The organism is Leadbetterella sp. DM7, from assembly GCF_040829825.2.
Classification (GTDB): Bacteria; Bacteroidota; Bacteroidia; order Cytophagales; family Spirosomataceae; genus Leadbetterella.
The window spans coordinates 1-57671 of record NZ_JBFOLH020000016.1 but is presented as its reverse complement, the minus strand read 5'-3'; the positions used below and the strand labels follow the sequence as shown (position 1 = coordinate 57671).

At 41.3% G+C, this 57671-nt stretch carries 60 protein-coding genes; 22 read left to right on the top strand and 38 right to left on the bottom strand.

From position 1 onward, the window contains the following. Positions 1-29: 29 nt before the first annotated feature. Positions 30-389, bottom strand: coding sequence for a hypothetical protein (locus AB2U10_RS15935; protein ID WP_367915841.1), 360 nt, complete (start codon positions 387-389; stop codon positions 30-32). A gap of 121 nt (positions 390-510) precedes the next feature. After that, complete coding sequence (locus AB2U10_RS15930) at positions 511-1518, bottom strand: YncE family protein (RefSeq protein WP_367915840.1); 1008 nt, start codon at positions 1516-1518, stop codon at positions 511-513. Positions 1519-1817: 299 nt separating this feature from the next. Between AB2U10_RS15930 and AB2U10_RS15925 the strand changes: the two genes are divergently transcribed. The 3 genes from AB2U10_RS15925 to AB2U10_RS15915 all read left to right on the top strand — a co-directional run bounded on the left by AB2U10_RS15925 (position 1818) and on the right by AB2U10_RS15915 (position 4167). Beyond that, positions 1818-2138 carry a c-type cytochrome gene (locus tag AB2U10_RS15925; RefSeq protein WP_367915839.1) on the top strand — a complete coding sequence of 107 codons (321 nt, stop codon included), beginning with the start codon at positions 1818-1820 and terminating at the stop codon, positions 2136-2138. 21 nt (positions 2139-2159) lie between these two features. After that, positions 2160-3044 (top strand): MbnP family protein, encoded by an 885-nt coding sequence (locus tag AB2U10_RS15920; protein ID WP_367915838.1) that lies wholly within the window; start codon positions 2160-2162, stop codon positions 3042-3044. 73 nt (positions 3045-3117) lie between these two features. Then, complete coding sequence (locus AB2U10_RS15915) at positions 3118-4167, top strand: cytochrome-c peroxidase (RefSeq protein ID WP_367915837.1); 1050 nt, start codon at positions 3118-3120, stop codon at positions 4165-4167. A 29-nt stretch (positions 4168-4196) separates the two neighbouring features. Here AB2U10_RS15915 and AB2U10_RS15910 read toward each other — a convergent pair whose 3' ends face one another. From AB2U10_RS15910 to AB2U10_RS15900, 3 genes are read right to left on the bottom strand one after another with little or no spacing between them, the layout of a single operon-like run. Continuing rightward, the gene (locus AB2U10_RS15910) at positions 4197-4337 is read right to left on the bottom strand and encodes a hypothetical protein (protein ID WP_367915836.1); all 141 of its coding nucleotides are present in this window, start codon (positions 4335-4337) and stop codon (positions 4197-4199) included. Positions 4338-4339: 2 nt separating this feature from the next. Continuing rightward, positions 4340-5665 carry a c-type cytochrome gene (locus tag AB2U10_RS15905; protein WP_367915835.1) on the bottom strand — a complete coding sequence of 442 codons (1326 nt, stop codon included), beginning with the start codon at positions 5663-5665 and terminating at the stop codon, positions 4340-4342. After that, positions 5662-7167, bottom strand: a complete 1506-nt coding sequence (locus AB2U10_RS15900; protein ID WP_367915834.1) for a c-type cytochrome — start codon at positions 7165-7167, stop codon at positions 5662-5664. Before AB2U10_RS15900 ends, AB2U10_RS15905 begins: the two co-directional genes overlap by 4 nt. A gap of 283 nt (positions 7168-7450) precedes the next feature. Here AB2U10_RS15900 and AB2U10_RS15895 point away from each other — a divergent pair, with 283 nt between their 5' ends. The 6 genes from AB2U10_RS15895 (at position 7451) to AB2U10_RS15870 (ending at position 11669) form a co-directional block, all read left to right on the top strand. Beyond that, positions 7451-7825, top strand: a complete 375-nt coding sequence (locus tag AB2U10_RS15895) for a hypothetical protein (RefSeq protein WP_367915833.1) — start codon at positions 7451-7453, stop codon at positions 7823-7825. 80 nt (positions 7826-7905) lie between these two features. Continuing rightward, on the top strand, positions 7906-8277 hold the full coding sequence (locus tag AB2U10_RS15890) for a hypothetical protein (RefSeq protein WP_367915832.1): 372 nt from the start codon (positions 7906-7908) through the stop codon (positions 8275-8277). 56 nt (positions 8278-8333) lie between these two features. After that, positions 8334-9182, top strand: coding sequence for an AraC family transcriptional regulator (locus AB2U10_RS15885; protein ID WP_367915831.1), 849 nt, complete (start codon positions 8334-8336; stop codon positions 9180-9182). Between the two features lies 1 nt (position 9183). Next, entirely contained in the window at positions 9184-9936 is a 753-nt protein-coding gene (locus AB2U10_RS15880; RefSeq protein ID WP_367915830.1) for an MbnP family protein, read from the top strand. Next, positions 9933-10955 (top strand): cytochrome-c peroxidase, encoded by a 1023-nt coding sequence (locus AB2U10_RS15875; protein WP_367915829.1) that lies wholly within the window; start codon positions 9933-9935, stop codon positions 10953-10955. Before AB2U10_RS15880 ends, AB2U10_RS15875 begins: the two co-directional genes overlap by 4 nt. Before the next feature lie 63 nt (positions 10956-11018). Then, positions 11019-11669, top strand: coding sequence for a DUF2911 domain-containing protein (locus tag AB2U10_RS15870; RefSeq protein WP_367915828.1), 651 nt, complete (start codon positions 11019-11021; stop codon positions 11667-11669). Positions 11670-11993: 324 nt separating this feature from the next. On the opposite strand, the gene AB2U10_RS15865 is transcribed toward AB2U10_RS15870, so the two are convergent. The 20 genes from AB2U10_RS15865 to AB2U10_RS15770 all read right to left on the bottom strand — a co-directional run bounded on the left by AB2U10_RS15865 (position 11994) and on the right by AB2U10_RS15770 (position 29151). Beyond that, positions 11994-12437 (bottom strand): acyltransferase, encoded by a 444-nt coding sequence (locus AB2U10_RS15865; protein ID WP_367915827.1) that lies wholly within the window; start codon positions 12435-12437, stop codon positions 11994-11996. 234 nt (positions 12438-12671) lie between these two features. Beyond that, positions 12672-13703 carry an ACR3 family arsenite efflux transporter gene (arsB, locus tag AB2U10_RS15860; RefSeq protein ID WP_367915826.1) on the bottom strand — a complete coding sequence of 344 codons (1032 nt, stop codon included), beginning with the start codon at positions 13701-13703 and terminating at the stop codon, positions 12672-12674. A gap of 3 nt (positions 13704-13706) precedes the next feature. Beyond that, entirely contained in the window at positions 13707-14321 is a 615-nt protein-coding gene (locus AB2U10_RS15855) for an arsenate-mycothiol transferase ArsC (RefSeq protein ID WP_367915825.1), read from the bottom strand. Positions 14322-14341: 20 nt separating this feature from the next. Continuing rightward, on the bottom strand, positions 14342-14815 hold the full coding sequence (locus tag AB2U10_RS15850; RefSeq protein ID WP_367915824.1) for a DUF6428 family protein: 474 nt from the start codon (positions 14813-14815) through the stop codon (positions 14342-14344). Between the two features lie 88 nt (positions 14816-14903). Continuing rightward, positions 14904-15233, bottom strand: a complete 330-nt coding sequence (locus AB2U10_RS15845; RefSeq protein ID WP_367915823.1) for an ArsR/SmtB family transcription factor — start codon at positions 15231-15233, stop codon at positions 14904-14906. A gap of 323 nt (positions 15234-15556) precedes the next feature. After that, positions 15557-15856, bottom strand: a complete 300-nt coding sequence (locus tag AB2U10_RS15840; RefSeq protein ID WP_367915822.1) for a DUF1905 domain-containing protein — start codon at positions 15854-15856, stop codon at positions 15557-15559. A gap of 25 nt (positions 15857-15881) precedes the next feature. After that, the gene (locus AB2U10_RS15835; protein WP_367915821.1) at positions 15882-17189 is read right to left on the bottom strand and encodes a DUF389 domain-containing protein; all 1308 of its coding nucleotides are present in this window, start codon (positions 17187-17189) and stop codon (positions 15882-15884) included. Positions 17190-17207: 18 nt separating this feature from the next. Further along, positions 17208-18053: an ion transporter gene (locus tag AB2U10_RS15830; RefSeq protein WP_367915885.1), complete on the bottom strand. Its 846-nt coding sequence runs from the start codon at positions 18051-18053 to the stop codon at positions 17208-17210. A gap of 43 nt (positions 18054-18096) precedes the next feature. Further along, positions 18097-19437 (bottom strand): Na+/H+ antiporter NhaA, encoded by a 1341-nt coding sequence (gene nhaA / locus AB2U10_RS15825; protein WP_367915820.1) that lies wholly within the window; start codon positions 19435-19437, stop codon positions 18097-18099. 72 nt (positions 19438-19509) lie between these two features. Then, positions 19510-21387, bottom strand: coding sequence for a tetratricopeptide repeat-containing sensor histidine kinase (locus AB2U10_RS15820; protein ID WP_367915819.1), 1878 nt, complete (start codon positions 21385-21387; stop codon positions 19510-19512). A 9-nt stretch (positions 21388-21396) separates the two neighbouring features. Beyond that, on the bottom strand, positions 21397-22017 hold the full coding sequence (locus tag AB2U10_RS15815; protein ID WP_367915818.1) for a LuxR C-terminal-related transcriptional regulator: 621 nt from the start codon (positions 22015-22017) through the stop codon (positions 21397-21399). Between the two features lie 63 nt (positions 22018-22080). After that, positions 22081-22599, bottom strand: a complete 519-nt coding sequence (locus AB2U10_RS15810; RefSeq protein WP_367915817.1) for a hypothetical protein — start codon at positions 22597-22599, stop codon at positions 22081-22083. A 163-nt stretch (positions 22600-22762) separates the two neighbouring features. Then, complete coding sequence (locus AB2U10_RS15805; RefSeq protein WP_367915816.1) at positions 22763-23383, bottom strand: hypothetical protein; 621 nt, start codon at positions 23381-23383, stop codon at positions 22763-22765. A 24-nt stretch (positions 23384-23407) separates the two neighbouring features. Continuing rightward, positions 23408-23899, bottom strand: coding sequence for a hypothetical protein (locus AB2U10_RS15800; protein ID WP_367915815.1), 492 nt, complete (start codon positions 23897-23899; stop codon positions 23408-23410). Between the two features lie 31 nt (positions 23900-23930). Further along, positions 23931-24878, bottom strand: a complete 948-nt coding sequence (locus AB2U10_RS15795; RefSeq protein ID WP_367915814.1) for a hypothetical protein — start codon at positions 24876-24878, stop codon at positions 23931-23933. Between the two features lie 52 nt (positions 24879-24930). Further along, entirely contained in the window at positions 24931-25719 is a 789-nt protein-coding gene (locus AB2U10_RS15790; RefSeq protein ID WP_367915813.1) for a hypothetical protein, read from the bottom strand. Between the two features lie 33 nt (positions 25720-25752). Continuing rightward, the gene (locus AB2U10_RS15785; RefSeq protein ID WP_367915812.1) at positions 25753-26079 is read right to left on the bottom strand and encodes a DUF4870 domain-containing protein; all 327 of its coding nucleotides are present in this window, start codon (positions 26077-26079) and stop codon (positions 25753-25755) included. An 11-nt stretch (positions 26080-26090) separates the two neighbouring features. After that, positions 26091-27062: a hypothetical protein gene (locus AB2U10_RS15780; RefSeq protein WP_367915811.1), complete on the bottom strand. Its 972-nt coding sequence runs from the start codon at positions 27060-27062 to the stop codon at positions 26091-26093. 12 nt (positions 27063-27074) lie between these two features. Next, positions 27075-27731, bottom strand: a complete 657-nt coding sequence (locus tag AB2U10_RS15775) for a hypothetical protein (RefSeq protein WP_367915810.1) — start codon at positions 27729-27731, stop codon at positions 27075-27077. A 79-nt stretch (positions 27732-27810) separates the two neighbouring features. Continuing rightward, positions 27811-29151 (bottom strand): OmpA family protein, encoded by a 1341-nt coding sequence (locus AB2U10_RS15770; protein WP_367915809.1) that lies wholly within the window; start codon positions 29149-29151, stop codon positions 27811-27813. Between the two features lie 299 nt (positions 29152-29450). On the opposite strand from AB2U10_RS15770, the gene AB2U10_RS15765 reads away from it, so the two are divergent. Together AB2U10_RS15765 and AB2U10_RS15760 are read left to right on the top strand one after the other, a co-directional pair. Next, positions 29451-30512 carry a glycosyltransferase gene (locus AB2U10_RS15765; RefSeq protein WP_367915808.1) on the top strand — a complete coding sequence of 354 codons (1062 nt, stop codon included), beginning with the start codon at positions 29451-29453 and terminating at the stop codon, positions 30510-30512. A 32-nt stretch (positions 30513-30544) separates the two neighbouring features. Beyond that, on the top strand, positions 30545-30706 hold the full coding sequence (locus AB2U10_RS15760) for a hypothetical protein (protein ID WP_367915807.1): 162 nt from the start codon (positions 30545-30547) through the stop codon (positions 30704-30706). Between the two features lie 260 nt (positions 30707-30966). Here the strand turns inward: AB2U10_RS15760 and AB2U10_RS15755 are convergent, their stop codons facing one another. The 6 genes from AB2U10_RS15755 to AB2U10_RS15730 form a co-directional block, all read right to left on the bottom strand. Then, entirely contained in the window at positions 30967-31503 is a 537-nt protein-coding gene (locus AB2U10_RS15755; RefSeq protein ID WP_367915806.1) for an antirestriction protein ArdA, read from the bottom strand. Positions 31504-31999: 496 nt separating this feature from the next. Further along, a complete protein-coding gene (locus AB2U10_RS15750) occupies positions 32000-33289 on the bottom strand; it encodes a type IV secretory system conjugative DNA transfer family protein (RefSeq protein ID WP_493820694.1) in 1290 nt (429 codons plus the stop codon). 68 nt (positions 33290-33357) lie between these two features. Then, positions 33358-33999, bottom strand: coding sequence for a YWFCY domain-containing protein (locus AB2U10_RS15745; protein ID WP_367915804.1), 642 nt, complete (start codon positions 33997-33999; stop codon positions 33358-33360). A 20-nt stretch (positions 34000-34019) separates the two neighbouring features. After that, positions 34020-35327: a relaxase/mobilization nuclease domain-containing protein gene (locus tag AB2U10_RS15740; RefSeq protein ID WP_367915803.1), complete on the bottom strand. Its 1308-nt coding sequence runs from the start codon at positions 35325-35327 to the stop codon at positions 34020-34022. Beyond that, positions 35315-35707 carry a plasmid mobilization protein gene (locus AB2U10_RS15735; RefSeq protein WP_367915802.1) on the bottom strand — a complete coding sequence of 131 codons (393 nt, stop codon included), beginning with the start codon at positions 35705-35707 and terminating at the stop codon, positions 35315-35317. The genes AB2U10_RS15740 and AB2U10_RS15735 overlap by 13 nt, the downstream gene beginning before the upstream one ends. A gap of 191 nt (positions 35708-35898) precedes the next feature. Continuing rightward, positions 35899-36831 carry a DUF8464 domain-containing protein gene (locus AB2U10_RS15730; RefSeq protein WP_367915801.1) on the bottom strand — a complete coding sequence of 311 codons (933 nt, stop codon included), beginning with the start codon at positions 36829-36831 and terminating at the stop codon, positions 35899-35901. Between the two features lie 185 nt (positions 36832-37016). Between AB2U10_RS15730 and AB2U10_RS15725 the strand changes: the two genes are divergently transcribed. Next, positions 37017-37307: a hypothetical protein gene (locus AB2U10_RS15725; protein ID WP_367915800.1), complete on the top strand. Its 291-nt coding sequence runs from the start codon at positions 37017-37019 to the stop codon at positions 37305-37307. A 100-nt stretch (positions 37308-37407) separates the two neighbouring features. On the opposite strand, the gene AB2U10_RS15720 is transcribed toward AB2U10_RS15725, so the two are convergent. From AB2U10_RS15720 to AB2U10_RS15705, 4 genes are all read right to left on the bottom strand, one after another. Further along, positions 37408-37866, bottom strand: coding sequence for a JAB domain-containing protein (locus AB2U10_RS15720; RefSeq protein WP_367915799.1), 459 nt, complete (start codon positions 37864-37866; stop codon positions 37408-37410). A gap of 225 nt (positions 37867-38091) precedes the next feature. Beyond that, a complete protein-coding gene (locus AB2U10_RS15715) occupies positions 38092-39297 on the bottom strand; it encodes a hypothetical protein (RefSeq protein ID WP_367915798.1) in 1206 nt (401 codons plus the stop codon). A 72-nt stretch (positions 39298-39369) separates the two neighbouring features. Further along, a complete protein-coding gene (locus AB2U10_RS15710; protein ID WP_367915797.1) occupies positions 39370-40029 on the bottom strand; it encodes a TetR/AcrR family transcriptional regulator in 660 nt (219 codons plus the stop codon). Next, positions 40013-41299, bottom strand: coding sequence for an aminotransferase class I/II-fold pyridoxal phosphate-dependent enzyme (locus tag AB2U10_RS15705; protein WP_367915796.1), 1287 nt, complete (start codon positions 41297-41299; stop codon positions 40013-40015). The genes AB2U10_RS15710 and AB2U10_RS15705 overlap by 17 nt, the downstream gene beginning before the upstream one ends. Before the next feature lie 137 nt (positions 41300-41436). Between AB2U10_RS15705 and AB2U10_RS15700 the strand changes: the two genes are divergently transcribed. The 3 genes from AB2U10_RS15700 (at position 41437) to AB2U10_RS15690 (ending at position 43491) form a co-directional block, all read left to right on the top strand. Continuing rightward, the gene (locus AB2U10_RS15700) at positions 41437-42405 is read left to right on the top strand and encodes a helix-turn-helix domain-containing protein (RefSeq protein ID WP_367915795.1); all 969 of its coding nucleotides are present in this window, start codon (positions 41437-41439) and stop codon (positions 42403-42405) included. Between the two features lie 271 nt (positions 42406-42676). Then, entirely contained in the window at positions 42677-43105 is a 429-nt protein-coding gene (locus AB2U10_RS15695; protein WP_367915794.1) for a MauE/DoxX family redox-associated membrane protein, read from the top strand. A gap of 125 nt (positions 43106-43230) precedes the next feature. Further along, complete coding sequence (locus AB2U10_RS15690) at positions 43231-43491, top strand: hypothetical protein (protein ID WP_367915793.1); 261 nt, start codon at positions 43231-43233, stop codon at positions 43489-43491. Between the two features lie 74 nt (positions 43492-43565). Here the strand turns inward: AB2U10_RS15690 and AB2U10_RS15685 are convergent, their stop codons facing one another. From AB2U10_RS15685 to AB2U10_RS15675, 3 genes are read right to left on the bottom strand one after another with little or no spacing between them, the layout of a single operon-like run. Beyond that, complete coding sequence (locus tag AB2U10_RS15685) at positions 43566-44909, bottom strand: RagB/SusD family nutrient uptake outer membrane protein (protein ID WP_367915792.1); 1344 nt, start codon at positions 44907-44909, stop codon at positions 43566-43568. A 14-nt stretch (positions 44910-44923) separates the two neighbouring features. Then, a complete protein-coding gene (locus AB2U10_RS15680) occupies positions 44924-48130 on the bottom strand; it encodes a SusC/RagA family TonB-linked outer membrane protein (RefSeq protein ID WP_367915791.1) in 3207 nt (1068 codons plus the stop codon). Between the two features lie 11 nt (positions 48131-48141). Continuing rightward, on the bottom strand, positions 48142-49458 hold the full coding sequence (locus AB2U10_RS15675; RefSeq protein ID WP_367915790.1) for a TlpA family protein disulfide reductase: 1317 nt from the start codon (positions 49456-49458) through the stop codon (positions 48142-48144). Between the two features lie 477 nt (positions 49459-49935). Between AB2U10_RS15675 and AB2U10_RS15670 the strand changes: the two genes are divergently transcribed. The 7 genes from AB2U10_RS15670 (at position 49936) to AB2U10_RS15640 (ending at position 57570) form a co-directional block, all read left to right on the top strand. Next, on the top strand, positions 49936-50499 hold the full coding sequence (locus AB2U10_RS15670; RefSeq protein ID WP_367915789.1) for a hypothetical protein: 564 nt from the start codon (positions 49936-49938) through the stop codon (positions 50497-50499). A 1182-nt stretch (positions 50500-51681) separates the two neighbouring features. Beyond that, positions 51682-52911, top strand: a complete 1230-nt coding sequence (locus tag AB2U10_RS15665) for an AAA family ATPase (protein ID WP_367915788.1) — start codon at positions 51682-51684, stop codon at positions 52909-52911. Then, entirely contained in the window at positions 52908-53399 is a 492-nt protein-coding gene (locus AB2U10_RS15660; protein ID WP_367915787.1) for a hypothetical protein, read from the top strand. The genes AB2U10_RS15665 and AB2U10_RS15660 overlap by 4 nt, the downstream gene beginning before the upstream one ends. A gap of 26 nt (positions 53400-53425) precedes the next feature. Then, positions 53426-53764 carry a 4-fold beta flower protein gene (locus AB2U10_RS15655; RefSeq protein WP_493820690.1) on the top strand — a complete coding sequence of 113 codons (339 nt, stop codon included), beginning with the start codon at positions 53426-53428 and terminating at the stop codon, positions 53762-53764. Continuing rightward, complete coding sequence (locus tag AB2U10_RS15650) at positions 53764-54432, top strand: HEPN domain-containing protein (RefSeq protein WP_367915785.1); 669 nt, start codon at positions 53764-53766, stop codon at positions 54430-54432. Before AB2U10_RS15655 ends, AB2U10_RS15650 begins: the two co-directional genes overlap by 1 nt. Before the next feature lie 106 nt (positions 54433-54538). Next, on the top strand, positions 54539-56149 hold the full coding sequence (locus AB2U10_RS15645) for a DUF4209 domain-containing protein (RefSeq protein ID WP_367915784.1): 1611 nt from the start codon (positions 54539-54541) through the stop codon (positions 56147-56149). A 119-nt stretch (positions 56150-56268) separates the two neighbouring features. Continuing rightward, positions 56269-57570, top strand: coding sequence for a hypothetical protein (locus AB2U10_RS15640; protein WP_367915783.1), 1302 nt, complete (start codon positions 56269-56271; stop codon positions 57568-57570). The last annotated feature ends 101 nt before the right edge of the window (positions 57571-57671 follow it).

Genomic DNA, 57671 nt, shown 5'->3' with positions numbered 1-57671 from the left:
CTCTTCGCAGCTGACGGATAAAAAGAGGGTTATACCCGGAGTATTTCCGGTGGCTTTACCGACCGGGAGGTAAACAGGAACGAGTAGTCATGGCCATAACAGAATGGCTGCTTTGTTTTTGCGGGCAGGTAAAATAGTAGATTACCAATGAGGCTTACCGGTTTTACGGGAGAGAAGTAAACCACATCCAGCTGCAGCTGTTTGAGGAGATCGTGGGCTCTTTTTTCATTTTCTTCCTGCTGCATCTTAGCCAGCTTACATTTCCCGTTGCAGTTGAATTGAGGGCGGTCTTTGTTTACACAGAACATCTCAATAAAAGCGGCCCTGTTGTACTCATAAAGGGTATATAGAATAGTAGTCTTCATCATGCCTGACAGCATCAGGCACATTACAAAAACATTTACTATTTTAGATAACCGCTTCAAGGAAAGAAAACACCAAAACTTTTCACAAAGTTACAAATATTCGGGCGGAATGCACTCTATATAGGTAAATTCCATGATATTTGCTTTAATTCCATATCAGCAAACCGTTAGGTTGGTGACCCGTGCTGAGCTTCTTTTCCATTCTTCCCGTTTTAATATTGTATTGAATAAGTACATTGTGCCGGCTGCTGATCCCTATCAGCCTGTTCTGATAAAATTCAAATTCCGATAAAGGAAATTCTGTAGGGATGCGCTCTTTTAGAACCCATTTCTCCTTTTCCGCCTTTTGGTAGATATGGATTTCAGGGGTATTACCAGGGACTACCCAAATCTCCCCGGTGGCTACATTGTATTTTGAGAAAAGAGGGGAATAGTCCAGGTCAATAAACTCCGTCACTTTGAATGTATCATAATCCAGGAGATTAAGACTTTTCCGGAGCCTGTTTTCAATCAACAGCTTTTTTTCAGCCTCTACTCTCACTATATAGGGATAAGGATCTACCTTCACATCCCGCAGTTTCCTGTAGGTTACGGGATCTATCAGCGTTACAAAGCTGCTTTCCCCACAGGCTACGGCCACGTATTTGCCGTTTTGACTGAATACCAGCTCCGAAGGGTCTGACTCCACAATAATTTCCTTTTTCAGGTTACCGGAGGGAAACTCAAAGACGTAAACCCTGCCACTGTGGCTGTAACCGGCAGTCCATATTTCAGTTCCCGACGGGTTGAAAACGGCATTGTAGTTTGCCTTGGGGACATCTCTCTCTAATTTTTCTTTCAGGTTACGGGTATGAAGAACGAGTATTTTCCCTGGTTTACTGAGCCCGTGCAGGCCTTCGTGCCCCCCGGAGAAATCATATTCGGGAACAGCTATGCTCAGGTATTTCCGATCGGTTGACACCCCCAGGTGATGTGCAAAATACCCCGGTTCAGCCTTAAGATATTTCGTCTTTTTTATACTGAAAGTATGGAGGTCTACGATCTGTACCGTGTTATCCCCCCCGTTAAGCACCACTGCCCGGCCCGGTTGAAAGAGGGGCTTGGAGCATGAGATAAACAAAAACGATACAATAACCCACAGGCATCGTGACATAAGGCTACAATTATTGGAGTAAAACGTTTATGGCCTCCTTAAAGGTATATATCAGATAAACCATTCATCTGGCGGTTTAGTTTTTGAGAAGTTGTATACCTCAGGCCTCGACACTCCATTTATTTATCTCATTATGAACACATTATAACCAAATAAAATAATGCATTAAAATTGATTTTTAAAATAGAAAAGTTGAAAATCTGAATTTAAAAGTCTGAAAAATAAAGTAAGTCTCCGTTTTGCTCTTTTTTCGCTCATGGAATTATAAAGACTTTTGCGTAAAATATTGCGGGCATAAAATGAAAATGAAACTGGTTTTTGGGGTTCTGCTTTTTTCAGGGCTGGCTTTAAAAGTAAATGCGCAAAACACTATTCCGAAAGATATACAACCCCTTTTACAAAAATACACCTGTACGGCCTGCCATACGGTAGATAAACGGCTGGTGGGGCCATCGTTCAGGGATATCCGGAAGAAAAACTACAAGCCGGAAAAAATAGTGGATCTAATCTATGCCCCGCAACCTAAAAACTGGCCGGGTTATCCTCCTATGGCACCTATGAAGAATGTTCCTAAGCCCGAAGCACTGAAAATAGCCCGTTGGATAACCACTCTGAAGTAAGTTAAATCAATAGTGTAATATATGAAAAAACAGATTCTTTTAGTAGTGACTTTATGTTCTGCCGTATTGTTTACAGCCTGTGAAAAAGAGGTGATTAAAGAGGTAGAAAAAGTAGTCTATATCAATGAAAATTTTGACCCTGAAAAAGGAGTTGTCAGGCTTAACTTCAAGCATGTTATCGGCAACCAGGATTTTGAATTAAAAAAGAATTTCACGGATACGGAAGGAAATACCTATTCTTTTAATGAAATCAGGTACTGGGTTAGCAATGTGAAGCTCGTAAAAACCAACGGTGAAGAAGTGGCAATTCCCGATTCGTATTACCTGGTAGAAAACAGGGATACCCTGTTTTACTACGGTACTACTGCAGCCAATGTGGGAGCAAACTTCTCGGCACCTAACAAAAGAGAGGACATCCTGGTAGGGAATGTGCCCTTAGGCGATTATGCAAAAGTAAAGTTTGCCATAGGCGTGGATGCCAGGTATAACAACAATTTCGCCATTAAAGCCGGCGAGCTGGATATTAACCAGATGTCACAGGTGGCAGGCTGGGCATGGCATACCAGCTATATCTTCTTACGAACTAAGGGAGCTTATTTAGCGAAAGGAGGAAATGCACTGACCGATGCCGTTCGCTTTGTGGCCGAGACCGGGGGAAATGATCAATACAGGGAAGTGGAAATTGCTTTGCCGGTAAGCAGTAAAGCCGGTGTGATTTCGGAGGTAGATTTGAAAACAGATGTATTGGCCTTATTTAAAGGTCTGACGGTATCTGCATTCTCCGGCACCAAGCCGGCGGGCTGGGCGGCCGACCCTAATCTGGCCAAATATGATAAGTTTGTGAACGCCTCTTCTCCGGAAGACATGCAAAAGCTCGCAGATAATACCAAGGTAGCGATCCAATAGCACCAAAACTTATAAATTAAATTAGTTTTTAATAAATTGTAAAGGCGTGACAATTTTGTTCACGCCCTTTTTTATGACATATAACAACCTGAAATATTCTCTCCTGTTTTCCTTTATTCTTTCCGCCTGTTCTTCCGGAGACAGGCTGGAACCGGATGAGATGACCGGTTTACCGGCACCGCCACAACATTTCCCTGCTATGCCCGAAGTGGATTATAACCCCATGACCAAAGACGGGGTAGTATTGGGCAGAAAGCTGTTTTTTGAGCCCCTCATGTCAGGAAATAATAAGATCTCCTGCGCTTCCTGTCATCACCAGGACAAGGCTTTCACCGATGGAGTAAGCCTGAGCAGCATAGGATTTTCAGGCAACAGGCTCCACCGGAACACCCAGGCCATTATCAACCTGGCCTGGGCTACCAACGGCTTGTTCTGGGAAGGCGGCAGCACAAACCTGGAATCACTGGCCATAGGTCCTATCACGCATCTGGATGAAATGGGACAGAACGTCCTGGAATTACCGCAAAAGCTGGAACGGTCAGGCCATTATAAGCTGCTTTTTGAAAATGCCTTCCCTTCTGAAAAAAGTGAAGGTATCACTACACAGAAGATATTAAAAGCCCTGGGCCAGTATCTCAGAACGATCGTCTCGGCAGACTCACGGTATGATCAATACATTTTGGGGAAGCTGTCGCTGACCGATAGGGAGCAAAGAGGACTTACTGTTTTTGATACCAAATGTGCTTCCTGCCACAGCAGAGACAAGCACCTGTTTACCGATAACCTGTATCATAACATCGGCCTGGACGATACTTTCAGTGAAGCCAATGAAAGAGTAGAGCAGGGAAGATACCGTATCACGTTTAACCCCGATGACATGGGTAAGTTCAGAACTCCCACATTACGCAATATAAGTTATACGGCCCCGTATATGCATGACGGGCGCTTCGGTACCCTCGAAGAAGTGCTGGATCATTTTCAACACGGTATCCGGCACACTGCTACCACCAGCCCGTACTTATCTGGATTTACCCTGAGTGATGTGGAAAAAGATCTGCTGCAAGTGTTTCTGAAAACACTGGATGACGAAGCCTTTGTAACTAATCCTGCCTTAAGGCCTTAATCAGATTTGTCAGCTCTTTTTCCGCTTAGTTAATGAAACAGGTTTGCTTCATTATTGAGCAGCTCTTTATCCTTTTTCTTCAGGATGTGAACCATCAGATTGATATTCATCAGGGTTTTAGCAATGAGAAGGCCTAAAACAAATACGAACAGAGTTAACAGAACAGTCATAATTATTGAAAATTTAAAATGTAATGCGTTAATTCACTGAGATCGCCGTCGCTCATGCCGGGAAAGCCTGGCATCTGCGTCATGTTGGCCCGTTTTTTACCAGGCGCTTTTATCCATTTCTTCATCCCTTCCGGATCGTCTTTATAAATGTCGATCATTTCGGTAATGGCCGGGCCTACCAAAGCCTGATCTTTCATATGGCAGGCAGCGCAGTTGTTCTTAAAGATGGTCTCACCTTTGGCAAATTCACCGGTACTTTCATCTATAACAGGCTCTTCTTTAGGCGCCGTACGGGCAGCCAGGCTATGCTTCTGATATTCTTCGGTATGCTGTTTTACCAACTGCTGATGCTTATCGAGGGCATTGTGGCGGTACATCTGGCGGCTTCCGCCATAAGCCACCAGGAAAAGCGCCACCGCAGTAACCACTTTGCCAAAGTGGAGATCAATCCCCACCGGGCCTTTGGTTAGGGAATCTGTTACCCACCACAGCGCTAAAACGAGCAGGATTCCTGCTGAGCCCATTACGGCTATAACGCCGTAGCCTACTCCCTTGGATGGGAGCGTAAACAGCACGATGATCCCCGTTACGATCTGAACGGCAAAGCCGGACGCGGCTATAGTGTAGCCAAGCCGTTTGAGCTTATATCGGCTGAACCCAACGTAAATTTCCTCCACCCGGTAAGCTTTTCTGCGGTTATAGCCGTAAATGAATACCCCGGTGATAGCCACACATCCCGCCAGGAATTCGAAATACCTTGGCCAGACGTTAGGAAGGGTCATGGCACTGAAAAAACCTTTAACACCTTCCCATTTTTCGGGAAACATCATCAGGTTCACATTGGTAAGGAATATCAGCGGAATGAATAGAAAAATGCCTACGGAAATACCGATAATGCCGATATGAAGCTTTTTATTATTTTCGAGGTACTCCCAGGTGTATTTGTGCAGGTACGTCAGCAAAAAGGCAACGGTGACCAAAGGAATGATCATGATCCAGATACTGCCGGTGAGCGCATTGGCCGAATAAAAATAGAGGGCATAGAGGGCATTGATACTCAGCAGGGGGGCCACACCCAAAACTACGGCAATGCTCTTGTTTACTGTAATGGTTTTAGCAATTTCATGGGCAAAGATGTCATATTCTTTGTCTTTGAGACCCCTGATCTGTGCCCAAAGCGTTACGATGCTCCCTCCTACCATCAGGTTTACAAATAAGATATGAAAAAGAAAGGAAACAATAAGTAGGGTAACCAGTAACCACTCAGCCATGGGCAGCGCTAAGGGGATGTCTTTAGGTACAGGAGTCTGGTATTGTAAAAGTATCATTGTTCTTGAATGTTTTCGTTTGATTCGGGGTTATTTTCTTCCACCAGCTCCGCGTTTTGCTGCTCCAGGGACCTCACTACACTGACTGAGTTATTCAACGGGTTTATCTGAATACCCTCGGTTTGTGCACCCACCAACGGTTCATGAGTAGCCTGCAGATGCTTAATATAAACCGCCAGTGCCTTCAGTTCAGCTTCATTCCCCGGAAAGGGCGGCATAAAGGCCCTGCCGTTGTGCATGACGGGGATATAGGCGGCCATGGCATCTATGCTCAGCGGTTTCCCTTTACCGTACATTTTTTCGAATACATCCACGATAGAGTTTACGCCTCGTGAAGTATGACATCGGCTGCAAGTCAGCATAAATACATTTCTTCCGGCTTCGGTTTGGTTCTCTTCCGTAATTTCATGGACTGTGGTATAGGTGGCATGTCTCAGGATACCGTCTTTTTGCAGGAGAGGGTAATCTTCCTGGCGGATAAGGTTAGAATACATGTAGTTTCCTATAATGTAAGGTTTACGGACAAACTCACGCACACGCTCAAAAATGCCCAGGAGGCCAAGGATGAACAGGCAGGGAAGAATGACTACGACAAAGTTGACTTTTGCGGGCCTGAATAAGGCCCATCCGGCCAGCAAAACCGATAAGCCGGCCGCTCCTGCAATAAAGTATTTTAGCAGGTCATAATATTGAGAGAAATCCATTGACCCTACGGCCACACTCATATTATCTTTCATGGCTTCGGGCATTACTTTCCAGTAATATACGGCGCCGATAATGGCAAACGGAGTCCAGACCAATATCCATTGTCCTGCATATTTTACGGCTTTGGCACGCATTTCAGACCCTGACCTGGAAAAAATGGTGGTGAGCAGCATTCCGAAGGTACCGCCCACCAGCATAGCCACCGGCGTTCTGAAAGCCAGTTGGGGAAGATAAATGGGGTTGGTAAACCCGTTCAAAAGGCTTTTATCATTGTTCCAGTTGCCGGGGTCCATCATAAAACCTAAGATAGAGACGATAATAACCATGGTGATCCAGGAGGCAAAAGCCAGGAACCACCCGAAACGAATATGTCTTATTTTTCCCCGGAGCGACTTGTTCGCATTTTTCCAGGTCAAAAAATAGATGAGGATAAGTATCACCTCCGTCACAAAAACCAGCCACTCGGTAAACCAGGCCCAGTAAAAGACCCGGATAAGGCTTCCGATAGAAGCGGGACTGACCAGGGCGGCAGAAAACCAGATGCCCACACCGGTCATGGCTCCGATGGTGGTAGTGATAATAAAAGCGACCTTCATCTTATTATACACCATCTGGTCCCAATCGGGGTCCGTTATCTGATCGGCTGCAGAGTTCTGAACCCCTTTTTGCTCCAGCCAGGTAATGTAGGGAATAAAACCCACGGCAAGTCCGTGGTTAATCAATACATGAATGATGGCGATAACGGCTATCAGGAAGCGGTCATTCAGCCAGTCGAGGTGAAACATGGGAAAGTCCATAGAAATGACTTGATTTTATTGAAAACTGCTTTAGGAATTTCGATGCAAAGTTCGGATGAAGTACGACCAGACAGAAAAACAGGCCGGGACGATTATTTAGAAAATCAATGCCTGTTTTCAGAAAAGCAGTTCTGTTTTGATAAAAAATAGTATCTGAGTTTTAATATTTAGCAATAGAATTTATGTATTTAATACGGTTTGGACAGAGTTGCCACAAGCATTTGCACCTTGTCTTTTTATTCAATAAATTTGTTGTGGTTTTAATCTGAATATCTTGGGGCTTGTGAAGCAAATATGGGCTATAGGTTTTGCCGGACTGATCCTGTTCAGGTCCGCAGTGATTCCTGTGGTCTTTATAGAGTATGAGCTGCGCAAAGATTATATTATTCAGAATTTTTGTATTAATAAGGATAAACCCCTGCTGAAATGTGACGGGAAGTGTTATCTGGCCAAAAAGCTGAACGAAACCCGTGAAAAGCAGGCTGAATCGGCTTTTGTCTCTTTTCTCTTCAGCATGGAAAGTAATTATGTTCCGCCCGTTTTCAGTTTTGAGTCCCTGGTAAGGGTTTTTCCGGAAGACGAGGGACCATTTTCTTCTCAAAAGTCTTTTTTTATACAGGCTATCTTCTTTGATTTCTTCCGCCCTCCCCGGTCCTGATTTCCATGATAAGGTCTTACACGGGCCCCTCTTGCCGGGCCTGAACACCTGTATGTATTTTAATTAAATTTTAAGGAAGCATGAGGAGATTTATGGCTTTATTTCTCCTGATTGTAATCAGCTTTCAACAGCTTTACAATTTGTGGAATATTGCCTGGTTCTATACCCACAGGGAATATATCGTTGAAAATTTGTGCATTAACCGGAACGAGCCCATGACCATGTGCGGGGGAAGTTGTTATCTGGTAGAGAAGCTTACGGATTTCCGGGGAAGTGATGCCGATTTGAGCACGGGCAAATCTTTTGAAAGTCCGAAAATCTTCAAAGAGGAAATCCGTTTCTGTTTTTCACCTGTAGAATTCTCACCGCAAGAGCCAGCTGATTTTTGTATTGTGTGCTCTGCGGTAGAAGGGTTTAAGGGGCGGGTCCTGCACCCGCCGATTACCTGCTGATTACCCTAGTTAGTAATGAGTATAGTAATCAAACCTTAATGAGAATGGTAAAAAGTATGATTTTCAGTATTTGGAACATGGGCCTGTTCGGAAAAGAAACAGGCTCATTCTGGATGGGAGAGCTCACCGGGCTGCTGGAGAGCTTCCCCCAGTTAGAAATACCCCATAAGCAGGATTTTTATATGATCCTGCTGGTGGAGGAGGGAGAAGGTGCGGTATCTGTGGATCATCAGACCATACGGATCGATGACGGTAAGGCCATTATTATCCGGCCGCATACCGTCTCTGCAATAGATATGAACAAACGGGCAAAGGGAAAGATCATCTGTTTTACAGACGGCTTTTTTTCCATGCGGTATAATAACAATGTGCTCAACCAGTTTTCTTTTATGAAAATCGATGCCAAACCCTATATGTGGATATCGGGGGAAAGCCGCGAGAGATGGAACGTGCTGCTCGGGCTGCTTAATGATGAATTCCGGCAGAACAAAACGGAGCAGACCATCCTACGCTCTTACCTGAATATCATCCTGTTTGAGCTGGAACGGCTTTATAACCCGGCAGGCTTTGTGAAATCCACGAACCTGAAACAGGAAAAGATTTACCGGTTTGAGCAGTTGATCCTAAAGTACCTGGATACCAAGAAGCTTCCGTCAGACTACGCGGAGCTGTTGAATATTACGCCCAATTACCTCAACAAGATCTGTAAGGAGGAAACCGGTAATACCGCCGGAAGCCTGATCCGTAAACGGGTAGACTCAGAGGCCAGGAGAATGTTAAAGCACAGCAATCTACCCATTAACGAGATCGCCGATAAGCTGGGCTTCGACAGTACTTCATATTTTGTAACATTTTTCAAAAAACAAACCGGGGTAACACCCGAGCAATTCAGGAAATCGGAATAAAATGAAAAAGATCATCGTATTTTTCGGAATATGGACGCTGGTGCAAACCGGCTATGCCCAAAAAGCAGGAAACGTGGAAATCAGTTTTGATCACCTTTTTAACGGAGAGCAAGTGGTTTTCGATAAATCGTACACCAACGTTCACGGGGAGGATGTGAAGTTTACCACCATCAATTACTTTATCAGCAATATCAGCCTGCAGCGCAGAGACGGCAGCTTTTACACCATACCGCAGGATAGCTCCTACTTTATTGTAAGGCATACACCGGAAGCAGACCTGCGGAAAATCACGCTGAAAGATATCCCCGAAGGTGAGTATAACGGCATCCGGTTTGTTATCGGGGTGGACAGTCTCCGCAACACCATGAGTATTGAGCACCGTACCGGTAACCTGGATGTGGCTGCCGGGGCCAAAGGGATGTACTGGGTGTGGAATTCGGGTTATATTTTTTTCAAGCTGGAAGGCACGTCAACAGCCTCTACTGAAAAAATGAAGAACAGGTTCACCTATCACATCGGCGGCTTTGGCGGCTACCGTACAAAAACTATCAATGCCCTGCGGGAGAGAAAAATGGAGTTTTTGTCCGTGAAGGTTTCGCCCGATTTAGCAGGACAGTTGAAAATCACGGTAAACCTGGATAAATTTTTCCATGGCCATTACGACCTTCGAATTTCCGAAAAGCCGAGTGTGATGTGGGGGATAGAAGCAGAAAAAATTGCAGATAATTATCGCGAAGCATTTGTAATAAAATGAGAAAAACAGTTTTAGGGTTGACCCTGGCGCTCTTTACGGGCGTAAGTGCTTTTACGATTCGTCAGAATGGCACCCCGGAGGTCCCCCCCCATTTCCCGGCGCCGGTGTATGACCTCTCGGTACATCCGGTGACAGAAGCCGGGTTTGAGCTCGGGAAGACCCTTTTCTATGACCCTCTGCTGTCAAGCGACGGCTCAATCTCCTGCGGATCCTGTCATCAGCAGTGGGCGGGCTTCACCAATGAAGATCATACCGGCAGCCACGGGGTAGATAACCAGTTGGGCTTGCGCAATGCGCTTCCGCTGTTTAACCTCATCTTTTACGAGCATTTCTTCTGGGATGGTGGGGTGCATAATCTTGACCTTACGCCGATGAACGCCATTGAAAATCCCATAGAGCTGAACGAGTCGCTGGATAACATTCTTGTTAAGCTGAATGCATCGGATTTCTACAAGGAAAAATTCAGGCAGGTGTACCGGGCAGAGCAGATCACATCCAAAGAGTTTCTGCAAAGCATGACCCAGTTCCTGGCCAGCCTGATCTCGGCCGGCAGCCGATATGACAGCTACATCCGGAAAGAGGGAGAAGTGCTTACAGCCGATGAACTCGCAGGTATGGCTCTGGTGCAGCAGAAATGCACGCCCTGCCATTCCACAGCCCTGTTTACCGACCGGTCCTTCCGCAATAGCGGCGTGGAAAACAATTTCCGTTTCGATAAAGGCCGCGAAGAGATCACACTGAATGCGGCCGACAGGGGCAGGTTCAGAGTGCCCACGTTGCGAAACCTGGATTATACGGCACCCTATATGCATGACGGCAGCATCAATACCCTGGAGGAAGTACTGGAGCATTATAACTCGGGAATGGAAGACCAGGAAACCCTGGACCCCGTTTTCAGGCAGCGAAACGGCCCGCCGGGCCTTACGCTCAGTGAGCCGGAGAAAAAGCAGATACTGGCTTTCCTGAAGACATTAAACGACCCGGATTTTATAAAAAACAGGCGCTTTTCCGAACAGTAAAATTTTTAACTGCCTCCGGTTTAACAAAGACAGAGCTCCGGAGGCCTTAAACGTAAAAATAAAATGAAGAAACTATTATTAATTACCCTCGTAAGTATGGCCATCGCGGCCTGCAAAAGAAAACATGACGGCCATAGGCACGCCGGTCATGATCACTCCGGCCATAATCATGGAGATCACGGCATGGAAATGAAGACTACGGCACACCGGGGCTATCTCGACAGCCTTCAGGCCGGCTTTATCACTGAAGATACACTCAAAGGCAGCCCCACCCGTGTAGCCATGGCCACGGTAGGCAAATCGCATGTGCATATCACCTACCAGTCGCCGGGAGTAAAAGGCCGGGTCATCTGGGGTGGACTGGTACCTTACAATACCGTTTGGGTAACCGGAGCGCACACGGCTACCAGCATGCTGGTCATGCACCCGGTGGAAATTGATGGTAAGCGAATTGAGAAAGGCACCTACGCCATTTTTACTATCCCCGGAGAGAAGAGCTGGACATTTATTCTCAATAAGAATTACAAACAGCACCTGACCGATAATTATAAGCAGGATGAAGATATTCTGAGAATGGCGGTAACGCCCCGCGAAAATACCTACACACCCAGGTTAACCTATTCGGTAGAGGCAATAAATGACCGGGAAGGAAAAATCGGCATGGCCTGGGATAAGATAAAAATAGAGGTACCCTTTAAGAGCCAGGAGGAATAAGTGCTTTATCTCCCACTTAAGCTCCTTAATCCATGGGGCTTAAGTTTTTTACGTTCCGGTAGTTAAAGTATCCTCTGATCAAGCACATTGATTTCCGAAGTGGGAATAAGTCTTTGGGTTTACATGGTGGATTATCCATTAAACAACAAGAAAAATACAATGAATATGAATTTCACGGATAAAAGGCGTGCATTGCGATATTAGCAAAAAATGGCATTGAGGTCGAAGATGATCAAGCAACCGTTATAGTGGACTTCCTTCATCTTATGGCAAAAAATTATAAAAAAGCCGGGGAAGAAAAGAAGTTTTGAAAATTAATCTAAGTCAGTAAAAATTTAGAATGCCATTCAATAAAATCGTAAGTAACAGACATAGCCCAATTATTACTATATTCATTGTTACCCTACAAAGCCATTTCTTTCCCGATAAGTCATAGTCAATGTATTTTGCAGCCACAACTGCAATTCCCATTAAGAAGAACCAAACAGAAAAGAACAATGATAATTTAACCCTGACCAATGTTGTCACTAAATCGTGAACCATTCCGCAAAAAATAAATGTCAGAATTAAAGAGATAGTAATCGGAAAAACTCTTTTCAGAGGTTTAAATATTTTAGTTCCGAGATAATATCCGAAAATCGGGTTCCAAAAATTCCAAAAGGCAGAAAAGTTTTTTGCTCCGAGTGACCTTTGCAAATTATATTGCAGTGACCTGGAATGTCCAATAGGAACTCCGTTTCTCTTTTTTACATATTCGGATAATTTCATTTGGCTTTTTGAATGTAGTCAGGTTAAAATAGTCCTTTTTATTCTGAACTGATGACAAATTTACCAATTTTTAAAGGCTATTTGTAAATGAGTAGGGTTCTTTTATCCCGAAATCTCTATTTTAAATTCGTCCGGTTTCTTGGGCAGAGGTCAGGTGCTTTAAGTCGCTCCCCTTATAATCTATTTATGAGGTTTAGCTTTGGGCTAAAACCCCATAACTCCTTTTGCATTTATTTAATTGTAATATTTCTTTTTAAGCCACAGGCTTATCTTTACCAATAATATAAGAACTGGAACTTCTACCAACGGTCCAATTACGCCGACAAATGCCTGAGGTGAATGGATTCCAAATACAGCTATTGCCACTGCAATAGCTAGTTCAAAATTGTTTCCTGTGGCGGTAAATGCAATTGCCGTATTTTTATCGTAGGGAACATTTAAGGATTTATTGATAAAGAAGCTTACGAAAAACATTAGTACAAAATAGACAACTAAGGGTATCGCGACCTTAATGACATCCATTGGCAACTCTACTATTTTATCACCTTTCAAACTGAACATCAACACTATGGTATATAATAATGCGTATAATGTAATGGGCGATATTTTGGGCACAAATTTACGGTTATACCATTCTATACCTTTTGATTTTACAAGGAAGTAACGGCTAAAAAAACCTGCCAAGAAAGGAATCCCTAAGTATATCAAAACACTTTCGGTTACATCTTTTACAGATACAATTACATTGAAACTTGCAAGGCCAAATTTGCTTGGCAATACATTGATAAACAGCCAAACTAAAAAACTGTAAGAAAATACCTGAAAGATGCTATTTAATGCGACCAAGAGCGCCGTATACTCCCTATTACCTTTTGCCAAGTCATTCCATACGATTACCATTGCAATACATCTTGCCAGGCCTATCAATATCAAACCTACCATATAATCTGGCTCACTTCTTAAAAAAAGAACGGCTAATCCGAACATTAAAACAGGTCCGATAATCCAGTTTAACAATAAAGAGATACTAATACCTTTTTTATCCTTCAATACTATAGGCAATAATGAATAATCCACCTTTGCCAATGGCGGGTACATCATCAATATCAAACCTATTGCCAACGGAATATTTGTAGTCCCGACAGATAGCGTATTTTTAGTTTTTGAAATACCCGGAAAGAAATATCCTAAGCCTAGACCAAGTGCCATTGCAAGGAATATCCATAAAGTTAGGTATCTGTCTAAGAATTTTAGTTTGGGTTGCATCGGCTATTTAGTAATTTTTGAAAACACATAAAACATTTCCTTTGCTATCTGTAAACTCCTTTCTGAATATATCTTTGTCTGATCGGAGGTATTATCTGAAATTTTAGGATCTTCAAATGTGATCGGGATCCTTTTTTCAGCACCAGCGATAAAAGGACATCCACCGTCAGCTTGCGAGCAGGTCATTATAGCCACAAAAGCAGATACTGGATTAAAAGGATTGTCATACTTTTTAGAAAATCCAATTATCGGTTGGGAATTATCGCTATATTTTATGGCGTAAACAGGATTGGTGCCATCATTTATTTTGAAAATATTAAATCCCTGATCGGATAAAGTTTCAGCTACTTTTGGAAATAATGCGGTTTCTTCAGTACCTCCCGAATAGCAAATCACATTCTCAATACCGAAATGAAAAGCCGCTGCTTGTGCCCAAACCTGTGATAAATGGCTCCTGCGTGAATTATGGGTACAAATGAAGTTTATATTTATTTGCTGTTGGCTATTTATTTTTAGCTGAATAAAATCGATCAATGGCTGTAACGTACTTTTACGCTCATCATTATTGATTTGTTCCCAGTTTAACTGCTGAATTGTCTCTGACAACATTGGATACATATAGATTCTATTTTAAAAGTTTAGCAACATCCGGAATTTGGAGTGCAAGAATTTGATTGATTTACAGTTAATTCGGAAAGGCTTCTGTTTTGTTTTTCAGCAGGAATTCCGCAAACATCCTGAGCCAGGCAAGCAGTCGTTTTGTTTTTCAATACAAATGTATTTTCATTAAAATCCAAATCGTACTTGCCAATAGTATCACTTTGATATTCTACTTCTATATCAGCATCTTCAATCCCTAATTTTTCTTCTGAAAGCTTAATTATACTTAATAGCTTTCCTGGCTTCAACCTGTGCTCATAATCGTCGGCATTCCACAGTTGAAAATTGACTGCTTTTTCCTTACGGATTACGCCACCACAGTCAATAAAATTTTTGATGATTTGTCCCACTTCTGTAACGTGAAAGTGCTCAGGAACAAATGTTCCATTTTCTAATTGAAATTCAACATTTTCTAATGTTGGTAAAATTTCTTTGATCTCTGATAACTTCATAATACAAACTTTTAAAAGGATAAAATAAATAATTAAATAAACAAACGTTATATAGCAATATAACGATATTAAAATATAAAAAAATGCGTTAACAGCACTGCTTTACGTTTACATCCTGATTAAAAAAGCCATTAAATTCCTCTTGAAATTGTTTCCATACCTCTTCGTCAATACAATAACAAACTGATTTTCCTTCAATTGAACCTTGAATAATCCCTATAGCTTTTAATTCTTTTAAATGTTGTGAAATAGTTGCCTGCGCTAGTCCTAATTCCTCAACCAGATCATTACAGATACACGTTTTTTGGTTGATAATACATTGCAGGATCGCTATTCTGGCAGGGTGCCCCAAAACTTTAAGAAGCGATGCAAGTTTGTTTTGCTCATCTTTATATATTTCTGTTTTTGTAACTCCCATTTCTCTATATTTATTTACATCGCAATATTACGATATTAGATTTCAAATACACAACATTTTCATTTTTTATTTTTGAGAGCTCACTATTAGATCTTTTAAAATCAACTAAAAAATTATACCAAAAACTTGGATAATAACACAGAATGTTTTCTTTGGCCGCAGATGCGAAAAGAAAAGAAGTCCGTTAAAACAACAACAGGGATATCGAATATTCTTATAAAAACAGATCACAACCTGTTTGATAAAATGTGAAGTGAGCCGGGCCTGGTTTTCTATTATGTTACTGTATGGCAAAAAAGGAATCTTACAATACTTTTACAACATTAAATCCAGACTATAGTTTTCACATCCTTGCCTTCTTCAAGTCTCTCCTTTTTTCTTATCTCGGCTTTTATTGGAAGTAAATAAGTGCTTGCTTTTGTATCAAACCAAATTGCAGTTTTCCATTCACTGCCACCAATTTCCGCCGTTGCTTTCAAACGCCCCCAACCTTCTTCCTGCCACTTCAGATTGTCTCTTATTTCTTTTGACAGTTCCATTGGAAACGAAACAAAATGCCAGCCGCCCTGACCCTTGTACCGCCAAATCTTTGCCGAAAACTCATATTTTATTCTACCTTCCATTTATATAAGAGATCTTTCATTCTGACTATTCAATCTGGGTATCCCGAACAAGCAGGATGTCCGCAATGCCCATTCGTTCCTTAAGCCATTTTTTTACTCTGTCCTTGTCTTCGTCTTTTAATTTTTTATCCGTTTTATACAATACCAAAAACTGCAACCGGGTACTGTCGGTATCGGGGTATTGTTCTATTTTTCCGAGGGTAATGTTCCGGAATTCCGGGAAGAGGATATTCATTTCTTTCACCAGGCCGGGATTGTTCGCCTTATACCTGTCAAGCTCCTGCCGCAGGTTACTGATCGTAATGTCTTTTTCTGAAACCGATGCATTTTGCCTGCTGATCTCGTTCAGTATTTCCGCCTTGATATCTTTCTCATCCTGCCTGAAAGTCAGCACCGTGTTATGAATGCCCTTTTCATCCAACAGCCGGTTATACATGGCCATTTCATCAGGGCTGAGTTTTTTATTCAGAAAAGCTACGTCCACCCTCCTGGGATCGGAGTTATAATTTAACTTCTTATAAATTACGGTAAATCCGCGGCTTCCGAATTCGGTATTAATAAATTCTTCCACGGTATTGGTGAATTTCTTTTCGTTCCAAAGGTTATAGGCCAGGTAAAAGCTCGGAATGATCATAATCATAACCAATGCCGTGATGCCCAGCCGTATTTGCTTTTCAAAACGTCTTCCCTTAAAGCTGGCAGCCGGATAGTTAAGGTATTTTACTACAAAGAAGGTGGCAATGCAAATGAAAAAGCAGTTGATGGTATAAAGGTAAAATGCGCCCAGAAAGTAATAGAAATTAAAAGTGGCCAGCCCGTAACCTGCCGTACACAAAGGAGGCATCAGGGCGGTAGCGATGGCTACTCCGGGGATGGGGTTTCCTTTCTCCACCCGTGTGATGGCAATCACGCCTACGAGTCCTCCGAAAAACGCGATCAGCACATCATAAATATTAGGGGAGGTTCGGGCCAGGATTTCGGACTGGACATCTTTGAAAGGGCTCAGGTAAAAATAAAATGCAGAAACAAATAAACTTACTGCGGTAGAGATGAGCAGGTTCTTCATCGATTTCTTCAGCAGGGCAAAGTCGTATGTTCCCAGGGCGAAGCCTGCCCCTACAATAGGGCCCATCAGAGGGGAAATCAGCATAGCGCCTATGATCACGGCGGTTGAATTCACATTTAAACCAATGGAGGCAATGATAATGGCGCAGGCCAGGATCCAGAGGTTGGAGCCGCGGAATGAGGTGTTGGCGAAAACATTTTCAAGGACTTTGCTCTTTTCTTCTTCTCCGTAATGAAGATCAAAGAAATCAAACAGGTTATTGCTCATAAGCGCTTCGAAACAAAGTTAAATATTCAATGTATGTCCGCAATTATAACAATATTCTGCGTCATCCCAATGGCCTTCCTTATTGCAATGAGCGCAAACGATGCCATTAAGCTTACGGTGTTCAGGATCGGTTTTGTAATTTTCCTTCATGGATTTACCGACTTCCCTGGCGATTTCCACCCCCACAATACCCGTAGGAACTGCAATGATTCCATACCCGATAATCATCAGTAACATGGAGAGAAACTGCCCCAGCGGAGTAGTGGGCACCATATCTCCGTAGCCTACCGTAGTCAGGGTAACAATAGTATAAAATACACTTTTGGGAATATTGGTAAATCCGTTTTCCGGCCCTTCAATATAGTACATCAGGGTTCCAATCAAAACGGCAATGATCAGAACCGTATAAAGAAACACCATTATTTTGGCCCTGCTGGCCAGGATGGCCACTTTTAGTCTGGAGGATTCCCGCATGAATTCCATTAAGCCGAATACCCTGAATAACCGGAGCAGCCTCAGTATGCGGAAACTGCTCAGGATATGGCTTCCTTTGATAAAAACAGACAGGAACATGGGCAGGATAGACAAGAGGTCGATCAGGCCGTAAAAACTGAAAATATATTTAAGTGGCTTTTTACTGACGAAAATCCGCAATGCATACTCCAGGGTGAATACGGCGGTAAATATCCATTCAAGAATAACGAGTTCCCGGTGATAGATATAATCCACCCCTTCTACCGTTTCCAGCATAATCGTAAATACACTCAGTAAGATCGCCACCAGCAGGCCAATATCAAATGCCTTTCCGGCAGGAGTGTTTACACCATAAATGATGATATAGACTTTCTGACGAAACAAATCCACTCTGCTTTTCGGCCATTTACGGTTTGCGGGCATCGGCTGATCTTTAATTTTCGCTATGTTTTTTACTTTGCCTGTTGAGTACGAGATACCCTAATACGCCACCGATAATGGAAGCGGCAAAAATACCCACCTTGGCCTGCACCTTGTAGCTATCATGCGTAAAGGCCAGCTCGGTGATAAACAAAGACATGGTAAAACCGATGGATGCCAGCAATCCCAATCCAAAAAGGTTTCTCATATTCATTCCGTTCGGGAAAGGTGCAATTTTTAATTTTACACAAAGCCAGGTGAAGCCCACTACTCCCACTACCTTCCCGATCAGCAGGCCCAAAGCCACACCAAGGGCCACATTTGTACTGAAGAGCTCATTGATATCGATATCCAGTACCGATACGCCGGCATTGGCTAAAGCAAATATCGGGATGATCACAAAGGTAACGAAGGGGTGCATGGCATGCTCCAGCTTCTGAAGGGGAGGAATGGCCTTCTCCGTGTCTGAATTTAGCCCTTCCAGTATGTGGAGCTGCTTATTGGTTAAAGTAGGTACCTTATCATTAGGGTCAGCCTGGGTAAACTGGTTCAGATGTTTCCTGATCCGGGCTATCAGCACCTGCTCCTTTATTTTCACATCAGCAGGAATGGTAAAGGCGGCCAGTACGGAAGCGATTGTAGCGTGCACGCCCGATAAAAGAAAAGCCGTCCAGACACCACCAATACCCAGAATAGCATAAAACAGTATGCTTCTTACCCCCATTTTGTTCCCCAGGTACATCCCTAAAAGAAACAGCAGCCCGATGCTCAGGTTCATCATGGAGATATCAGACGTATAGAAAAAGGCAATGACCAAAACAGCACCCAGGTCATCTACAATGGCCAATGCTGTCAGGAAGACTTTTAGCGCCAGAGGGATCCGGTTACCTAACAGGTACAAGACACCTAAAGCAAAGGCAATGTCCGTAGCCATGGGAATCCCCCAGCCACTGTGCACCTCTCCCCTCGGATTTAATGCAAAATAGATTAGGGCCGGAACGAGCATTCCCCCGATGGCCGCCGCTATGGGGAGCATGGCTTTCCGGGGATTGGAAAGCTCGCCCGCCACGATCTCCCGTTTCAGTTCCAGGCCCACCACGAAAAAGAAAACCGCCATCAGACCATCGTTGATCCAGTGATGCAGATTGTATTCCAGGTAAGTATTTCCGTTAAATACGAATCCTAATTCCTGTTCAAAAAAATGATGATAATGGTGATGCCAGGGGGAATTGGCAAGGATTAAAGCAACGATCACACTAATGCCCAGCACGAGTCCGCCTGATTTTTCCTGCTCTATGAATTTTTGAATGGGTCTGACTACCTTATCAATAGGGGCTTTCTTAATTTGACTCATGTAATTTTAGGATCCGGTATTCTGAATTCGGACAAAGTGCAAAAATAAGAAATCAAAATTGATTAACACCCATTATGATGAAACCATTAACTCTACTTTTGCCTGTGTACCGCCCTGACTTCCTTTTGAAATCTTAAAATTACCGCCTATCGATTTTAAGCGTTGGGCAATGCTATAAAGTCCTTGATTTTGCTTACCGGCTGTGTTATCATAGCCTATTCCGTCATCTGTTATTTCGATTAGAAGCCCATGGTCTAAGTCACTAAACACAATTTGGGCATTTTGTGCCTGCGAATGCCTGATAATATTATTTACCAATTCCTGGATAACTCTGAAGAGCATCAGTTGCAGTTGTTTTGAGTACTTGCCGGCCTTACTGTTTTTGTCTCTTATGGTTATATTGACCAGGTTTGTTTCATTGACTTCCGAAACAAACTGTGCTGTTGCTTTTATTAAGCCCTCTTTTTCCAATACGGTCGGGAGCAGGTTATGGGCTATGTGCCGTATATCAGCATGCGAATGTTCCAAAATTCCCTGAATCTTTGAAAGCTGTTCCATTCTTCTCTCCTGTGGAAGGTGCGGTATAGCTTCCAGGCTCATTTTGGCCGCGCCAATCATAGCGGCAACCCCATCGTGCAGCTCGTGAGAGATCCGATTTCGCTCCCGTTCCTCCCCCAAAATAAAAGAGTTCAGAATTGCATTCTCTTTTTCCTGCTGCAATTGTTTCAGTCTTAGCTTTTGGGTTTTTCTATTGTAAATAAAGACACTGCCAAAACCAATCACCAACAAGGCTCCTCCCAAAATCGCATACAATAAATTGGATTGTTGTTTCTGAATTTGCAGCTCCTGTTCTGCAATTTGCTTTTCTTTCTTTTCGGTTTCGTATTTGGTATTGAGCTCGTTAACTCTCTTCTTGTTCTCGTCTGAAAGTATTTTACTGTACAGGTCGTCATACTTTTTATAATATTCGGAAGATTTTTTATATTCACCTGCATTATAGTATATCAGGCCTGCGTTGCTATAAGAAGACTTGAGCCCTGTATTATATCCTGCTTCCGTATGTATTTCAAGAGCCTCTTCTATACTTTTCTTTGCTTCCGCATGTTTCCCTTTTTCAGACAATTTAGTACCGTAAATATCAAGCGCATCTGCCAAGATACTTTTGTACTGGAATTCACGAGCTTTATCTACCGCTTTCTTAATATAAATAAGGGACTTATCCAGATCCTTCTCTGTAGTGCCCATTATGTAATTTCCGTAACTATATGCACTGGGGTTATTATATCTTTCCGCAAGCCCGATTGCTTTGGAAGCCCATTTTCTGGCTTCCTCAAAATTGCCCGTTTTCTTCACATAGATAGCTGTATTGGAAGCTAAATTCGCAATTATAGTAGTGTCCCTGATTTCCTCAAGAATCTGATACCCGTTCTTGTAATATTTAATGGCGCCGTCGTAATTTTCGTTTATCCCCATTACCGTTGCCAGGTTATTGTAAGCATATACCAGCCTTAAGGGATTATCTTGTGCTTCTGTAACTTTGACAGTGAGCAGCATATATTTTATGGCATTGTCATAATCTCCCAATCTGAAATAATTGGCTCCCAACGAATTTAATATCATGGGATAGGCCGAATTAGGGTCATTTTTGTTCGTTAATTCGAAAGCCTTTTGGGTATAAAACAGTGAAGAGTCGTATTGAGAGCGAACATCAAAATAGTAACCTAACTGGAAATAAAGGTAATCCATATAAGAAACTTTATTCTTCGTTCCATATTCAATTGCTTTTAGAAATAAATGTTTACAATCTTTACCCGGAATTTTGAAACATTCTTCTCCCTGATCATATAATACCTGTACCTCCTGATCCACTTTTGGCTTCTTATTGTACTTTATTTGAGCAAAAAGGAGTATAGGAATAAAGGAAAGAATTATTGTAAATGAAGCTTTCATACTACTTTTTTAAACGTTTACCAAACCCTGCATAATTGCTTTTTTAACCATCCCGGCAATATTTCGTACTTCCAGCTTCAGCATAATATTTCCACGGTGTGTTTCTACCGTTTTTTCCGAAAGACACAATTGCTCTGCTATTTCCTTTGTAGTTTGTTCTGCTACAATCAATTGTAAAATTTCTTTTTCCCGATCGGTTAGCTCAACTTTATTTTTTGTTGTATTGGCTTCAAAAAACACCTGCTGCGTTTTAGGGCTAAAATACTTTTCGTTGTTTGTAACAGCCATCAGGGCTTTTTCTATATCCTCTCTGCGATCAATCTTTAAGAGATAACCATCAAACCCTGCATTAACCGAGGACTTAATGGTGACGGAATCTGAATGGCTGGTCAGGGCGATAATTTTCGCGTCCGGCATCAACTCTTTAATTTCCTGGATAATTTCCCTGCCATCGTGCCTGCCAAAGTGAATATCGAGCAGTATAACATCAAAGAACTGTTCTTTTAATATATTTTTAAGTTCCGTATAGTCCAAAGCTCGTTTTGTTTCCTCCACAAATTCAAAAGTTGACAGAAGTACCTCCAAACCGTCTAACACCAAAAAATGGTCATCCGCAAGCAAAATTTTCATTCGGCTACCTTTAGATTTTTATATGTTCTAAAGGTAGGCATTTTTATTTCTCCACTTTGTAGCTTATTCTCCTTTTAAATCAATAAAATATTCTGTATGGGAAATTTCCTTAAAAACCAATCGGATCTTCACGTTGTTTACTTCGCTGTTTTCCTCTAGCAGCAAGGTCTGTTTAGGCAAATCTTCCGGGAATCGGAATGGTAATTTTGCCTCCGTGTTCAATCGGTTGAAAAAATACAGGGGTAAAAAATCAGCTTTAAAATCACTTACAAAAACGGAACTCTGGTCGTTGGTTTTACGGTAGACTACCTTAAATTCCCTGCCTTTTATTTTCGAAAAACCTAACTGGTTTTGGTTAAACGTTTTTTTCTTCCCGGTAGGCTGAAGATACTTCGGAAGTGTTTTATTTAATGGGAATTCCAGATTTTGCTCCGTAATGGCCTGTTTCCCAGATTCATCTGTAGCACACAAAATATAGCTGCCGTCCGGTTTGCCTACAATCCAGTTATACATTTCGCCCGATGTGCCGTAAGCCTCTGCTGTAAACAGCCAGTAATTTAGCCTGGGCTCATAATACACCACGAGTTCACCTTTGTGTCCGGGTTCGCTTTCAGCGACCAGGTCATTTTGGTATTCCCATACCCAGGCCTGGGTAAACTGAATGGGCTTAAGGCTTTTTGTCTGTGCCTGTATATATCCGAAAAACAGTGTAACCGTCAATAGAAGCAGCAGTTGTTTCATCTTTTCAATAAGTAAAATCTTCTTTGGAGCTGCCCACTGCCTGAAAAACAGGATAATTCAGTGTGATAGTACCTTCGTATGACTTCCATTTATCCGGACTTTCGGCATCCATAGAACTGCCTGTCTTTCCCTTTACCTTAATGACTACCTTGTCTTTTTGCAGGGAAACGATTTCTCCCCAGGCCTCATAAGACAGTTGTACATCCATACCGCTATCCGTAACTTTCGTCATTGAAAAAGTAAATCCTGCATTCTCTCCTTTTACCATTTTCCCTTTGATGGGCCGTTCTGCGGTAAGGTCTTTCCCCTGAAAGCCTATCAGGATGTTGTCCTCCCCATTTTCGCCGCCTGCAATGGTAATGGCAATGGTTTCTTTGGTAGCCGTAATGCTGCCAAAACCTTTTTTGAAATGATCTTGCAGATTTTCATCGCCTACTATGATATCTACTACGGCCTGGTTATCCTCGATATGATTTACATCCAACGCATCCATTTTTTGCCCGCTGATGGCTTCGGTGGCTTTTTCAATTAAGGAGGTAGCAGCTTCATTTTTCTTCTCTTTTAGCTTACTACACCCTGTCAATACCAGTAGGCTTCCAGACAAGACAATTACTGTTTTTTTCATAATTATTTTTTGATAATCAAAGCTTTATTTTATTCCGAACCTGAAAGATGCTGGTGAAATCTGCCCCTTTACGTTTACAGCTTTTGCTTCCAGGACAATTTCATATTTTCCGGGTTCCATTTTAGAAACGTTATCTCTTGAGTTTTTTCCATTATCTGATAATAAAGAAATAAAGTCAAATGTTTCTACCGGCATAAGCATGTCACCGGGAAAAAAAGGCATCGGTTCCCGCTTTTGTTTTTTGATCACTTTCCCGTCTTTTTTGAGAATTGTGGTAAACACAAACTCCACTACTTCCTTCTTTTCCTCGTTCAGGGGAATGTCAGCGCCTTTAAACCTGAAAAGGATGGGGATTTTCTGTTCCCGGAATGTGGCATACAGATCCACGGCTTTGTCGGTTCCTAATTTAATTTCCGTATTTGATTTTTCAGAGATAAGGATTTCTCCTTTTACAGACTGCGCCTGTACTGCAAAACTGATTACGATGAGAATAAGGGTGATGATGATCTTGTTCATTACTGTTAAGGTATTTAATGTTAAAAATATTTTATCGTCCGATGCTTTTATATCCGTCAGTATTAAAGTTGTAGCTACCATTTTCTATTGAAGTGGTTCTGATTACCAATCCTGGTCCTGAAATTTCCGTTACCGAATAGGTAGTGTTATCTATGGCAATATATCCGAGGTTAAAAAACCCAAGAGCATCAAATTTCCCCTGTGGCAAACACACATCATAAGCGGGCCCCAACCAAAAAACAAGCTCTGCTCCTTCGTCATCTTTCCCTTTATATTCAAATTCAGAATCCGCGGTATTGAGATGAGGCCTTTTATTTCCCGTAGCTTTAAAATCTCTTTTAAAACGGGCTTCGTTTTCTTCATCATTTCCAAAATTCACCACATTCGTACCAATAGGCATATTACTTTTTATTTTACCACTTTCGGGATGATTGATATAGGTGATATATTGATAATCCTTAAAAAACGCATCAATGCTCATTTCAGCCACACCTTCTTCTCCCGCATAAAGCTGCTGATAAGCGGCATTGGGCATGTAGGCCTCCTGCTTATCCCAACTGATAAAAAAATAGCCGCTACCCGAAAAGTCGGAAGATAAAATCGTAAAACTGATTTTTTTAGTAGGGTTCACACAATTGGATAAACAGGTGTTTTCTGCCAGGTATTTTTCTAAGTCAAGGTCTGTGATTTTCCCAGGAGTACCGGAACCTCCGTACTGGCTGTGGATCTGCTGAAGAGTCAGTTTATCTTCGCTTTTAAAATCACATTTTTCAATAATCAGGATAGTGTTTTCTGTAAAAGCGGATACCAGTTCAGGGCGTTTAAGTACCTGTGCTATCTCACTTTTACTATGTTGGGTAATGACTTCTTTACAACCTTCTCCATTTTCACACAGGGCAATAGTCAACTTTTCTTTTTGCACCTGTGAGCAGGACGTAAAGCTGACAAAGAGAGTAAAAATTAATATTAAGTTTTTCATCTGTTTCAGTTTATTTATTTAGTATCTTTTTCCTGCCTTTTGTCAACATGGATTATTCACATTTCTTCAAAATGTTTTTTGCCAGTTCAATAGCCACTGATTTATTTTTTTCGTTGTCATCATTTACATCGCACAGAATGACGAATTGAACACCGTTTTGTAAGACATAGAGTTCGTTGCTTACAATATTCCAGCGTGCAGCATCGCCCAAATTCTCTACTACCCGATAACCTTTGGAAACTTCTTTCATCATGTCCATTATTCCACCGCCAATATCTTTTACCTGCTCCTTGCTTACGTTTTGGTCTTCCGCTTTTTTTACCGCTGCATCCGCTTCTGCATCGCCCGATTTCCCTTCGGCAGCATCGTTCAAAGCGTCTTTGGCTACCTGCATTTCTTCATCCGAAATGGCTCTGTATGTATTTTCAAAGGCAGATAGTGAAATGGCTTTAATACTTTCCACCTTCACTACATCGGGCAATGCCATGCCTTTCGTTATTCCCGGCTTTTTGCTTACTCTTCCATTCTTGAATTTGTAAATAAATTCATGGTATTCCGGATTTTTCAAAGATTTATTGCTTTTAGTTTCCATCACATCTTTGGAAAAGCCTGTAGCCGTCAGCACATTGGCTTCGTTCAAAATCTGGTCGTATCGGGTCTGATAATCTAAAAGACATTTATTCCCACCCGAAGCATTGGGGTCGGCTTTTCGTCTGCTTTCCGCATTTTTGATGGCACTTTCCAAATCCACATCCCCCGAATCGGATTTTGTGCTTTTGTTTTCTGAACAGGATGCCAGTGCCATGAAAAGACTAAACACTAAGAGATATTTTGCTTTCATTTTTTCGTTATTTAAAAATCTACGGATGAGTTATTATAGGTTTGCAAACCATTTAGCGTAAAGGTCGCCTAATAAGGGAATGGGTTGTTCTTTTCCGTTGATGGCATTCATCAGGCCCATAAACCATAGCACCATTAGTCCGATTACTCCGACAATGGATATAATCCAACCTAAAAAGGGGATGATATTGACAAACGCGAGGGCAAAGCCTGTACACATCAAACCCAGACTTTGACGAATGTGATAACCGGCAAATTTGTTTTTCTTTTCTCCGTTTTGTACAAAAGCTACAATCAGCCCGATTAAGGTGATATAGGCAATAGTGGCGGTGGTTTTTCCTTCGGCTATATTATTTTCCATATTATTTAATTTTAATTCTCAAGTCTCTGTACCTTTGTTTTGGGCTTATCCTCAATTCTCGGAATATTGGTTTTAGGTTGGTCTTCCAATCTTGGAATGTTGGGTTTGGGTTTATCTTCCAAACGGGGAACATGGGGTTTATCCTCTATTCTCGGCACATGGGGCTTTGGCTTTTTGCCAGGCTCTACCGGTAGCAGATCGTCATTTTTAGGATTTACGGGGAGCAGCTCATCTTCATTGCCTTTAGGCGTTACCGGTAACAGGTCATCATCGGGATTAGCGGTTTCAAAATCTTCCCACGGATCTTTCCATTCTTTTTCTTTTACGCAGAGATAGGTAATGGAAATTTTATTAACGCAAGGCTCTTTTGTTGGCACTTTGATGGTGGCTGTAAATACACCTTCTATTTTCTTTTCGTTGATGATTTGTACATCGAATTTTAAATTGATGTATGCATTTCCCAAAAATGCTTTGTATAAGTCCGGCCTTATTTGTTGCCATTTTACATTGGGATTATTCATCAGAAAACGGGCATGGAAAGGATGGGGAAAATTCACATTCCCCGATTGGGACATACCCTGCAGCATAGATTTGAACATATTGCTTTCCTGCCCGTAACAAATATCTCCCGTAACGGTGCCGATCTTCACCTGCCATTCTCCGCTGACAGGCTGAAAGTTGGGATTGAACGGATAAATCATCGTAAAACCATCGCCGCCGTAAAATTTGTCCAGCTGCGAACGACTCATTTCGGTTTCCACATAATGTTCCCAGCTCCCCTTGATTTTTGCATCTACCACAAGCGCATTTTCGGGCAGGTTTTCATGGTACCCTGCTTCAGAATTATAAATAACATCGTAGTCGCCTGCATCTGCTTCAGAAATCTGAAACGTGCAGCCACTGCCTTCCTCGCAGGTGGCCACCATTACCTTTTTTGCATGGACAGTGGCCGGTAACAGGAGTAACAATAACAAGATTCTCATTTTGACGCTTTTTTACGGATTGTTGTTAAAAACTAATTGTGCCAGCTCGATAGCCTTCTCTTTACTGGTTTTGCCGTCATCAAAATTGGTAGTTACCGTAAAGCAAATGCCTTTGGCAAAAATGTGGAGTGCATTTACAGGCGTTTCCCAATAAGACAGTTCTCCCACATAGTCGAGTTTTTCAAATTGCCGGGCTCCAGCATTTTCAGCCAAATCTCTGGCTTCTGCAATAGCTATATCTGCATCGATGGTTTCATCTTGGGTAATCCTGTCCATTTCTTCCTGCACAGCGGTTTTGCTTTCATATTTTTGCTGGAAACCGGCCTTTGAAATTTTCGCTATAAAGCCAAGACCCAATGAGCTGTAACCCTCCACCTGTAATTCTTTGCCTTCGGAGGTTTTGATGGATTTCTTTTTACCGTTTTTCCAACTGAAAAGGACTGTTCGCTTTGAAACATCAGAAGCTAAGTCTTCGCTGTACGCGAGGATCTCCGAGGCATCAGTTCCGGCAATTTTGGCTATGCTTTCTTTAGAGAGCGATTGCGGGTTTTGCATAATTGATATGAGCTGTTTCGTCTCAAACGCCGCGGGAACGGCTACCGGTTGATGGGTAGTATTACAGGCGGCTATCAGTAATACCAAAGCCGGCAATGAAATATTTCTTTTCATTATTTTACAGTTTAATAAATTAACTCCGTTGATTTTTGCCCGGTCCGGCACAGCTCAAACCTGCTGTCTGGCTCTGCTCTCACAGCCGTAAAAATTCTACTCTCCTGTTTTGGGCTTTTCCGTCTGCCGTATTGTTTGATTGAACAGGCTCACTTTCTCCTTTACCGTCTGTCTGCATACGGGAGGCGCTGATTCCGTAAAAATTGATTAAAGCATTTTTTACGGCTACAGCTCTTTTCTGCGATAAGACCAGGTTGGCATTTGCATCGCCGTCGCTATCGGTATGACCTATTATTTTTACGTTCACTGCCGGGTTTTCCTGAAGTGTGGCTGCAATTTCTTTTAGCACCAAGCCGCTTTCGGGCCTGATGTTGTCGCTGTTTACATCAAACAGAATCCCGTTGGTAACTAATTTACCTTCGGTAATCAGCTTGCTTCTGGTATCTTCCCCTGCTACAGCATAGCGGATATGGGTCATCAATAATTCGCACTCACCAAAAAAGCGCCTTGAAAATGCAAAGTGGTAAGGTTTGTTTTCTGCAAAAAAGCGAGGGGCATCCACCAATTTGTCTTCGTTTACATACACCCGTAAACGCCCTTTTTGCCGCCAGATAGAAATTTTCGCAAACCTTTCCCCGTTTTGCGACCATTGCGGCATCGGGATATCGTTGCTAATTTCATTTTCGCCGCTACCTGGTAATATTTGAATGGAAGCCAGATCAGCACCGGGATGCAAATACAGGATGGAAGAACCCCAACCGAATAAGACGTCTTTAAAGAGCTGCTCTTTATCGGTAGTAAAATTGAGCGCAAGCCCGGAATAGTTATTGCTGGCATCGCCAATAAGTCCTGCTTCAAATTCCAGGGTAAAATTATCCGGCAATTCTTTGATGCTTTCGGGAATAAAAGCCCCGTTCTTGGTCATAGAAAGCCATTTCCCCGGTTTTTCACCTACATTTACTACTTCACCACTGGCGTTGGTATTAAATTCGGCCGGAAAATCGCCGATATTCAAGCGTTCAAAGTTATCAAAATACAAAACTTTGTTTCCCGGCACGAAATCGAATTTAGAGCTTGATTTAACGGGAGTATTGTTTCCGCTATTGGTATTGTTTCCGCTACTGATATCATTTCCGCCGCTACTATCACTTCCTTTATTGCTATTGTTTCCCGTTCCGGAGTCAGATGGGTCTGAGGAGGTGTCAGAATTTTTGTTTTTTTTCTTCTTATCCTTCTTTTTAAAAATACTACCGACACCCTGCTCAATTTTATCCAGGCCTTTGTCAATGGTTTCGTCAGCTTTTCGGTTTGTCCTGTCCTCTGCTTTGCGTTTTGCGGTTTCTTTAGGGTTAATGATTTGTGCATTTACGGAAAATCCAATTACCAATGCCAGTGCTGTAAGAGTTACTTTTGTTTTCATTTCTTAAATGCTTTACGTTTATGAAGCAAAAGTAGAAAGAGGACTAAAGGCCTGTTTAGGGGCAATCATGGAAATTTACGCTAAGGGTTTTCCCTGAGAAATGCGTAGCGCCAATTTAATGTGAATGGGATATAGTTAAAGATTAAACATTGTATCAATCTCTAATATAGCAATAGTAACCAATTCTCTTTGCTGATGCGTAAGCTCTTTACTGTCTAAGTCATCTGCAATGTCGCGTCTGCCTGATTTTTATATTACATTTGATCGGACATTCGGCGCTACCTCTTAATTATAACAAAATGAAAATAGCCATCCTGACCCTGGGCACCCGGGGAGATGTGCAGCCTTATGCGGTTCTCGGACAGGCACTCAAAGATCGCGGACACCAGGTGACTTTGTCCACGGCAAAAAATTTCGAGCAATTGGTAAGATCATATGGTATTGACTTTATACCTGTAGAAGCAGACTTCCAGGCAGTATTGGACTCAGATGAGGGGAAAAAGATGCTTAAAGGCAACCCGTTTGCTATCAAAAGGAATTTAAATACCTGGGTGTATCCTTTAATTGCGCAGTCGCTACGCGAATTCTACCAGCTCGCGCTAAAGAGTGATCTTGTACTTTATCATGTAAAGACTTTAGCAGACGCTTTTGCCGATCAGTTTCCTGGAAAAATGATCCGGGCTTCTGTTTTACCAATAGTAGAGCCTACCCGGGCGTTTGCCAATCCCGCATTTAGCGGTTTGACCATACCCCGTGTGTTGAACAGCTTAACCTATAAATTATCCAATCTAAGCCTGAAGCTACTGGCAAAACCGATCCGGCAATTCCGGACAGAGTTCCATCTTCCTGCCCGCTTTCGTACGGAGAAGGTACGTAATATCTATGGAATCAGTCCTACTTTTCTACCCGTTCCGGTTGATTACCCTGAAGAATCAAAATTTACGGGCTTCTGGTTAGGCACTTCCAGCTCTGAGCTTCCCCACGACCTGACAGAATTCATACATGCCGGAACCCCGCCCCTTCTACTGACTTTTGGAAGTATGCCTTTTAAAAGCAGGTTTGATTTATCTGCGGCAGTTCTGAAAATAGTGAAACAATCAGAAACAAGAATAATTCTTATCAGGGGCTGGGGGCTTAACGGAGCAAAAGAGCTTGAAAATCATCCGAAAATAAAGATAATTGACGCTGCACCCTATGAAAAATTATTCCCGCTGACAAAGGCCATTATCCATCATGGCGGAATAGGGACTACTGCGGAATGCTTAAGGGCGGGCAAACCATTCATGGTCTGCCCGTGCTTTATCCTGTTGGCGACCAGCAATTCTGGGGAAAACTATCCTGGAAAAAAGGGCTCGCAGTAAAACCCGTTGCATTACAAAATCTTACCGAAAGCATGTTCTCAGACCGGGTCAGGGAACTTTTAACCAGCCCTGAACTTTATGAAAATGCCCGTCAGATGAAAGTATGTATTGAAAAAGAAAACGGGCTGCAAAGAGCTATAGAGGAAATTGAGAAGCAAGCTGATTTCTTAAAGGTGAATTTTCCACTTTATTGAAAATTCAAAAATAGAATGCTTCTATATAGATGTATAATGCAATAGCAACTACAACTGTCATCATTGTCAGGAATAATAATTTATAGGTATTTATCCACTTTTCAAATTTCGAAGGTCTTTTCATTCTCTTTCTCTTATTCATCTATCCGCCCCTCACTCCCATTTAAAGCCATATCGAAGATAGAGTATTTTGTTTAAAACATATATATAATTTCAATAGGCGACCGCCTTTTCTGCCGGCCGCCTATTATCAATGGCAGCTAGGAATTTCGAAAGACATAGCCGTCAGAATACCAATAGTCAGAGCAGAACAGGTCCTGAGCGAAAGCCTCATAGTCAAAGTACTGCTTTACAAAATCTGTCAGGTCAATTATTTCATCAATCAGCTCCCTGGCGAAGTCTTCCTCGGAGTCATACCGGCCTATATAGTCGTCTTCAAAGTTACTTATCAGTTGATCAATATCTTCGTCTGATAAGCTATGATGGCCGTCTGAGGACCAGATCAGGAATGCTTCCAGTTGGTCATCATCCATATCTTCCAGGGCCTGCAAAACCTCAATGGTGTTTTCGCTTAGCCAGCTTTCGTCTATCAGCCCTTCAGGGATATTCTCATAATCCTGGAACATAAACTCGGGATCTTCTTCATCATTATGCAGCTCATAGCAGGCACTGTAGAACTCCTTGATGTCATTGTAATCTGACAGGTTAAGCCACTGCCCGAAAAGTGAGCCTTCATTATATTTATGGTATGTTCCTACATATACGCTTGCTTGTGATATATCGATTTGCTTACTCATTTCTTTAGTATTTAAAGGTGTTTTGAAAAGATTTGATCTGCCTGGTAATAAGAGAGGCTGGTGCCATAGTGGATTGTCCTATCGGATGCTGCTACTCTTCATACCTGACATTTTTTTTGATCCGGGAGCCGGGCCAAGCCAGGTTTTGGTTTCGAGAGCAGGTTTTGGTAGTGTTTTCGGTGACGAAAGGTTTTGAAAACAAATACTACCCCAGGTGGAGATTTTTTTTCAAACTGCGCATGACCTTTTGTCGCCATGAAGACACGGACATACCTTTGCTCTTGAAATCAGAACAGAGGCTGGCCAGGCTCCGGGAAAAAAGCGTGGAAGTAATGAAAGGCTACATGCCGAGATGGCATCCGCTGGATAGAAGTCTACGTGCCAGTCCGTAAAATTTTCAAAATACCCTGCAAGTACGCTGTAGAAATGATGCTAAGGGTAGAGCACAGCAGCGGCATGGGCCCAGCATGCGTAGTGATAAGGCAAGGGAACGGGCTTAGTATTTTCTGATCACCAGGTGCTTTAACGAAGGATCACTGAGAAGCCTTTCCATTTCTGACTGGATGATGTCCTGGATATCCTGTTTGATTTGCAAGAAGTTTCGTTGCACCATTCCGTTATCCAGCTTGCGGATCACCTCCATATCCTTGTAGCCGTCCTGCTCACGTTTAAGGGCCTGGTGATCGTTGATGATTTCGCAGTGAAAGGCTTTGAGCTCGATCTTATTGGTCGGTTCGTCGCCTACCAGTCCAACCACCTCACCCGAACTGAGTCCTGCTATTTTGGACGGTGGTACAGCTATCTCCAACTGCTTCGATCGGCTGATCGACGTGTCTCCACTGTTTATTGAGTAGCTTTCCCTGTCCTGCATGGTCTTGCCAATCTTGTCGGATACCAGTTTGGCGGAATCTCCGGAACTCTGAGCAGCAATGATATTGCCACAAATATTGATAAGCACTTCTGCCTGCTCTCTGGAATAATCCCGTCTTACCTGCTCTATACTCTGCACCGCTATGGTAGTAGCTATCAAATTACTTCTGCCAGTGGCCACCACGGTGTCCAAAGGAGCATAAATGGTGGCGTACTCATCGAAAATGATGCTGCTTTTAACCTTCTCTTTCATATTAATCAGTTTCACCAGGCGATTTACGTAGAGGGATAGGACTGCCCCATAAATCTCTATTTTCTGCGGATTATTTCCCATACATACTATCTTAGGATCGGCCGGATTGTTAATGTCCAGGTTGAAGTCATTGCCGGATAATACATAATACAGTTGAGGCGAAGAAAGCCGGGCCATTGCCACTTTTGCAGATGCAATTTGACCTTCCAATTGTTCCATTACATCATTCAGATAGGCGTTGACAAAGGGGTTAATCAGTACCTCAATTTCTTTCTCCGTCCTCAAAAGGGTAAACAAACTGTCGTAGTCAGCTTGCATAAGTTCTATTACGTGCGGCAGGCTGCAAAACTCACCGTCCTTGTATTTTCTTAAATACCAGATGATGGCGGTTACAAAGTTGATTGGAGACTCGACAAAAAAGTCCCCCTGACGTTTTTGCCATTGACGATTGAGGCCCAAAAGAATAGTTCTCGCTGACTCTGTTGCATCCGTAATATCCAGCATTTCCGAAGCTACCAGAGGATTGCAGCGGTGGCTGCGGCTTAAATCGTCGAAATTAATAACAAAAAACCTGGGAGGAACCGGGTACAGGTGGCGGTACTTTAGCCAGGCGTTGTAGGCAATTTTGCTGAGATCATCGTACTTAAAGTCGTACACGAACATCGCAAAGCCTTTGCTAATATGCTGGGTTATGATGTGGCGAACCACAAAGTAACTCTTACCGGACCTCCCTAGGATCCGGGGCTGCCCAACAGAAGCAAGCCCCGGAACGGATTAATGATATTGATCCAGCTGTTTCTAACTTTGTTTTTAAGACGATAGCGTGCTGGCAGGTTAATGGAATACTCGTTCTGTAAAAGGCGTTCTTCCTGGGGAAATGTTTCGTTTTCCTTATTGAAGATATCCTTACTATTTAACTTGTTTTTAATGATACGTGATAGTAATGTACCTCCAGAGAGCAGCAGCAGAAACCCGGTCATGGTTATTGCCATATAAATACTGGCAACAACCGGAGGGCTAACAGATAATAGCAAGGCCAGATAGCTTACAAAATAAATCAGCAGGCCTGTTAAGATGTAGGCGAAGGCTACTTTATAGTTTAGCTTTTCATCCTTGCGGCCCCTGGCACCCAGCAATGAGATGACAAGAAATGCCAGGGAAATCAACTTGGAGCGATGAAACTCTTTGAAGATTCCACTGTTGTGGATATTTCCCAGAAGTCGGTCACCCAGCTCATTGACCAGGCCCCAATGACTAAAAGCCGAATAGCAGTAATAATAGAAATGTAGTATCAGTATGATGATACTGATCAACCTTGTCATGTCCAGAACTTTCCTCAGCGCCTGTTCATTCTCCCCAGTCTGCAGTGCCATGATCCTATGAATTTTATGTGTTATTGATTGCTTACATTTTTTCTCTTCTTTCTTCTCCGTTTTCTCTTCAGGGCAGCAGGCAGATAGTCCTCTTCTGAAGCGGGCCTGAGCAGCGCGTCCAAAACATCCTTGATTTGACCAGGATCAGACTCCCAGTTCCCAGCATTGGTATCCCCTGTCTTACCTATCAGCAGATGCTGAGACAATGGAAGCTCACTGGAAACCGAAGGCTGGATAGATGGCAGATTAAGGTCCTTACTCGCGCCTTGTGTAGCCTGACATCTTTCCTGCAAACCTTTCGCGCTGTAGGCCTTGCCCAAAGCACTACCATTGAAAATAGCGAAGGTATTGTGATCTACGAAGGTGATGCCGTATATCATGCCGGCATCATTTTGCCGCAACAGGACAGAGATTCCCTGTGTGTCAAGTGTGGCTGCCAGCTGCTGGACGGATAGGGGTTTCCTACCTAATAAGGCCATATCCACTGCATTCCTGATCCGGGATTTATGAGGACTGCGCGCATTCTCATTTGCAGCATACCGGGCCTTGAGATACTTCAGAGTGGGCCTACTGTAAAAGTCGCTCGCTTTGATAGGCACTCCGATGGGACTTCCCTCTTCACCGAGTATGCGGTATACCAGTCCCCCACCCTTAAAAATCCTGGAGTTTTCACTTCCCCTGTCGGCCTTTACGTTATAGAGACCAAGCACAGCATTTAGCTCCGGCAGACTGGTGAACCGGTACTTTTCCAGCACAGCGTCCAGGACATTGGTAATAGCTCTTTTGGTGGCTGAGCGGCCATATTGCACTTTAGCAGCATTCACCGCCTCCAGCCGGAAAGCTTCTTGTCTGCTGCGATCATCAGCTACCACAAGATCAAACATTTTTTCAATCTCTTTCCGGGCCGGCTCAGACTTACGAATGCCCAAATGATGCAGATTAATCCCACTCCCGTCCGGGCGGATGTTAGTAGTTACGATATGGATGTGGGGGTGCCCTGCGTCAAAATGTTGATAGACCAAGTAAGGCTGCTCACCAAAGCCCAGCTTATCCATATACACCCCTGCTATAGCGGTCAGTTTATCCTGTGTCAGGTGAGATTCCGAAGGATCAAAATTGAGTGATATATGAATACTATTGCTTTTGATATTCTCATTTAACTCCATTCTCTTCAATAGAAAATTGAGCTTTATTTTTGAGATCATTTCCTTTACATCGAGCGGATAATTAGCCGCTCCTATACACTCGGCCACGCCTTCTTTAACTTTGTTTTCATTGTAGTTAAAGATGTTGTGCAGGGATTTGCTGACCTTAATTACTGCAACCATATTTCAAGCAATTTTTTGATGTTATTTTTCACTTCATCCAGCTTGTTTTGAAGGGTCCTTCTCTCCAACTCATGCATCACCAGCCAGGCTTTAAATTCGGCTATTTTCTGTAGTGTGTGAAGCTTCTTAACTGCCTGGTTAAAGTTGTTTCCAAGGCCGTTAAGCTCCGTTCTCAGACGGGTTAATTCCGTCATGATATCGTCCATGGAACTGTTGCGATAGGTAGTCACTATCGGCTTATCAAAGAGATTGCGACGGATGTAGTCGCTCAGCTTACGGCAGGTCGACGCTTTCCATTTCTGATGGATATGGGCATACTCATGGAGAGTAAGACGCAGCCTTACCTGCCGCGTACGGTTTGATTTTTCTTGTTTCTTCATGGTTCTTTCTGATCTTATCAAACTCACTAATGCTTAAAAGACGCCCCGGCTACGAGTTCCGAGTAAAGCCGGCCAGTTAGCGATTGTGTTACAATCGTTCATCTGGCCGATTGCGAAAAAAACTGCAATCTGAAAAGTCCTATGTGGCATTCCGGAGGTTAAAACAGAATCCTTCAAGGCTACAGACAATTTTAAAGTTTAAGCCTTTGGGACTTTTTGGGGTTCTGCTGCTGACGGGTGTTTTGCTCTGCTTTCCCGAAATTCATTACCCAATCATTGAAATCTTTATGCTGGCTGTAGAGGTGGCTATGGTCTTCATATCGGCTACTGAGAGAGAGTGCATTCTGAGTACAATTCTGGCCGGCTTGATCACGGTCCAGATAAAGCAGAATGCGGTGGTGATTTTCCATAAAACTTCGAGCTTGCAAAAAGAAGGAAAGAGAGTTCAGCACCAGGAAATTGTAATCGTTTCCAGACTGCTCAGGCTGCATAGTTTTGAAGGATAGAAAATCCATGAAACCTTCAAAAACGAGAACATCATCCGAGCCGTTTTGAAAGGTGGTTACAGCCTTTGGGCTACTGCTTATTTTATAGTAGGGATTACGGATTTCATACCCTCCCTGATCATTGCGAAACCCGATCCCGTAATAAGTCTTTCCTCCCACCTGGTAGTGTACCTGGCAGCAGTACTTTTCGGCCACGTGCGCAGCTATATGGCGATGCTTCAGATAGCGAAGAAGATGAGGAGAGCTCAGACTACCTTCCGCTATAATTTTAATCTTTCTTTCCTGGGGCTGGGATATGCTGTCTGCAGGGCGAGTGGCAGTAGGCTGATGAAGGGAAAAATGGTCACGCAGGCCTTTGAGAAATTCCCCTACCGTGCAGCCATAAAACAATACTCCAAAATCAATAATACTACCTCCCCTACCCATCCCGTGGTCATACCAGCGATTAAGGACACGGTTGACCTTAAAGGAAGGTGTTTTTTCACCGCGCAGCGGAGAAAGATACCAGTAATCATTACCTCTGATTTTTTCGGGCTGAATGCCCAGGGTAGACAGATAGTCCACCATATCCATTTCTTTAACCTCCTGGATGGAAAGGTTTTGTTTTCTGAGATCCATAACTCCACAATTTCAACTTCACATTTCAGTAACTGATCACAAATGTATGGGACCCAAACGACACTATGACCTCCTCATCATATTTTGATTAAGCATCTATTCTTCAACATATTATGTGTGGGAATATTTATCAATCAAGAGCTAGTTTTGCAGTTAGATTTTTAACCAAATAAAGCAGAGTAATTATGTTAACAACAAATGATGTGGCCCGGGTGTATGATACTATATTGAGCACCCCGGGCATGGGTGAGACGGTGAAAATTGATCTGAAAATTTCGCGTAAAAATGTGCTACTGTTAAGTAATGTGATTGAGCGCGGGCTAACGATCCAACAGGGAGATAAGTCGGCAGACCTACTCAAAAGTGTGCCGCAGGAAAATCTGGAGGAACTTAAGGCCCTGGCAGGTGAGTGTCTCAACAAAGCCGGGCTCATTGAGCTCAGCGAAAAGCTCAGCTTACTGGGTAATCTTAAGTAATATTACTTATACGCCAAAGGCCGCGGTGGTAGAGCGGCCTTTGCGTAAAAAATGAAAAAAGGCTGACTCAAGAAATCTTGAGCCAGCCTCAATTAAAGGGTTACAAACACCCGTTTTCAGCTAATGAATAGTAGCCCTCGGAGGTAACGATAAGATGATCGATAACGACCAAGTCCAGGTAAACTGCACCCCTTATCACGGCCTTGGTAAAGTTTATGTCAGCTTCACTGGCTGTGAGATTACCCGAAGGGTGATTATGAAAAAGAACCATGCCCTTGGCATTTGCTTTCAGGGCGCTGATATATATGAGCCGGGGCTCTGCGAATACGCCGCCTATACCTCCGGAAGCTATTTCGGATATACCCAGAACATGACCGGCAGAGTTAAGAAGCAAAACCTTAAACTCTTCAATGAAATCAATTTTATCCGGATTCCAGCTCTGGATCACAAGCTCATAAGCCTCAAGGTTAGAATCAACTCTGGGTCTCATGGATGCAGGGACCTTGTTACGGTAAATCAACTGGATTTCAGCTACCTGGTGAAGCATTGCAGTTTCCATAATTGTTAATATTTAAGTTAAAAATTATGCTGCCTGCTCCGGCAGGTGATGAGTAAGTGCAAAAAGCAACGCAATAAATGTAGGGTGGCGCGGTGGGCATGTGTTTATGGCGGAATTTTTTGCAACGCCCCGAAATCATCCGGCCGAACTTTGTAGCACAATTAGGCAACGTAAAGACTCCACTTTACGCAACGGTGCGATAAACGAAACATCTCCTGCTTATTTTCAGTAACTTTTGATCTTTTCAATCATACGCTCCAGCGCATCAATGGCAATTGTCTTGTCATTTTCCTCCACGTTATACATGCGGCTTCTTACCCCGTGCGAGGATAATTCTTCTTTACGGGGAGTGGAGAGAAAGGGTACAATAGTCTTAAATATCTCATTGAGAGAGCGGGCCTGGAGAACCTTGGCCTCATCGGCCGAGCGAAGGATAAGTGCGATCTGATCGGTGGAAAGATTACAAAGAATTTTGGTGCGTGGGGCCGAAGGCCTGCTGACATCGGAGTCCGGGCGCGGAGTGTCCAGCAGTGGAGAATGATGAGTGAATTCCTTATAGAAATCAAGCTCCTGCTGAAACCAGTTACTTACCACGGTATCAATATCATAATAGAGAGGGTTAAATTTCAGGCCGGGCTTAGGTTGAATCTGTCTGAAGGTTTTAAAGTGAAACCGAAGCGCCCTGATTCCATCTTCTGAATGGTTAAGGGCAGTAATCTTTTCAGAGAAGCTGGTAATTAGGTGGCCAATATAGGTCTTGCTATTAAAATTAAGATAGATAAGAAGCCTGTCTATCTCTGGCAGTTGCCCGTCTTCCATGCTGTTAAATTGCAGTTCCTTTAAGCCCTTTATCAGGGCTTTTTTGTAGCTGACGGCGCGGTAGGTTACTTTATGATCTTCATAGGCGGCAGCGATAAAGCGGTCCAGAATTTTAAAAACGATTTTCAGGGCCGGGTGGGAATATTCCAGGAACTTTGCTTTTAAATAGGATATATCCTTAGCAAACTCCAGTTGCAGTGACTCGAAATGCAAGGCAGAAATTTGCTCCTCGTGGCTAAGGTGAGCAGCGTACCTGTTTTCGATGTAATAAAGTACGTCCTGGATACACTGCTGCAGGCGGGCCAAGATATCTTTCAGATCCCGGTGTTTAAACTGCTCGTCATTTTGATAGTGAATCAATTGGGAGAGAAGCAGAGTAAGTGTTGAATGATACCGCTGAACGATAAAGTCCCGCCTGGCAGGTTTTTTAGCTGAAAAAACCTGCTGTGTAATCAGCAGTTGCAGTCTCCTGCTTTCCTGCTTTATCCTGGGATATATTGCCTTGAGCCATTCCGCTGTCAGGCTTTCAAATTCCTCTGTGAGAGGATTGAGAATCTGCGATACAAGAAGATCAATCCATTCGAGGATATAGCCATTTTCATGCGTTTTCATACCCACCGGATTCGATTAACTAAAATTTATCTGACCAACAAATTGTTAAAGCGCTCCGGCAAACTTTCTTTCCTAACTGGCTATTTTATCATAGCATAAATTAATAATTTGCTTCAGCGCGTTTTCAAATCTCTGCTTTCCCTCCCGCTTATTCATATCGATCGAACAAAAAGTACTGCCGTTATTAGTAGCGTGGATGGAAGAATAGTAAATCCCACTGATCATGATTGCCAGAATCGCCCGGATATCCAGGCCCGAGTCTTTAAAATCATCTTCCACAAATTGAAACAGTAGTTCCCCTAATTCTTCTCTTTCCCGGGAAATTTTGCTAAGTATTTCATTTTGTTCACTAAGTTCCCAAAGCAGCACCTGCTGAAGGTCTCTATTACTATGTACACTGTTCAACTGATTAATCAAGAGTGTATGAAAATCTTCGGCGCCACGTCTTCTGGGGTTGGCCAGAATCTCCTGAATATGGGCATTGGATTCCGGTGTCCAGAAGTCAATCCTTTTTATATAGGCTTCAATAAGGCTATCTATGCTCTGGAAATACAAGTAAATCATTCCCGTATTTACCTTAGCTTGCCGGGCGATATTGGCACCGTTTAACTTTTTATGACCCTTTTCTTTCAGGACTACTCCTACTGATTCTATCATGTTTTCATAAGTCCGGGCTTTGTCTCTAACAGGTCCCTGGGCTGGCTTTCTTTCTTTTTTAGGCTTTTGCATCATTTGAGGTAATTGTACCTCTAAGTTTCAACTTTTTGTTGGCAACTTCAAATACATTTAACGCTTTATCAAGATTTTCTCTCGTATGGGTAGCCATTACACTCATGCGGATGCGAGCATCCTTAAGAGAAATTGCCGGATAGGTTATCGGGTTGGTGTAGATTCCGTTCTCTAACAAAATCTTGGCCAGTTCCAATGTTTTGTCCCGATCTCCAATTTTTACGGGAACAATCGCAGAAGCTGTCGTGCCCACATCCAGCCCGATAGTTTGCAGGCCTTTCTTATAATAATCGATATTTTCCCAGAGTTTCTTCTGCCACTGTGGTTCCTGATCAATAAGATCTATCGCCTTGCCGACCGTGAGTATAGACGGAGGCGCTGAAGCAGAGAAAGCATACTGGCGGGATTGAAAGTGCAGATACCTAATGATTTTGGGGTCTGCAATTACGTAGCCGCCAATGTAGGCAAAAGTCTTACTGAAGGTACCGGTAAGGATATCCACTTTATCCAAGAGGTTAAACATCTCTAGTGCACCACGACCGGTTTTGCCGATGACTCCGATGCCGTGCGCATCATCTACAGCCAGCAGTGCATCGTAATGCCTGCACAGCTCAGAAATCTTATCCAGGGGAGCAATATCTCCATCCTGAGAATATACGCCATCTACGATGACCATGCGGTTCACGTATTTACCTTTCGTAGTTTGTAATATTCTTTCCAGGCTGCCGACATCATTATGCAGGAAGCGTTTGGTGTTGGTCGTTCTAACCCCTTCGTAAACGCTTGTATGGACGGCCATGTCTACTATGGCCATGTCCTGAGGGCTTAGAAGACTCAATAGTGTAGCACTGTTAGCTGTATAGCCGGTCGTATAAATGATAGAAGATCCGGGAGACCGAGAAAAGAAAGAAGATATCTTGTTTTCTATCTGTCGATGAAAATCGAAGTAGCCTCCAATCAGAGGGGATGCCCCTGCACCACTACCGAATTTAGTGATGGCTCTTCGGGCAGTTTCCTTAATTTTTGGGTGCTGGGTGAAACCGAGGTAATCATTACTGACAAAACTGACATACTGGCCTTTTTTAATGTAGCCGGTCTGGTCTAGTTCTACTACAGGCCCGCAACCTGAAAGGGCCGGAATACGGTAGTTAAGCATACTCTGGGAATCAAGGAAGTCAAGGTAGTCACAGGTTTTCTCTACACGATCGTAGATAAAGGAGTCGGAGAGCTTCTCAAAGTCTCTTAAACTGATGTTTTCATAATTGGTTTTCATAAGGTTTGCTATTTAGTTGGGTGAAAATATAAAAAATAATTAGCGAATGCGCTAGTTATTTTTATATTTTTTTTATACTTGAACTAAAAAAACCTTTATAAACACTTGTTATATGCCAATTTATAGTGTTTAAGTTTTTGGAAAGATTCTATGATTGGGCAATTTTAAAAGCTACCTTAAACATGAGCAGTCCCTACATTTTTCATTTTCCATCATCCCCTATGGAGGCAGCGGAAAAACCGGGCTTACTTAGCAGGTATCCCTTTGCCACGGCCACTGATCATCACCAACTTGTTTTCCCTGGTGCTGGTTTCATTATTCAGCAACTCGACTTTCCTCCCTTCTTCATTGAACTCTTTGAATTGAAGGCAGAAAGCACCTTTCCCCTAACATATGAAGTATTCAGGGGTCAGTATTTTCTTTTCTTTATGCTGGAAGGAAATATAAACTTTCAAACGCAAGAAGGCTTTTATGTGTCATTTGCCAAGGCAGGTTATTACGGCTTCGTATTTAATAACCCGGGATTGTACAGTATACACATGCCTCCTGGTAAATACACGGCCTTATCAATAAATATATCCCCAGAATGGCTTCGCTTTTTTTCACAAGACCAACCGATCATCAAGGAGTTTCTTGAAAGAGACATCAAAAATTTCGGTGCACTTCCCTACTGCCGTGCTAACAGGAAGGTTGCAAGTTGGCTGCAGGCGCTTTATACGGATATCGTCAAAGGGGCAGGATCTTTGGACGGGAAGTTGAGATCGACCATTTCACTTATGCTGGAGCAGTATAATTTGATTGTGGGAGAGAAGCTTCAAACGTTACCATATGTATTAAAAGATTACCTTGACGATTATTTTCTGTTGCCAGACCTCTCGTTGAAAACAATATCCGACCATTTTATAATCAACGAGCGCACGCTGCGAAATCATTTTAAAAACGAATTTAACACTACCATCCACCATTACTACACTTGCCGGAGACTATCCTATGCTCAGGAATTGATCAATACTCAAGATCTACCGTTGAGTAAGATATATTATTTGGTCGGTTACAATGACGAAAATACTTTGCGCTATGAAATGAGAAAGTTTAATCTTCTTTAGTATACTGAAAATAGCTAAAACAATTCCACCTATCCTGTATTGCAAAGGGCCTGAAAGTGTCCATGAATCCCCAAAACGATAAATCCGGAAAGGTTTTCTCAAAAATTGGCTGAAAATCTGTCAGAATTCTCTTTTTCTGCTTAAAAGGGCTTAGGAACTTTGTAGTGTTAAACAATAGCACTATGAAAACAAAACTATCAATCCCTTCTCATCTAATGTTTTTGGTGCTGCTGTCAGACATCACCAAACCAATTTTTAAATATTGCAAGCCATGAAGCGTTCGGATTTACAAGTTCTATTTGCAGTACTGCTAATTATTCTCTTTTCCTACACAGCAATTGCCAAGCTGATGGATGTAGCCGAGTTTGAACGACAGTTAGCTGGTCAGCAGCTGCCTTCCTGGGCAAAAAAGCCTTTGGTTTGGTTGATTCCGGCATCAGAGCTTCTTCTTTCCGTTTTACTGATAATCCCTTCTACCCGTCGGCTTGGGTTTTATGGTTCAGCACTACTCATGGTACTTTTCACGGGTTATGTAGGTCTAGTGGTATTCGGTTTCTTTAAATATACACCCTGTAGTTGTGGCGGGGTTCTCAGGTCAATGGACTTTGGAACTCACCTAGTACTTAATCTCTTTTTCTTGACGCTCTCTTTACTGGGTATATATATGTCTCACTCAAAAAACAAATCTGCCGTGACATAAAATACATTATGCATCAAGATTTCGGCTTGCCGCTTTAGAAGCTGTATGTCGGAACCAGGTTTATCCCCGACAACCTGAAACTAGTGCCGGGGAAAATATTTTGTAAACTCTAATTTTTTAAGATCATGAAAAAGATAATTAAATTTTTGCCTGTGGCTGCGATTGTCCTGGGTGGTAGCTTGGCACTTGCTACAACAACTAAAATGGAAGCTCCTAATGTATACAAACACCCGATAACGGGGAATTGGACACCACTTGCTCCAACATATCCTCCGGGAAGTTACACCTGTCCTGACGAAGGCGAGTGTACTGCATTTAGAGATGGAAGCGGTAACATCACCGAAGTAACTCCCGGCGTATTTACGCCAAACCCGCCCAACAATTGATCTATTTATTTCAAATTGACCTATCCGTTTAACACCGGATAGGTCAACATTTGCTACTATTTACCCCAAGTAATTTATTGAAGTATTTCCGAGTCCGGAATTGGCAACATATACTTAGGATCATTGGGATTTAAGACAAATTCAGTACCGTTAACAATCCGTTTTAATGTCTTAGAAAATCGTGGGTCCTGATTTAACCGTTTCAAATCAGACCAGCGTACCCCACGAGCAATCAGCTCCTTTCTCCTTTCTTCTATAATTCTAAAAAGTAATTCTTCCGAATCCTCAATTAATATTGGTTTGTAAGAATTACTGTCCCATCTCTTTGCTAAAAGAGTATTTAAGTCCGCAAGGGAATTTTTCATATCACCTAAACGAGCATAGCACTCTGCCCGTGCAAGATACATTTCATCAACTGCCAAACCGGAGAATTGATAGCGCCTTTCCCCCATATAGCTCCCGCGAAATAATCCTGAAGTATTAAAGAATATACTCTTTCGCAAGTCGCTTTTAGAATAGGAATTATAGAGCGTTGTATCCACACGAGTGTTATTACTACTACCCAGATAAATATTAGGCACCAGGATCGTCAGGAAAATAACTTCTGGATTTTGGGTAGGCTTTCCATATAAAGGAGGCATTGGATATGGTCTCGATGGGTCGAGTACATTGTAATCAAGTAACTCGCTTTGTAAGGCCAACGTGCTATCAGCATACAGCTTAGCTTTCGTATAATTCTGCGTAATCAGATGTAAACGAGTCATTAGCGCATAGGCAGCAGCTTTTGTTGGCCGAGTAGGGACAATCTGTTTAATCGAAAGAAGTTGCAAAGCTAGAGAAAGGTCCGATTGAATACGATCATAAGTATTCTGGAGGGTTCCAACCTCAGAAGGCAGGGTAACGTCTGCGCTAATACGAAAGGGAACTCCTTTTACACTGACTGCCCCACCAGGGGTGTACGGTGCACCAAAAAACTGAGTAATCTGAAAAAGAGACCAGGCTCTATAAAAGAGAGCCATACCCCTAAGATTTTTAACCTGTTCATCTTGAGGAGAGTGCCCCTTTAACCCATCTAAAACCACATTAGCGTAGAAGATCTGTTTATAAGGAAGATCCCAATCCTGCACCGAAGGAGTCGAGTATATTCTTTCAGCCCAGATATATGCATTTCGTTCTGTTTCAGAGTAGCTTTCAAAAGTATTTTCAGCCATAAAGAAATCATCCGCACCAATTTCCCCTAAATAAGGAGTAAGGTTCATTACATTCAATGCATTGTCCAAAAGTGCCTGATAGTGATCCAAAGTGGTTGGCACCAAAAGTGATTTATTAGGTTTTGCATCAAGGAAGTTTTTTTCGCAGCTACATAAGAACCCTAAACCACAAATCAGGAAATATTTAAATTGATATTTAATTTTCATAAAAAGTCAAACAATTAAAAGTTAAACCTAATGCCGCCCGCCAGTGAACTTTGTGGTGGAAAATTAGAAATTGGGTAATCAGGATCAAGGTTAGTTTTAGTCGCTTTCCAGATGATTCCTAAATTGTTGGCATAGACATAAATCTGTCCATTATCCAGCTCAAAATTCCCGAATTTCACTTTCTTCAATGTATAAGATAACTGAACGTCTTGTAAACGGATATGGTCACCTTTCTCCACTAAAGCTGCTGAATTCATATAAAACTGATTTCTGATTGCATTTAAGCTATTAGGTATTGAAGGCACTGAGGTAAGCAGCTCATCACCTGGCTGCTTCCACCGTTTCTCATAATCTCCATGAACTATTAATCCCAACCACAAAGCCGCATAATTTACCGAAGATCTCCTGAAGTAATATCCCATACGGTAGCTTACATTGCTTGATAAGGTGAAATTTCTCCAGCGAAGGGTATTTCTGAATGAACCGAACATAGTAGGTCTGGCGGATCCATGATACCGCAAATCTTCTATAGTACTCCTTTGTATAATACTTCGCCAATCATTACTAACCTGCCCATCTAAATAACCTAAGGGATCCCCGTTTTCAGGATCCAAACCTGCATAATCATAGCTATAAAGTGCGTATTGAGGTTTACCCTCACGTACGTAACCACCACTCTCTCCGGCAGTAAGAAAAAGCGAGGTACTATATTTCGTCTTAAATTCAGTTACTCTATCAGTAAGGTAGCTAAATAAAAAATTAATATTCCAATCGAATCTACCCCTTAGAACCTGAAGATTAGTGGAAAGGTCTACTCCCCGACCTTGAGTCGCGGCTGTATTCCCATTAAATACACTAATGCCAGTTGATGGAGCGTATGGCACCTGGCCAAAAAGATCCAGCCCTCGCTTCAGGTAATACTCCACGGAGCCACCCACTCTACCGTTTCGTGTTTCAAAATCAAGACCAAAATTGAGTGTTTTCACTTTCTCCCATCTTAAAGAAGGATTGGGTGGATTCTGTATTGTGGCATACGGAAGTAAAGAAAGCAAATCGCCTGAAGAAAAAGAAGCCGTAGTTTTAGCTGAAAGGCTTTTATTAACATTACCGCCTGAGCCATAAGTAGCCCTCATTCTAAGATAAGACAGTGGGGCTTCCTTCATGAACTCGTCGGATGACATTACCCAAGCTAACCCTGCAGACCAAAGGGGGACCCCTTTCTGATTGGCACCTACGCCAAAAAGGTTACTTTGATCCAGTCGGGTACTCCCTGATAGCACATACTTATTCTCAATACTGTACGCCGCATTAGTATAAAAAGATAAATATCGGTCTATAAGATAAGATTGTGCTGAGTTTCCAGGTATTCTTGTTCGGAATCCACTCGGATATATATAAGGAGCAAATGAGGTAACATAATCTACCTGAACAGAGGTAGCGTATTCGTCATCGTACCCATACCAACGAGAGTTTACTCTTTCTGTGTGATGATCTCTCAATTCGGCCCCTGCTATAGCATCGAGCTCTCCTATACCCGCTTTTTTACTAAAATTCAGTTGACCACGTAAACTATGTCCTGCCATAGTGCTTATACCTCTGTCAAGTATACCCCCTTTCGGAATCGGAAATACCAATCTGCCATCGGCACCTATCTGCGTGTATTGGTTAATCAGGTCCCTGGTAAAATATGTACTCACACTATAATGATCTCGTAATAAAGAAGTACTTTTTTGGTATAGATAGAAGATTTCAGCGTTCAGAAATGGAAGTATTTTGTAATTCAGTCCCGCTCTAAGCCGAATTTCTTCACCTCGTGTAGTTTTATCAAATAGTTTCATTTCTTCCAGGGGATTATAGGTCCAGTTTAGTAAACCTGCTTCTATTGCCTTCTCTGCATAAGACAGACGGTGATTTTTTTCAGCTATCAACGACCTGCCATGCTCATCCGCAAGGCGTGCATAGGGGTAGAGAGGTTGTGTGCCTTGTATACTCTGGTAAGTCAACTGATCTAGTGAATTCCGCTCCTGTGATTGGCCAGAGTAGTAAATTCCCGTATTTATCTCCAGCTTGTTGTTAAACAATCCGTAGGTATGATTGGCATTAAGAGTGATCCTTTCTCTCCTTTCTCCTATTGAGGCTGGCAATATCTTATCATACCCTACTGAAAGTGCATATTTCTGATTCGCTGTTCCCCCACTTAGAGTCAGCGAATATTGGCTATTTAAACTATACCTATATAAATATTTGTTGATGTCTCTTCTTAGATCATAACCTTTCAAACTCTCTATCTGCTGCTTCACTACATCTTCTGAGATCTGCCCGTTATTTTGCTGAAACAGCAACTCCACTGCGGGAGTAAACGCTTCCATATTAGGACTATTTATAAATGAATTATAATACCCTCTCTGAAACATAAACTGTTCCCAATTTATGTAATCTGTAGAACTCATCTGAGGTTGGTAATATTGGTTAGGTTTCTCTGCAACGGTTATATTGGTATTAAAAGTAATAACGGGTGCCCGCTGGTAGGCGCCCTTACGCGTAGTAATTACAATAACTCCGTTTCCGGCCCGCGCCCCCCAAATAGAACTTGCCGCAGCGTCTCGTAGTACAGTTACATTCTCTATATCATTAGGGTTTAGAGATGACAGATCACCTTCAAATGGGAAATTATCCACCACTATCAAGGGCTGCCCGTCACCACTAATGGTGTTACGGCCTCTGATAGAGATATTATTGGCTCCATGCCTGCGGTTAAAGATCAGTCCTGGAACGACATCTTCTAAGCGTGCCAATATGTCAGGAGAAACCCTTCTGTTGAACAGTTCACGATCTACCTGGCTGAATGAGCCCGTCATCCGTTCACGCGGGATTTGCTGATAACCGGTAGATATCACTACTTCATCCAGTTCAAGATGCCCGCTCTTCAATCGTATTTCGAAAAAAACTTTCGGATCTCCATTGAGCGGCCAATACACGCGCTCATACCCCACATGCGTAATCAATAGTGTTATGGGCCAATCTTTAACTATAAGTGAAAACATTCCCAACGAATCACTAGTTGTCCCGTTGTCAGAATCAAGCACTTTAATTGAGACGTTACTAACGGGAAGATCAGTAGCTGCATCAATAATCTTTCCAGATATATTGTTCTGGGTTATGCCGGAATTAACCCTTCCAAAGATCATTAATCCCAAGATAAATATAATTTTAACCTTCATAGCTTTAGCCCTTATTTATCTGTGAAAACTAGTATACTAATATCTCTGTACTCCTGAGTCAGCTTTAGTCCGTAATCTCTAAGCTCATTCGCAACAGCCTCCATATCATTAAGATCTGCTTTAATATGCATCGTAAACTTGTCTGTTATCCCGGTCTCATCCACTAAAGGATTCGGAGATCTCTGAAGTGTGAAAACATTCATATCATCAATAAATCTTTTAAGGTAGCTATTGTTCAAAAGGTAACCGTCTGATTTGTCTTTCGGATCCAATGGTTTTTCAGAGCCTGTTAAAGGTTTATAGTTATCAGCTCTTGCGAGCACCCAGCAGAGCTTTTTTCTATTTTCAATTTTCGCCTCAATATCTGGGAACATGCGATTGAGATCTTGTCTCAAAGCATTAAACAAAGTAAATCTCTTAGCATTAGGCAAAGTTAACTGATAGCAAAAGGCGTATTTTCGCTTCCATTCTTCATACGTCCCGCTGGTGTCTGAATAGTTGATTCTTTGAGGCTGCTTCATATTTATCTCTATCCGGTTTCGACCAAACCAAACAGAATCCGCTCCAAAGGCCGCCCTGTAAAACCAATACAATGGAACATTAAAAAGAGATAGCCTTCCGACACCCGCACTATCTACGGAAATGGAGTATCCATCTTTTAGCCCGGGGCTATGGGTTGTTAAAACTGATTGATAAACCAGATTACTGCCATCTCCTCCGTTACCATTTACCAGGAAGGGCTTCGAACTGTCAAAGACTATTCGGGTAGGATCTCTCTTAGTTAGGAGCTGAATTTCCCCTCTGCTCAAAACTGCCCTGATCTTTCCAGATGTAATTTCCTCATGGCCTGTAATAGCCTGGATTTTACCATCAGAAGTAATCCAGATATAGTGTGGAATATAAATGTGCGGAAAAGCCTGATGTAGCCCTTTATCCTCTACTACCTTAGGAAGCTGTATTACTCGACCCGTACGGCGTATATATTTCTCCATAAACTCACTTACCTCTTTGCGGGATTGATAGGTAAGAGGAAGTATCTGTACCTCCCCAGCAAATTCCTTTTGCAAACTATCCATCTTGGGTAACATAGCTACGCAGGGAGTACACCAGGTAGCCCAAAAATCCAGAATAATTAGTTTGCCCTTGTACTCTTCAAGAGAAATAGCTTCTTTACCCTCTGGATGATTAAGTACCTGAAGTGGCAGGTTCCAAAACTCTGAGGGCAGGGCGTCTCCCACTTTAAGCGCCTGAGCGTGGACATTATATATTGACAGTTGAATAGTAATGTAAAGGCATAGCAAAGCCCTTACGTAGTTTTTTACGTTCATTGTTTTCTTGTTAGTTTTGATGAATAGTTATAGAATAGAAGAAGATACTACCTTCTTACACCGGAGCTTTGATGATGTTTTTGAAGAGCTGCTTAGGGAAAAAGTCTCCCCTACGGTCAGAAGCGACCTTATGGATAATGGGAAGAAAAGAGAAGCGTTTCATAACTCGTATAGGTTACGAGTCTTGTGGGGTGTAGGTACACAGAAAAATGTGGAGCCTACACGCCATGGCCACAATAAAGTTCTGACGCCTTACGTAACATGGGCTTACAGATAGGCTCCACATCTATCTTATCGGGCGCAAAGATACGCAAAATAAGGATAGACATGGATACTCGCCTACTGTCTTGTGTTACGGCGTCAGAATGTAGCCACAAGACTCTATTGAATATCCAAACTAATGAATCAACAGACAAATATAGCCATATAATTCTTTTTGTCAAATTTTTCTCTAAGTTTTTTCACTCCATTTGGGGTATGGGAAAGACAAATGAGGAATACAATCTTATTGTTGCTGAAAGAGTTAAGGCAATACAGCTGCTATCAGATTTAGAAGTTGAAGGTTTTGCTCAAATTACCGGTTTGTCAAAAGATATCTTTTATTCTATTTACTCAGGGAGAAGAAGACTTACATTAGAAACGGCAAAAATTATTGGAGAGTCATTGGATTTCGATGGTAGTATCATTTTCGACTTAAATACTCCCATACCAAGTTCTATTAAGCATAGCGTTAATCTAAAACGATTTAAAAGAGAACATATTTATAATGTCGAGTTTTTCTCAAAAAGTTGGAGTGAGAAGAAACTATCCAAAATAATTGAATCTAAACTCATTGAAAAAGGATTTTTCTCTTCTCCAAAATACACCTCAGATGTTATGAAGGAATTGATTTCATTAGGAGAAGTCGCCAATAATGACTTGCTGAATAAGCAACTAAAATACTTTACCATAAAAGGACAATTACGAAAGTATAAAGCTAAATTGAAGAATAAGTTTGGTGAAGAGCTGAATAGAGAGGTTTACGTATATTCTGATAAATGAGTTTGAATAGTATAGTCGTGATATATCCTCCTCAACAAATCGATCATATTGTTGGAATAACTAAATTTACAAATTTTAATCTTAGAGAAGATCCTTCATTACTCGTATTTGTTTTACGAGTCTCGGTGGGCAATAAAACATCAGTAATGTAGCACTGGGCACTACCCACCGCACAGCAAGCTTCCGACTGCCCTAGAGACGGACATGATAGCAACCCACGTGCCACATTGACAAAATTAGATAAAAGTGATTACACAGGTGTAGATACCCTACAAAAATTCATACTTACAATATCACTATTGGTATAGTGAAAATTAAAGTTGGTGTAAAATATTCCCTATTACTGGTACTTTAACAAAAGTTCAAAAGAGATACTCCTCTTTGAAGAAAAATGGTCTAATCAGGACTTAAAATTACACTTTAAGGGCTCGGTTCAGAAGTTTGACATCAAACTTACGTCATTTCCGGCCAGTATTTCTGGCAAATAGTTTTGTCTGATTAGAGACTTCTCTTAACTTTACATAAAGTTGTGTGGATTTAGTAGCTGGAAAGACCCGGATCGTTTTGATCCGGGCCTTTTTTCTTCGTGATATTATAATTTAATTCAGCAACCGCTGAGATAAACCTGGTTGCTTTTTATCTATTTTCGGTTGCCTTTCAATATTTTTATAAAAATATTACTATAAATTTGCTCAGAAACGAAAGCTAAAAGGTTTGGCGAACCGCATGAGATTTCGAGGCAAAATCATCGAGGAAGAAATCTATAAGGAAGGCGCGTCCATCTAATCAAGGCACCCCTGCCATAAAATACCAATTACAGAGCCTTAGGTGTTCCAAATTGATGGTCGAGCCACGAACGATAAAATAGTATTAAAGAAAATTAGAGTGGTGATTAACATAGTAATTACTTAAAGATTGGAGGTTAAGTAAGTTTAGTAACAATAGTATTTACCTCCTTTGATTTATGATTTTAACAATGCATAAGACTGTACCTAATGTTACCCCAGTTCTGTCATTATTAAAAATCCGGAAGTTGAAGCAGTAAATAATAAATAACTGCAGTAGCAACTATGTTTAAAAGTACCTTACAAAGCTATTTAGGCTTAAATAGGGCGATGTTTCTGGTTCGGGGTTTAGCAAAAAGCTAAGATATAAAAGTTAAGTGAAACAAGAAATGACTCAATGAGCAGAATACGAATAAAAAACTTCGGGCCAATAAAAGAGGGCTCAGGTGATGATTGGATTGACATAAAGAAAGTAACCGTTTTTATCGGTAATCAAGGCAGTGGTAAAAGCACTGTTGCCAAGCTGATATCGCTGTTCACCTGGATAGAAAAAGTACTCACTCGTGGCGACTACAATCCTAAATACTTTGAACGGAAGGGAAGATTGGTCAGCCAATACTTTGCCTATCACCGTATTGAGAATTACTTTATGAGTACAGGAAAAGATATAACAGAGATCGAATACCAGGGAGATGCATATCATTTTAAGTACGAAAAGCAGAGTTTTACAATTACTGAGAGACGAAACGGTGAGTATCCTTTGCCACAAATCATGTATGTTCCTGCCGAAAGAAATTTCATTGCTAATGTAAAAAAGGCGTCTGCGCTGAAACTAACGTCAGATTCCCTTATTGAATTTGTGACAGAATACGATAACGCAAAGAATGAGATCAAGGGGGCTATGCAGCTACCTGTGAATAATGTGAGTGTAGAATATGATAAGCTCAATGACATTGTAAACCTTAAAGGTAAAGATTATAAACTAAAATTGACCGAAGCATCCAGCGGGTTTCAGTCCATTGTACCCTTATATCTGGTGTCACGGTTTTTAGCCTATTCCGTAAATCGCCAAAGTGTCAATAAAGAGCCAATCAGCAGCGACGAATTGGAGAGATTCCGAAAAAATGCTGAAGCAATCCTAGCCGATAAAAATCTGACGGACGATCAAAAACGAGTGGCAATTTCAGCCCTTTCAAAGAGATTCAATAAAAGTGCATTTATCAATATTGTCGAAGAGCCCGAGCAAAATCTATTCCCCTCTTCTCAATGGGAGCTATTGAAGAAACTACTTGAGTTTAACAATCTAAATAAGGGCAATAAGCTGATCATGACCACGCACAGCCCTTATTTGATTAATTATCTCAGTATTGCTATCCAGGCAGACTATCTGAGTTCCAGAATTGCGGGAAGTCATGCAAATGAATTATTAAAGGAAGTTGAGAAAAATGTTCCTAAAGAATCGTTTGTGAAGGACGTAGTTATATATCAATTAGATGAAACCAACGGATCTATTTCTAAGCTGCCTAATACAGAGGGTATTCCTTCCGATCGCAACTATCTGAACGAATCTCTGAAGCACGGTAATTTAATTTTTGATAACTTATTGGAGATCGAGCAGGAATTATGAGTTTGAATTTTTTCAGAGGAGACTGTCAGCATCCACCGATTTCAGTACAATCATTTGGATTATGTGATGATCAGAATGGTACCAAAGCATATCCGGATACTACTGATTCTTCAACCTGGATTGCTGAAGTAAAGAATCGTAATCGTCTGCCGATTGTATTTACGGCTATTGATAAATGTATAATAGAGGATCATGAACTGCCGGATAAAGGAAGATGTGACGCTATGCTCACTACTAGTGATCACCTGTATCTTATCGAACTGAAAGACCAAAGGGCTGAATGGATTGAAGTTGCTAAGGAGCAACTAGTTTCAACCATAGAGCTTCTTTTAAAGAACCATGATATAAGTGGTTACAGATACAAAAAAGCTTTTGCCTGTAACAGAAAAAGAGGGAAATTTGCATATATTGACAATGAAGAAAACCTTACTCTTTTCAGGAGAACAGGATTCAGAATTGATGTACAGGCTGAAGTTGTGGTAGTTTAATGTTTACCATATAGTGGAAAGTAGTATTGTGGTATGAAACAATGATAAAGTTTCTATATAATTCAAATGGAGATTGGATAGCTTTTAAAAAAGGCCGGTATCTTTATAACAGCAATGCGGACTGGATTGGGTGGTTCCCTTGGGACGATGAACACGCAGTTGATACTTCCGGATCCTATCTTGGATCTATCTCCAACAAAGACCGCTTTTACAAGTTTGCATATTTCCCATATAGGGGCTATCCCGGATACCCAGGCTACCCCGGATACCCAGGCTACCCCGGATACCCAGGCTATGGTGGATATTCACCTTTACCGATTGAAGCTATAGACTTTTCTCCTGAAGAACTTAATGCATTATCCTAATGGAAATACACACCCTAAAGTATGAAATAAAAAACCCCTTATTAGAAAAAAGTCATCTCATTTTAAAAGAATGTATAATCACCCTGAATTCTCTACTTAAAATTCATGATGAGGTGAAAGATGAGGTGAAAGAAAAGCAGGATTTATTAAGAGCAATGTTTGTATTCTCTTCTGGAGGGTTAGATTCTTTAATTAAACAAGCAATTAAAGATGTACTACCTGAAATTATCGAGGTAAATATTGGAGCTGCAAAAATGTTTACACAATATGTAGAAAGAGATATTCAAAGTGAAAAGAAAGGAGATATAGGCTTGATTAATCCTAAACTTTTAGCTCAATTACTCACTTCGCAGAATCCAAGAGAGGAGCTTAAAAGGAGATTGGTTTATGAGTTAACAAGCAATAGTTTACAATCAAAAGATCAGATTTTAAAAATAGTTTCGTACTTTGATATTCCATCAAAGAATATCGTAAATGACTTTTCAAAGCTTAATTCTATTTTTATTGAACGGAATAAAATCATTCATGAGATGGACATTAACTTTGAGGGAGATCAAAGTAGAAATGAACGAAACAAAAATGAAATACTATCCTATATTAACGAATTGCTTAAGGTTGGAGAAAAGTTTATCAAAGAGGTTGATGCCAGATTAATTATGCACTATTAATTATAAAGATACGTAATTCACCATTTCAAGTATTTCGATCTGATAACTGTCCACAGCAAACCATAGTTCTTTCATTTAACACCAGTGTTATAACTCCTTTTTCGAAATGTCTAATATTTTATACGAAATCCCTAATGATAAATATTCAGAGGAGCTTGTAAATGAACTATTTAAAATTTCAAGGAGTAATCCTTCAGATGAGGTAATAAATAATTTACGTACACTACTTGGCTGCGAGCTAAAAGAGGACGCCATTACAGCACTTGTGAAGAGTTCCGATTTTATCTTACCACAAATTCAAACTGAAAATATAGAAATATTAGCAAGAATTAACGATGCCAAGTTTATTCTCGGTCATAAAGATAAGGTAAACTGCATTGTACGTGCTGTTGATTTATATTTTACCACATACGAAAAAACTAATGATTTAGATTACTTGATTCGGGCATTGCAGTTAGTTAGAAATGCAAAAGCTATTTTTAAACAAAAAATACCTCAACTACAGGAAAATATTTTAGAGCTAATTTTACAAATACATTCTTCATACTACCAACTACTAATTATAGAAACTGCACCTTTTCTTATCCAAGAAAAATCTTTAAATGTATTGGTTAATCACTTCACTAATCAACTTGCCAAAAGCTTTGAAAAACATGAATATTTGGAAGCTCAGAATTATATCCAAATCTTAAATAAACTAGAATATTTTTCAAAAAATGAATTCAAATTGCAAACGGCCTTGTGCTTAGAGAAGAAAGCAGATTATTATACTTCTCAAAAAAAACCATATACATACACTCCAGATATATTGCAGATATATACTGAAGCACTAAGAACAATAAAAGGAATTGTCATAGATGAAGCTATAAAGACCAGGTTGGAGCAAAAGATCAAAATAGAGCAAAAAGCAAATGTTGAGATGCTTAGTAAGATTGGAGTTAGTATCCAATCAAATTTGAATATAGCTGACTTGCTTGCAGATAGGAATATTAAAGATTTCAAAAGTGGTTTTAAATTTCTTCTTCGATACCCTATTATTGAATCAGAATATTTTAAAACTCTCAGCCAAGAAAATGGCAAGCCTTACCTGTGGCAGCAGTTCCTTGGACAAACCTTACGTTTAACTGACAAAGGTACCGTAAGCGGTATTTCCAATACAAAGGATTTTGGATTAAACCTTGCAAGAAATCTTTATAGATCTAACCTTATCTCGCTGCTGAAAGAAGTTAAACATATTATGGATTTGGATCGGCAGATAACGAAAGATTTGATCGCAGAAATGATAATTAGATGCAAAAGCCCCTTTATACCTGAGGGCAGAGAATATTTCTTTATTGAAGGTATTTATTATGGATTCCAAAATAATTTTATACTTGCCTCACACCTGCTTATTCCTCAAATTGAAAATAGCTTAAAACAAATCATAGAACTTAATGGCAGAAACACTATAAAACTTCCTGAAGAAATACAAAATGATAATACATTAGGTAGTATTTTAAATACCGAAATAAACGGAAAAATGCTAGATGGCATTTGCAACAGAGACTTATTGTTAGAATTAAATAGCTTTTTAGTAGATGGCAACAGTACAAACTTCAGAAATAGGATATGTCATGGATTAATCTCTACATTTGAGGCTAATCATTATGGCATCTATTTATGGTGGCTAACGCTAAAAATGATAAAACAGGCAGAGCAAAATTTCAAAATATCCTAACGATGATGATTATCAAGTACAATACGAATAAAAATATCAGGAGTATGAAAGATTTGAGCGCAGAGTATATACCCTTTAAATAGACTTGGGGCACAAATAGTATTTTAACTATCCGGAAAATGCAAATTGCTATTAATGATCAAAACCAACGTCTTTTTGCAAGTAAAGGCCAATATGCTATATGTCCCTGTTGCCAATCACGTGTAAAAGCATTTTGTGGAGAAACAAATGTATACCACTGGAGGCATATAAATAAAGCAGATTGTGATTCATGGTATGAAGCCGAATCACAATGGCATATCACCTGGAAGAATGAGTTTCCAATGGATTGGCGGGAAGCAGTTATAAAAAAAGAAACATCAATTCACAGGGCTGATGTATTAACACCGAATGGTTTTATTCTCGAACTTCAAAATTCTCCGCTATCTGCCGAAGTTATCAGAGAACGGGAGATTTTTTATCAAAACATGATTTGGCTTATTAATGGTACCAGTTTTAAGGGCAATATTCAAACCTATAGCCTGTTAAAGCAAAAATCAGATGAATTTGAAAGAGCAAATTGGCGTTTTTACTCGTCTAATCCAGAAGATTATATAAATATTAATTATGAAAAAAAAGAACTATGTGAAATTGTAGAAAAGAAAACCAGTTTCCAAGAGGAGTTAGAGAAGCTTTTAAGAAAACAAAAAGTATTGAGTGATATATTAAAAGACTATAAAGAAGCCACTATCACCTACTTAAAATGGTTTTCCTACCCAAGTCTTCACTTATCTGATTTTCACTATAATAATAAAGATACGTTTAGAAAAAAGACAACTGAAATAGAAACACTCAGAAAGCAAATTAACGGAATGTTTGGAACGCTACATTCTATAAATCAAATACCAAAATGTGAAGTTAACTCGTATGAAGATTATATTTATTTAAAACAAGGTCAATTTCTAGAGTCTAATTTTAAAGATTACATATTGATCGAAAAGAGTTCAATTAATCAAATTTTTCCATCAGTAATAAAAGCTGCTTCCGAAATTGATTTTAGTATAAAGATTAAACAAGGTAGTTACTTGGTTGCCATAAATCCCACGTCCAAAATTCTAAAGATCAAAGCTGAAATTAATAGCTTGGAGATCCAAATAGATTCATTGGAGAGTGATAAGAATGCCATCATAAATGATTGCGAGAATCAGCTAAAGCAATTTGTTGAAATTCAACTTGAAACCACTAATCTAGCCATAAAGACTTTAAAATCTCTATTGGCGGGCGTAGAACAAGAAGAAAAAGGCCTTCAAAATGAAATATCAAAATTAGTGGAAAACCAGCTAAAATTCGGAGAAGAAAGGATTGACGAACATACCAAAGAGCTGGAAAAAGAAAAAGCTGAATTAGTAAATAAATATCAATGCCATTTAGTTAAGCTATAGATTTTTGTAAACCATTGAGAATTTGGCTCTTGGTTTTTTCTTTCTTATGTATTTACGGCTTGGTCTTACCTTATTGACTGCTTTTGCTACGATTTTGTCAA

What these genes read in the sequence shown, in the direction of transcription:
- AB2U10_RS15935 (WP_367915841.1), bottom strand. Translation starts at nt 389, where the DNA reads ATGTGCCTGATGCTGTCAGGCATGATGAAGACTACTATTCTATATACC.
- AB2U10_RS15930 (WP_367915840.1), bottom strand. Translation starts at nt 1,518, where the DNA reads ATGTCACGATGCCTGTGGGTTATTGTATCGTTTTTGTTTATCTCATGC.
- AB2U10_RS15925 (WP_367915839.1), top strand. Translation starts at nt 1,818, where the DNA reads ATGAAAATGAAACTGGTTTTTGGGGTTCTGCTTTTTTCAGGGCTGGCT.
- AB2U10_RS15920 (WP_367915838.1), top strand. Translation starts at nt 2,160, where the DNA reads ATGAAAAAACAGATTCTTTTAGTAGTGACTTTATGTTCTGCCGTATTG.
- AB2U10_RS15915 (WP_367915837.1), top strand. Translation starts at nt 3,118, where the DNA reads ATGACATATAACAACCTGAAATATTCTCTCCTGTTTTCCTTTATTCTT.
- AB2U10_RS15910 (WP_367915836.1), bottom strand. Translation starts at nt 4,337, where the DNA reads ATGACTGTTCTGTTAACTCTGTTCGTATTTGTTTTAGGCCTTCTCATT.
- AB2U10_RS15905 (WP_367915835.1), bottom strand. Translation starts at nt 5,665, where the DNA reads ATGATACTTTTACAATACCAGACTCCTGTACCTAAAGACATCCCCTTA.
- AB2U10_RS15900 (WP_367915834.1), bottom strand. Translation starts at nt 7,167, where the DNA reads ATGGACTTTCCCATGTTTCACCTCGACTGGCTGAATGACCGCTTCCTG.
- AB2U10_RS15890 (WP_367915832.1), top strand. Translation starts at nt 7,906, where the DNA reads ATGAGGAGATTTATGGCTTTATTTCTCCTGATTGTAATCAGCTTTCAA.
- AB2U10_RS15885 (WP_367915831.1), top strand. Translation starts at nt 8,334, where the DNA reads ATGATTTTCAGTATTTGGAACATGGGCCTGTTCGGAAAAGAAACAGGC.
- AB2U10_RS15880 (WP_367915830.1), top strand. Translation starts at nt 9,184, where the DNA reads ATGAAAAAGATCATCGTATTTTTCGGAATATGGACGCTGGTGCAAACC.
- AB2U10_RS15875 (WP_367915829.1), top strand. Translation starts at nt 9,933, where the DNA reads ATGAGAAAAACAGTTTTAGGGTTGACCCTGGCGCTCTTTACGGGCGTA.
- AB2U10_RS15870 (WP_367915828.1), top strand. Translation starts at nt 11,019, where the DNA reads ATGAAGAAACTATTATTAATTACCCTCGTAAGTATGGCCATCGCGGCC.
- AB2U10_RS15865 (WP_367915827.1), bottom strand. Translation starts at nt 12,437, where the DNA reads ATGAAATTATCCGAATATGTAAAAAAGAGAAACGGAGTTCCTATTGGA.
- arsB (WP_367915826.1), bottom strand. Translation starts at nt 13,703, where the DNA reads ATGCAACCCAAACTAAAATTCTTAGACAGATACCTAACTTTATGGATA.
- AB2U10_RS15855 (WP_367915825.1), bottom strand. Translation starts at nt 14,321, where the DNA reads ATGTATCCAATGTTGTCAGAGACAATTCAGCAGTTAAACTGGGAACAA.
- AB2U10_RS15850 (WP_367915824.1), bottom strand. Translation starts at nt 14,815, where the DNA reads ATGAAGTTATCAGAGATCAAAGAAATTTTACCAACATTAGAAAATGTT.
- AB2U10_RS15845 (WP_367915823.1), bottom strand. Translation starts at nt 15,233, where the DNA reads ATGGGAGTTACAAAAACAGAAATATATAAAGATGAGCAAAACAAACTT.
- AB2U10_RS15840 (WP_367915822.1), bottom strand. Translation starts at nt 15,856, where the DNA reads ATGGAAGGTAGAATAAAATATGAGTTTTCGGCAAAGATTTGGCGGTAC.
- AB2U10_RS15835 (WP_367915821.1), bottom strand. Translation starts at nt 17,189, where the DNA reads ATGAGCAATAACCTGTTTGATTTCTTTGATCTTCATTACGGAGAAGAA.
- nhaA (WP_367915820.1), bottom strand. Translation starts at nt 19,437, where the DNA reads ATGAGTCAAATTAAGAAAGCCCCTATTGATAAGGTAGTCAGACCCATT.
- AB2U10_RS15820 (WP_367915819.1), bottom strand. Translation starts at nt 21,387, where the DNA reads ATGAAAGCTTCATTTACAATAATTCTTTCCTTTATTCCTATACTCCTT.
- AB2U10_RS15815 (WP_367915818.1), bottom strand. Translation starts at nt 22,017, where the DNA reads ATGAAAATTTTGCTTGCGGATGACCATTTTTTGGTGTTAGACGGTTTG.
- AB2U10_RS15805 (WP_367915816.1), bottom strand. Translation starts at nt 23,383, where the DNA reads ATGAAAAAAACAGTAATTGTCTTGTCTGGAAGCCTACTGGTATTGACA.
- AB2U10_RS15800 (WP_367915815.1), bottom strand. Translation starts at nt 23,899, where the DNA reads ATGAACAAGATCATCATCACCCTTATTCTCATCGTAATCAGTTTTGCA.
- AB2U10_RS15795 (WP_367915814.1), bottom strand. Translation starts at nt 24,878, where the DNA reads ATGAAAAACTTAATATTAATTTTTACTCTCTTTGTCAGCTTTACGTCC.
- AB2U10_RS15790 (WP_367915813.1), bottom strand. Translation starts at nt 25,719, where the DNA reads ATGAAAGCAAAATATCTCTTAGTGTTTAGTCTTTTCATGGCACTGGCA.
- AB2U10_RS15785 (WP_367915812.1), bottom strand. Translation starts at nt 26,079, where the DNA reads ATGGAAAATAATATAGCCGAAGGAAAAACCACCGCCACTATTGCCTAT.
- AB2U10_RS15780 (WP_367915811.1), bottom strand. Translation starts at nt 27,062, where the DNA reads ATGAGAATCTTGTTATTGTTACTCCTGTTACCGGCCACTGTCCATGCA.
- AB2U10_RS15775 (WP_367915810.1), bottom strand. Translation starts at nt 27,731, where the DNA reads ATGAAAAGAAATATTTCATTGCCGGCTTTGGTATTACTGATAGCCGCC.
- AB2U10_RS15770 (WP_367915809.1), bottom strand. Translation starts at nt 29,151, where the DNA reads ATGAAAACAAAAGTAACTCTTACAGCACTGGCATTGGTAATTGGATTT.
- AB2U10_RS15765 (WP_367915808.1), top strand. Translation starts at nt 29,451, where the DNA reads ATGAAAATAGCCATCCTGACCCTGGGCACCCGGGGAGATGTGCAGCCT.
- AB2U10_RS15760 (WP_367915807.1), top strand. Translation starts at nt 30,545, where the DNA reads ATGTTCTCAGACCGGGTCAGGGAACTTTTAACCAGCCCTGAACTTTAT.
- AB2U10_RS15755 (WP_367915806.1), bottom strand. Translation starts at nt 31,503, where the DNA reads ATGAGTAAGCAAATCGATATATCACAAGCAAGCGTATATGTAGGAACA.
- AB2U10_RS15750 (WP_493820694.1), bottom strand. Translation starts at nt 33,289, where the DNA reads ATGTTCGTGTACGACTTTAAGTACGATGATCTCAGCAAAATTGCCTAC.
- AB2U10_RS15745 (WP_367915804.1), bottom strand. Translation starts at nt 33,999, where the DNA reads ATGGCACTGCAGACTGGGGAGAATGAACAGGCGCTGAGGAAAGTTCTG.
- AB2U10_RS15740 (WP_367915803.1), bottom strand. Translation starts at nt 35,327, where the DNA reads ATGGTTGCAGTAATTAAGGTCAGCAAATCCCTGCACAACATCTTTAAC.
- AB2U10_RS15735 (WP_367915802.1), bottom strand. Translation starts at nt 35,707, where the DNA reads ATGAAGAAACAAGAAAAATCAAACCGTACGCGGCAGGTAAGGCTGCGT.
- AB2U10_RS15730 (WP_367915801.1), bottom strand. Translation starts at nt 36,831, where the DNA reads ATGGATCTCAGAAAACAAAACCTTTCCATCCAGGAGGTTAAAGAAATG.
- AB2U10_RS15725 (WP_367915800.1), top strand. Translation starts at nt 37,017, where the DNA reads ATGTTAACAACAAATGATGTGGCCCGGGTGTATGATACTATATTGAGC.
- AB2U10_RS15720 (WP_367915799.1), bottom strand. Translation starts at nt 37,866, where the DNA reads ATGGAAACTGCAATGCTTCACCAGGTAGCTGAAATCCAGTTGATTTAC.
- AB2U10_RS15715 (WP_367915798.1), bottom strand. Translation starts at nt 39,297, where the DNA reads ATGAAAACGCATGAAAATGGCTATATCCTCGAATGGATTGATCTTCTT.
- AB2U10_RS15710 (WP_367915797.1), bottom strand. Translation starts at nt 40,029, where the DNA reads ATGATGCAAAAGCCTAAAAAAGAAAGAAAGCCAGCCCAGGGACCTGTT.
- AB2U10_RS15705 (WP_367915796.1), bottom strand. Translation starts at nt 41,299, where the DNA reads ATGAAAACCAATTATGAAAACATCAGTTTAAGAGACTTTGAGAAGCTC.
- AB2U10_RS15695 (WP_367915794.1), top strand. Translation starts at nt 42,677, where the DNA reads ATGAAGCGTTCGGATTTACAAGTTCTATTTGCAGTACTGCTAATTATT.
- AB2U10_RS15690 (WP_367915793.1), top strand. Translation starts at nt 43,231, where the DNA reads ATGAAAAAGATAATTAAATTTTTGCCTGTGGCTGCGATTGTCCTGGGT.
- AB2U10_RS15685 (WP_367915792.1), bottom strand. Translation starts at nt 44,909, where the DNA reads ATGAAAATTAAATATCAATTTAAATATTTCCTGATTTGTGGTTTAGGG.
- AB2U10_RS15680 (WP_367915791.1), bottom strand. Translation starts at nt 48,130, where the DNA reads ATGAAGGTTAAAATTATATTTATCTTGGGATTAATGATCTTTGGAAGG.
- AB2U10_RS15675 (WP_367915790.1), bottom strand. Translation starts at nt 49,458, where the DNA reads ATGAACGTAAAAAACTACGTAAGGGCTTTGCTATGCCTTTACATTACT.
- AB2U10_RS15670 (WP_367915789.1), top strand. Translation starts at nt 49,936, where the DNA reads ATGGGAAAGACAAATGAGGAATACAATCTTATTGTTGCTGAAAGAGTT.
- AB2U10_RS15665 (WP_367915788.1), top strand. Translation starts at nt 51,682, where the DNA reads ATGAGCAGAATACGAATAAAAAACTTCGGGCCAATAAAAGAGGGCTCA.
- AB2U10_RS15660 (WP_367915787.1), top strand. Translation starts at nt 52,908, where the DNA reads ATGAGTTTGAATTTTTTCAGAGGAGACTGTCAGCATCCACCGATTTCA.
- AB2U10_RS15650 (WP_367915785.1), top strand. Translation starts at nt 53,764, where the DNA reads ATGGAAATACACACCCTAAAGTATGAAATAAAAAACCCCTTATTAGAA.
- AB2U10_RS15645 (WP_367915784.1), top strand. Translation starts at nt 54,539, where the DNA reads ATGTCTAATATTTTATACGAAATCCCTAATGATAAATATTCAGAGGAG.
- AB2U10_RS15640 (WP_367915783.1), top strand. Translation starts at nt 56,269, where the DNA reads ATGCAAATTGCTATTAATGATCAAAACCAACGTCTTTTTGCAAGTAAA.